General features: G+C 73.5%; 41 protein-coding genes and 1 riboswitch (1 of these 42 running past the window's edge). Of the genes, 21 read left to right on the forward strand and 20 right to left on the reverse strand.

Going from position 1 to position 57,671, the window contains the following annotated elements:
• Positions 1-108: 108 nt before the first annotated feature.
• The 6 genes from ACWGJO_RS08655 to ACWGJO_RS08680 all read right to left on the reverse strand — a co-directional run bounded on the left by ACWGJO_RS08655 (position 109) and on the right by ACWGJO_RS08680 (position 5,495).
• Positions 109-1,527 carry an MFS transporter gene (locus tag ACWGJO_RS08655; RefSeq protein ID WP_452182789.1) on the reverse strand — a complete coding sequence of 473 codons (1,419 nt, stop codon included), beginning with the start codon at positions 1,525-1,527 and terminating at the stop codon, positions 109-111.
• Positions 1,524-2,354 carry a glycerophosphodiester phosphodiesterase gene (locus ACWGJO_RS08660; protein WP_452182790.1) on the reverse strand — a complete coding sequence of 277 codons (831 nt, stop codon included), beginning with the start codon at positions 2,352-2,354 and terminating at the stop codon, positions 1,524-1,526. Before ACWGJO_RS08660 ends, ACWGJO_RS08655 begins: the two co-directional genes overlap by 4 nt.
• Before the next feature lie 189 nt (positions 2,355-2,543).
• Positions 2,544-2,948: a hypothetical protein gene (locus ACWGJO_RS08665; protein ID WP_452182792.1), complete on the reverse strand. Its 405-nt coding sequence runs from the start codon at positions 2,946-2,948 to the stop codon at positions 2,544-2,546.
• A complete protein-coding gene (locus tag ACWGJO_RS08670; RefSeq protein ID WP_452182793.1) occupies positions 2,945-3,421 on the reverse strand; it encodes a protease inhibitor I42 family protein in 477 nt (158 codons plus the stop codon). The genes ACWGJO_RS08665 and ACWGJO_RS08670 overlap by 4 nt, the downstream gene beginning before the upstream one ends.
• Positions 3,422-3,435: 14 nt before the next feature.
• A complete protein-coding gene (locus ACWGJO_RS08675) occupies positions 3,436-5,013 on the reverse strand; it encodes a peptidoglycan-binding protein (RefSeq protein WP_452182794.1) in 1,578 nt (525 codons plus the stop codon).
• Between the two features lie 146 nt (positions 5,014-5,159).
• The gene (locus ACWGJO_RS08680) at positions 5,160-5,495 is read right to left on the reverse strand and encodes a hypothetical protein (RefSeq protein ID WP_359914846.1); all 336 of its coding nucleotides are present in this window, start codon (positions 5,493-5,495) and stop codon (positions 5,160-5,162) included.
• A 296-nt stretch (positions 5,496-5,791) separates the two neighbouring features.
• On the opposite strand from ACWGJO_RS08680, the gene ACWGJO_RS08685 reads away from it, so the two are divergent.
• The gene (locus tag ACWGJO_RS08685; protein WP_452182795.1) at positions 5,792-7,021 is read left to right on the forward strand and encodes an FAD-dependent monooxygenase; all 1,230 of its coding nucleotides are present in this window, start codon (positions 5,792-5,794) and stop codon (positions 7,019-7,021) included.
• 104 nt (positions 7,022-7,125) lie between these two features.
• Here the strand turns inward: ACWGJO_RS08685 and ACWGJO_RS08690 are convergent, their stop codons facing one another.
• Positions 7,126-8,034 (reverse strand): UTP--glucose-1-phosphate uridylyltransferase, encoded by a 909-nt coding sequence (locus ACWGJO_RS08690; RefSeq protein WP_380545143.1) that lies wholly within the window; start codon positions 8,032-8,034, stop codon positions 7,126-7,128.
• 216 nt (positions 8,035-8,250) lie between these two features.
• Between ACWGJO_RS08690 and ACWGJO_RS08695 the strand changes: the two genes are divergently transcribed.
• Positions 8,251-8,544 carry a hypothetical protein gene (locus ACWGJO_RS08695; protein ID WP_452182796.1) on the forward strand — a complete coding sequence of 98 codons (294 nt, stop codon included), beginning with the start codon at positions 8,251-8,253 and terminating at the stop codon, positions 8,542-8,544.
• 116 nt (positions 8,545-8,660) lie between these two features.
• On the opposite strand, the gene ACWGJO_RS08700 is transcribed toward ACWGJO_RS08695, so the two are convergent.
• From ACWGJO_RS08700 to ACWGJO_RS08710, 3 genes are all read right to left on the reverse strand, one after another.
• A complete protein-coding gene (locus ACWGJO_RS08700) occupies positions 8,661-10,547 on the reverse strand; it encodes a penicillin-binding transpeptidase domain-containing protein (protein ID WP_452182797.1) in 1,887 nt (628 codons plus the stop codon).
• Positions 10,548-10,732: 185 nt separating this feature from the next.
• A complete protein-coding gene (locus ACWGJO_RS08705; protein WP_452182798.1) occupies positions 10,733-11,239 on the reverse strand; it encodes a carboxymuconolactone decarboxylase family protein in 507 nt (168 codons plus the stop codon).
• 252 nt (positions 11,240-11,491) lie between these two features.
• On the reverse strand, positions 11,492-12,730 hold the full coding sequence (locus ACWGJO_RS08710) for a cytochrome P450 (RefSeq protein ID WP_452182799.1): 1,239 nt from the start codon (positions 12,728-12,730) through the stop codon (positions 11,492-11,494).
• 195 nt (positions 12,731-12,925) lie between these two features.
• Between ACWGJO_RS08710 and ACWGJO_RS08715 the strand changes: the two genes are divergently transcribed.
• The gene (locus ACWGJO_RS08715) at positions 12,926-13,552 is read left to right on the forward strand and encodes a hypothetical protein (protein ID WP_452182800.1); all 627 of its coding nucleotides are present in this window, start codon (positions 12,926-12,928) and stop codon (positions 13,550-13,552) included.
• 179 nt (positions 13,553-13,731) lie between these two features.
• Positions 13,732-14,442: a hypothetical protein gene (locus ACWGJO_RS08720; RefSeq protein WP_452182801.1), complete on the forward strand. Its 711-nt coding sequence runs from the start codon at positions 13,732-13,734 to the stop codon at positions 14,440-14,442.
• 108 nt (positions 14,443-14,550) lie between these two features.
• On the opposite strand, the gene ACWGJO_RS08725 is transcribed toward ACWGJO_RS08720, so the two are convergent.
• Positions 14,551-17,754 carry a M28 family peptidase gene (locus ACWGJO_RS08725; protein WP_452182802.1) on the reverse strand — a complete coding sequence of 1,068 codons (3,204 nt, stop codon included), beginning with the start codon at positions 17,752-17,754 and terminating at the stop codon, positions 14,551-14,553.
• 356 nt (positions 17,755-18,110) lie between these two features.
• Between ACWGJO_RS08725 and ACWGJO_RS08730 the strand changes: the two genes are divergently transcribed.
• The 7 genes from ACWGJO_RS08730 (at position 18,111) to ACWGJO_RS08760 (ending at position 34,467) form a co-directional block, all read left to right on the forward strand.
• Complete coding sequence (locus ACWGJO_RS08730) at positions 18,111-18,662, forward strand: helix-turn-helix domain-containing protein (protein ID WP_452182803.1); 552 nt, start codon at positions 18,111-18,113, stop codon at positions 18,660-18,662.
• Complete coding sequence (locus ACWGJO_RS08735; protein WP_452182804.1) at positions 18,629-19,543, forward strand: hypothetical protein; 915 nt, start codon at positions 18,629-18,631, stop codon at positions 19,541-19,543. The genes ACWGJO_RS08730 and ACWGJO_RS08735 overlap by 34 nt, the downstream gene beginning before the upstream one ends.
• Before the next feature lie 308 nt (positions 19,544-19,851).
• Positions 19,852-20,709 (forward strand): sterol desaturase family protein, encoded by an 858-nt coding sequence (locus ACWGJO_RS08740; protein WP_452182805.1) that lies wholly within the window; start codon positions 19,852-19,854, stop codon positions 20,707-20,709.
• Between the two features lie 70 nt (positions 20,710-20,779).
• On the forward strand, positions 20,780-30,025 hold the full coding sequence (locus ACWGJO_RS08745) for a non-ribosomal peptide synthetase/type I polyketide synthase (protein WP_452182806.1): 9,246 nt from the start codon (positions 20,780-20,782) through the stop codon (positions 30,023-30,025).
• Entirely contained in the window at positions 30,012-31,721 is a 1,710-nt protein-coding gene (locus ACWGJO_RS08750; RefSeq protein WP_452182807.1) for a phytoene desaturase family protein, read from the forward strand. Before ACWGJO_RS08745 ends, ACWGJO_RS08750 begins: the two co-directional genes overlap by 14 nt.
• A gap of 29 nt (positions 31,722-31,750) precedes the next feature.
• Positions 31,751-33,415, forward strand: coding sequence for a phytoene desaturase family protein (locus ACWGJO_RS08755; protein ID WP_359898345.1), 1,665 nt, complete (start codon positions 31,751-31,753; stop codon positions 33,413-33,415).
• A complete protein-coding gene (locus ACWGJO_RS08760) occupies positions 33,412-34,467 on the forward strand; it encodes a zinc-binding dehydrogenase (RefSeq protein WP_452182808.1) in 1,056 nt (351 codons plus the stop codon). Before ACWGJO_RS08755 ends, ACWGJO_RS08760 begins: the two co-directional genes overlap by 4 nt.
• 78 nt (positions 34,468-34,545) lie before the next feature.
• Here ACWGJO_RS08760 and ACWGJO_RS08765 read toward each other — a convergent pair whose 3' ends face one another.
• The 3 genes from ACWGJO_RS08765 to ACWGJO_RS08775 form a co-directional block, all read right to left on the reverse strand.
• Positions 34,546-35,931 carry a hypothetical protein gene (locus ACWGJO_RS08765; protein ID WP_452182809.1) on the reverse strand — a complete coding sequence of 462 codons (1,386 nt, stop codon included), beginning with the start codon at positions 35,929-35,931 and terminating at the stop codon, positions 34,546-34,548.
• Positions 35,932-36,071: 140 nt separating this feature from the next.
• Entirely contained in the window at positions 36,072-37,289 is a 1,218-nt protein-coding gene (locus ACWGJO_RS08770) for a threonine synthase (RefSeq protein WP_452182810.1), read from the reverse strand.
• Between the two features lie 99 nt (positions 37,290-37,388).
• Positions 37,389-37,940 (reverse strand): YceI family protein, encoded by a 552-nt coding sequence (locus ACWGJO_RS08775; protein WP_452182850.1) that lies wholly within the window; start codon positions 37,938-37,940, stop codon positions 37,389-37,391.
• Between the two features lie 175 nt (positions 37,941-38,115).
• Between ACWGJO_RS08775 and ACWGJO_RS08780 the strand changes: the two genes are divergently transcribed.
• Positions 38,116-38,427 carry a hypothetical protein gene (locus tag ACWGJO_RS08780; protein ID WP_452182811.1) on the forward strand — a complete coding sequence of 104 codons (312 nt, stop codon included), beginning with the start codon at positions 38,116-38,118 and terminating at the stop codon, positions 38,425-38,427.
• Between the two features lie 41 nt (positions 38,428-38,468).
• Here ACWGJO_RS08780 and ACWGJO_RS08785 read toward each other — a convergent pair whose 3' ends face one another.
• A complete protein-coding gene (locus ACWGJO_RS08785) occupies positions 38,469-41,285 on the reverse strand; it encodes a penicillin acylase family protein (protein ID WP_452182812.1) in 2,817 nt (938 codons plus the stop codon).
• Between the two features lie 271 nt (positions 41,286-41,556).
• On the reverse strand, positions 41,557-42,570 hold the full coding sequence (locus ACWGJO_RS08790) for a zinc-binding dehydrogenase (RefSeq protein WP_452182813.1): 1,014 nt from the start codon (positions 42,568-42,570) through the stop codon (positions 41,557-41,559).
• A gap of 99 nt (positions 42,571-42,669) precedes the next feature.
• Here ACWGJO_RS08790 and ACWGJO_RS08795 point away from each other — a divergent pair, with 99 nt between their 5' ends.
• Positions 42,670-43,332, forward strand: a complete 663-nt coding sequence (locus ACWGJO_RS08795; RefSeq protein WP_387686581.1) for a TetR/AcrR family transcriptional regulator — start codon at positions 42,670-42,672, stop codon at positions 43,330-43,332.
• Positions 43,333-43,441: 109 nt separating this feature from the next.
• Here the strand turns inward: ACWGJO_RS08795 and ACWGJO_RS08800 are convergent, their stop codons facing one another.
• Positions 43,442-44,128, reverse strand: a complete 687-nt coding sequence (locus ACWGJO_RS08800; RefSeq protein WP_452182814.1) for a macro domain-containing protein — start codon at positions 44,126-44,128, stop codon at positions 43,442-43,444.
• A gap of 274 nt (positions 44,129-44,402) precedes the next feature.
• On the opposite strand from ACWGJO_RS08800, the gene ACWGJO_RS08805 reads away from it, so the two are divergent.
• The 5 genes from ACWGJO_RS08805 to ACWGJO_RS08825 all read left to right on the forward strand — a co-directional run bounded on the left by ACWGJO_RS08805 (position 44,403) and on the right by ACWGJO_RS08825 (position 50,848).
• Positions 44,403-46,022: an ADP-ribosyltransferase domain-containing protein gene (locus ACWGJO_RS08805; protein ID WP_452182815.1), complete on the forward strand. Its 1,620-nt coding sequence runs from the start codon at positions 44,403-44,405 to the stop codon at positions 46,020-46,022.
• Positions 46,023-46,139: 117 nt separating this feature from the next.
• Positions 46,140-48,263, forward strand: a complete 2,124-nt coding sequence (locus tag ACWGJO_RS08810) for a HelD family protein (RefSeq protein ID WP_452182816.1) — start codon at positions 46,140-46,142, stop codon at positions 48,261-48,263.
• A 159-nt stretch (positions 48,264-48,422) separates the two neighbouring features.
• Entirely contained in the window at positions 48,423-48,779 is a 357-nt protein-coding gene (locus tag ACWGJO_RS08815) for a zinc ribbon domain-containing protein YjdM (protein ID WP_387686568.1), read from the forward strand.
• A 153-nt stretch (positions 48,780-48,932) separates the two neighbouring features.
• Positions 48,933-50,396, forward strand: a complete 1,464-nt coding sequence (locus ACWGJO_RS08820; protein ID WP_452182817.1) for an MFS transporter — start codon at positions 48,933-48,935, stop codon at positions 50,394-50,396.
• Positions 50,396-50,848, forward strand: a complete 453-nt coding sequence (locus ACWGJO_RS08825) for a MarR family winged helix-turn-helix transcriptional regulator (protein WP_359898326.1) — start codon at positions 50,396-50,398, stop codon at positions 50,846-50,848. Before ACWGJO_RS08820 ends, ACWGJO_RS08825 begins: the two co-directional genes overlap by 1 nt.
• 153 nt (positions 50,849-51,001) lie before the next feature.
• Here ACWGJO_RS08825 and cobF read toward each other — a convergent pair whose 3' ends face one another.
• Complete coding sequence (gene cobF / locus ACWGJO_RS08830) at positions 51,002-51,760, reverse strand: precorrin-6A synthase (deacetylating) (protein ID WP_452182818.1); 759 nt, start codon at positions 51,758-51,760, stop codon at positions 51,002-51,004.
• A 114-nt stretch (positions 51,761-51,874) separates the two neighbouring features.
• Positions 51,875-52,119: riboswitch (cobalamin riboswitch) on the forward strand.
• 156 nt (positions 52,120-52,275) lie between these two features.
• Between cobF and metE the strand changes: the two genes are divergently transcribed.
• Complete coding sequence (gene metE / locus ACWGJO_RS08835) at positions 52,276-54,591, forward strand: 5-methyltetrahydropteroyltriglutamate--homocysteine S-methyltransferase (protein WP_452182819.1); 2,316 nt, start codon at positions 52,276-52,278, stop codon at positions 54,589-54,591.
• Positions 54,592-54,680: 89 nt separating this feature from the next.
• Here metE and ACWGJO_RS08840 read toward each other — a convergent pair whose 3' ends face one another.
• Positions 54,681-55,532 (reverse strand): SDR family oxidoreductase, encoded by an 852-nt coding sequence (locus ACWGJO_RS08840; protein WP_452182820.1) that lies wholly within the window; start codon positions 55,530-55,532, stop codon positions 54,681-54,683.
• 69 nt (positions 55,533-55,601) lie between these two features.
• Between ACWGJO_RS08840 and ACWGJO_RS08845 the strand changes: the two genes are divergently transcribed.
• Positions 55,602-56,021, forward strand: coding sequence for a MarR family winged helix-turn-helix transcriptional regulator (locus ACWGJO_RS08845; protein WP_387728529.1), 420 nt, complete (start codon positions 55,602-55,604; stop codon positions 56,019-56,021).
• Positions 56,022-56,180: 159 nt separating this feature from the next.
• Here ACWGJO_RS08845 and ACWGJO_RS08850 read toward each other — a convergent pair whose 3' ends face one another.
• On the reverse strand, positions 56,181-57,140 hold the full coding sequence (locus ACWGJO_RS08850) for an ABC transporter substrate-binding protein (protein WP_452182821.1): 960 nt from the start codon (positions 57,138-57,140) through the stop codon (positions 56,181-56,183).
• Between the two features lie 90 nt (positions 57,141-57,230).
• Here ACWGJO_RS08850 and ACWGJO_RS08855 point away from each other — a divergent pair, with 90 nt between their 5' ends.
• Positions 57,231-57,671, forward strand: the 5' portion of a protein-coding gene (locus ACWGJO_RS08855; protein WP_452182822.1) for a FecCD family ABC transporter permease. It continues 558 nt past the right edge of the window; 441 of the gene's 999 nt are visible here — the first part of the coding sequence; it begins with the start codon at positions 57,231-57,233; its stop codon lies beyond the right edge, outside the window.

Consider the following 57,671-nt stretch of genomic DNA (forward strand, 5'->3'; position numbering starts at 1 on the left):
CGTGCCTGGGGCCGTCCCCCCCGCCCCCTCCGGGGCCCGGCTGGCGCCCGCCCCGGGGGGGCGGACCCCGGGCCCGGGTCGTCGTGCGAGCCGTCGGAGTGCGAGCCGTCAGAGCCGTTCGGGCACCGGGTTGCCGACGGCCTCGATGGCGCGGCGGACCGGCACCTTCAGCAGGACGACGAAACCGATGACGAAGAAGATCAGCAACGAGATGATCGCCGAGCGGTAGCTGCCGGTGAGCTGGTAGGCGAGGCCGAAGACCAGCGGGCCCATCCAGCTGGTGCCGCGGTCGCTGACCTTGTAGAAGCTGAAGTACTCGGCCTCCTTGCCCGGCGGGACGAGGTGGGAGAACAGGGAGCGCGAGAGCGCCTGGCTGCCGCCGAGCACCAGGCCGATCATGCAGGCCAGGACGTAGAACCAGGCGGGCTGGTGGGCGGGCATGAAGTAGCCCAGGGCCAGCGTGACGACCCAGCCCACCAGCGAGCCGAGGATGGTCCGCTTGGCGCCGTACCGGTGGGCGATCCGGCCGAGCAGCAGGGCGCCGCCGATCGCCACGACCTGGACCAGGAGGACGGCGGTGACCAGCGAGGTCTGCTCCATGCCGAGTTCCTCGCTGCCGTAGAGCGAGGCCTGGGAGACGACGGTCTGGATGCCGTCGTTGTAGCAGAGGAAGGCGGCGAGGTAGAGCAGCGTGAGCGGATGTTTGCGCATGCCGCGCAGGGTGTTGGCGAGTTGGCGCAGGCTGCCGCCGGCGGGCTCGCCGTCCTCGGCCGGGGCGGCGGTGGGGCTGGGGGCGATGCCGGCCCGGGAGGGCAGCCGCAACATCGGGACGACGGTGAACAGCGCCCACCACAGGCCGGCCGAGGCGAGGCAGATCCGCACGGCCGTGCCGGAGTCCAGGCCGAACGCGTCGTGGCCCTGGAAGAGCGCCAGGTTGGCGATCAGCAGCAGTCCGCCGCCCGCGTAGCCGTAGGCCCAGCCCTTGGAGGAGACCTTGTCGCGCTCGTCGGGGGAGGCCAGGCCGGGCAGGTAGGCGTAGGAGAGCGCGACCGAGACCGCGTACGAGATGTTGGCGACCACCAGCAGCGCGCCGCCGAGCAGGTAGCGGTCGCCCTGGAGGAGGAACATCCCCATCGTGGCGAGCGAGCCGAGGTACGCGAAGCCGCACATCAGTTCCTTGTGCCGTCCGGTGCGGTCGGCGACCGTGCCGGTGAACAGCATCACCGCGACCGAGAGCAGCACGGAGAAGGAGACCGTGTACGGGAAGAACGATCCTGCACGGATCGTCAGGCCGAGCGGGTGCACATTGCCGGCCGCGTCGGCGGCGTCCTTGGCGACGGAGGTCAGGTACGGGCCGAGGAACACCGTCAGGACGGTGGCCGAGAAGGCGGCGTTGGCCCAGTCGTTGACGTACCAGCCGAACTGTATCCGGCGCAGGGACCGTCCGTCGTCGGCGGCCGCGGGACCGGCGGCGGGATCGGTCGGTGGGTCGTCCGGCAGGTGCGTCGCCGAGTTCGTGGTGCTCATGGGGTTCCCATCACCGTGCTGGAGCCGGTACTGCCGTCCGTCCAGCAGCCGCGCTCGCCGAGGACGTCCCGCAGGACGTCGATGCGATCGGCCATGATGCCATCCACGCCCAGGTCGAGGAGAGCCCTGATCCGTGTGGGATCGTCCACAGTCCAGACGTGCACCTGGAGCCCGAGCCGGTGGGCGGTGCGGACGAAGGCCCGGTCGACCACCCGGACGCCCCGGTGACGCTCCGGCACCTGGGCGCACAGCCCGGCGAACGGCGCCCCCCGGCGGCGGGACAGCGGCCCCGGACCGGCGGACGGCAGGAACGATTCGGCCAGCGAGCGCAGCCGCAGCCGGGCGACCTCGCGGGGGCCGAGCGAGGTGGCCAGCCGGGGGCCGGCGGCGGCGCGGACGGCGGCCAGCCGGGCGTCGGAGAAGCCGCCGACGCAGACCCGGTCCCAGGCGTCGGTCCGGCGGATCGCCTCGACCAGCGGACCGACGGCCGGCGCCGCCTTGACGTCGATGTTGAAGCGGGCGCCGGGGAACGCGCCGAGCAGGTCCTCCAGCAGCGGCACCGGCTCGGTCCCGCCGATCCGGGCCCGCCCGACGGCCTCCCAGGGCAGCTCCGCCACCGCCCCGGCGCGGTCGGTGACCCGGTCGAGGCGCGAGTCGTGGAAGGCCACCAGCACGCCGTCGGCGGTGGCGTGAACATCCGTCTCCAGGTAGCGGTACCCGAGCGCGACGGCGGCCTCGAAGGCGGCGAACGAGTTCTCGGGGCGCCCGAGGTCACCGCCCCGGTGCGCGAAGGCGAGCGGCCCGGGATGGTCGAGGAAGGGGTGCATGTGCTGCTCCGAGCTGCGGGGACAGGAACCCGGCGGGGCCGCGAGGCCGTGGTCCGCGGGCGTACCGCGTTACAGTATTACGCACCCTGTCAAGCAGTAACGCTCCGTTCCGGCGCAGGTACCGGCCCCGGGAGAGGGGGCGCCTGGACGGCCCCGATCCGCAGGACCGGCCCCGGGCCGGGCCGCCCCTCAGCCCCCCGCTCCACCGCGGACGTCCCGGCGCAGTCCCAGGATCTCCGCGACGGCCTCCAGCCAGCGGGCGAGCAGCTGGTCGCCGTCGACGGTGGTGACGGTGGTGGCCGCCGAACCCAGCCAGTCGCGGGCGAGCCGGGCCGGTTCCGTCCCGGGGAGCGGCTCGGGGAGGTCGGCGGCGTAGCGGGCGCCGCCGCTGCGCACCACCTCGGCGAGGAAGGCGAGCGACCGGGGGAGCACCCCCAGCCGGTCGGCGGCCAGCGCGGCCGCGACGGCGCCCTCGCCGAACAGTGCGGCCCGGTGCGGGCCGGCGAAGGCCAGGCCGTAGCGGAGCATCGCGGACACGTCGAGCTGCCGCAGCTCGTCGTCCGTCCTGGGGCGGAAGCGGTCGTCGGAGCTCATCGGACCGTCACCGTGTAGGTGTTGCGCACGACCAGTTTCCTGTTCTCGTCGCTGGGGGCGGGGAGGTTGCAGTAGCTGCGGAAGCAGTTGAGGAGGGTGACGGCGGTGGTCCCGCGGCCCTTGGCCTCGAAAGTGTAGAAGCGGGTGCCGCCGACGCCGTCCGAGGTCCTCGACTTCTCCGGGAGGTCGAGCCGCTCGTCGGCCAGGGCGGCGACGGCGGCGTCCGGCCTCGGGTCCACGACGCTCCAGCGGTCGCCGGCCGAGGTGTTGTCCGGGACGGCGACCGTGAAGCGCTCGCCGACGGCGAGGTCGACCGAGCGCTCCTCCGCGCCGAGCACCCGGCCGCGCTGCGGCCCGCTCCGCGTGTCCGTCGTGTCCTGCCCGCAGGCCGTCAGCCCGGCCGCCAGGACGGCCGCAAGGACGCCCAGGCCGGCCGCCAGTGCCACCGCCCGGACCGGCACCCTCGTGAACACCCGTACCGTCCCGGTCACTTCGGCAGGTGGACGGCGTAGGCGGTGGGCAGCCGGTTGTCCGAGGCGCCACCCATGTGGCCGTTGACGAAGTCGTCCTCGCTGACCCAGGTGGTGGTGCCCCACGGGTTGTAGATCTGCAGCATGTTGCCCTCCTGGCCGACGATCATCATGGCGTGGCCCGACCGCTTGCCGTCCTTGTCGTAGCCCTCCACCCCGACCGGCACCGGCTTGCCGTCGGCGACCGCCTTCTCGATGTCCGGCAGGAGCTCGCGCCGGTCGTCGGGGTTCGGCATCTTCTTGTAGTCGAAGTCGGCGCCGGTGTGCGGGCTGACCTCCTTCTCCAGCACCTTCTCCTTGCCGTCCGCCCCCATGCCGTCCCAGTTGTCGCCGCCGTCGCCCTCCCGGTGCACCCGGTGCTGTTCGGCCAGCAGCCGCTGCTGGAACGCCGCCGGGTCGTCCTCCTGGCCGGTCGGCCCGCCGGTCAGGTCCAGCGCGTAGAGCGGGTCGACCATCGCCCGGGCGGTGACGGTGGAGGAGGCGACGCAGGTGCCCTCGGTGTTCGCCTGCTGCCAGCGGGCGCCGTCGAAGGTGACCTCGTCCGTGTTCTTGTTGGAACCGTCGTCGTTGGTCCCGCCGCTGGTGGTGTCGTCGTCCTCGGTGCGGACGGGCGTCAGGTGCGTCCGGAGCCACTCCGGGTCCTTGCCGTGGATCTTGCCCTGGAACGCGCGGATCTCGTCCAGGTTGTGACCGGCCGCCAGCGCCTTCATCAGATAGGCGCGCTCCTGCGGGGACTTGGAGTCGGCGAGCAGCTTCTCGAAGTCCGCCCGGTCCTTCTCGTTCATCTTGTCCAGGTACTCGCCGGACCGCTTCATGTCGTTGGCGGTCAACAGCTCGTTCAGCTCGGTCGGACCGTCCGGACCGGAGGTCTCGGCCAGCACGAGCTTGTCGGCGGCGGTGACCGCACCGGTCTTCATCTTGCCCGCGCGGGCCTCGGAGGCCAGCTTGTTCAGGTCGCGGGCCGCCGCACGGGCCGCCTCGTCGGCGCGCTTGGCGGCGCTCAGCATCGCGTCGACCTGGGGCACGGCGGCCTGCTGCGCCTTCTTGCGCGCCGCCTCGTCCTCGTCGTCCTCGAACCACTCGTCGAACCAGCCCTGCTCGCCGCCCAGTTCGCTCAGCACCTGCTGGAGCGCGGACCGTGCGGCGCTGTCCTGGCCCTGGGCGTTGCGCAGCGCGTCCGCGAGGCGGAGCAGGGCTATCCCGCCGTTGTGGAGCGCGCTGGTCTGCTCGTCGACGGCGCGGGCCGCGGCGGCCACCACCTCGGCGGCCTTCGCCCCCGTGGAACCGGTCCAGACGTCCGGCAGCCCGGCGGTGGCGACCGCCAGGACGTCCTGGTGGAGCTGGTTCGAGTCGGCGGCCGCGTTCTTGTAGCGGTTGCCGGTGGCCTCGATGGTGCCCGGGTCCCCGACCGGCGCGTGGACCGCGAGGGCTCCCTTGATCGCGGAGATCAGCCCGTTCTTGCTGTCCGCCTCGCGGACGTCCTTCAACCGGTCGCTCAGCGCCTTGCAGCGCTGCGTGGTGGATTCGCCTGCCATGGCGGCTCGTTCGCCCCGTTCCCGTTGCCCGTGGTGTGGTTCCTGCCGCTGCCCGCCGGCTCCTCGTCGGCCGCCAGGGCGCGCGTTCGGCCGCGCGTACAACCGCGCGTTCGGCCGTGCGTACAGCCGCGGCCCGTGTGCCGGACTCAGCCGAAGGGCCGGTACCCGCCGCTGCCCGAGGCCGCCACGAGGTCCTTCACGACGGCGCCGTCGGCCGACTGGTAGCCGGCCGAGGAACCGCGCACCTTGCCCGCCAGCTCGCTCAGCGCGCTCTTGATCGTCGCGCTCTGCGCCTGCCAGGAGCTGCTGAAGTTCTGGTACGCCGGATCGACGTCCTCGCCCCCGAACACGTCAGCGGTGTAGCACACCGGATCGCTGATCGCCGTCCCGATCGTGCCCTCGTCCCCGGACGCCTTGTCCAGCGCCTTCGCCTGACCCTCGGCCCCGCCGGCCTGGATCGCGTACCCCGACCCCTGCGCCATGGTTCCCCCCTCGTGCGTCCCCCGAGCCGTCCACGCGACGGCGTCCGAGCACCATACGGGCCGTCCGGTGCCCGGGCAATTCGTATCGCGCCTGGTGGGGGCGCTGTTGCAGATTCATGACACACCGTCCACCGATCGGCCACGGAACCCCGCCGGGGCTTGAGCGGGCGCCGTCCTGTCAGCGCGCCGCCGGTGCCCTGTCAGCGGTGACAGCGCCGTGTCCGCGTCCTGTCCGCGCGGTGCAAGTGCCCCGGCCCACGCTGGTGTTGAAACGGAGCAACCCACGGGAGGTCACCATGTCCAACAGCATCCGGCCGCACTCCGGCACCCGCCCCACCTCGGTCCTGGTCTCCGGCGCGGGGATCGCCGGCACCGGGCTCGCCCACTGGCTGAACCGCTACGGCTTCCGCGTCACGGTCGTGGAGCGGGCCCCCTCGCTGCGCGGCGGCGGGCAGGCGGTGGACATCCGCGGCACCGCCCTGACGGTGGTCGAGCGGATGGGGCTGCTGGAGGAGGTCCGGGCCCGCCGGACCGGGCTGCGCGGGATGTCCGTGGTCGACGCGGACGGCCGCGAGCTGCGCAGCACCACCGAGTGGACGGCCAGCGGCGGGCCGATCGGCGGCCCGGACGTGGAGATCCTGCGCGACGAACTCGCCGAGCTGATCGCCGGAGCGGACGGTGGCGCCGCGGGTGACGGGACCGCCGGGCCCGGTGTCGAGTACCGCTTCGACGACTCGATCGCCACCCTGGCGCAGCACCCGGAAGGCGTCGACGTCCGGTTCCGCAGCGGCACCGAGCGCTCCTTCGACCTGGTCGTCGGTGCCGACGGCCTGCACTCGAACACCCGGCGCCTCGTCTTCGGTCCCGAGGCGGACTACCTCCACCCCATCAACACCTACGTCGCCGGCTGGAGCGCGCCCAACCACCTCGGTCTCGACCGCTGGGAGATCGCCCACCGGGACGGCGACGACCCGAACTGGTTCTGCATGGCGATGACCGTCCGCGGCAACAGCGAACTGCGCGTCTTCGTCGGCTTCCACAGCGACGAGCCGATCGAGGACATGCTCCCGCGCGACCCGGCCCGCCAGCGGCAGTTGGTGGCCGAGCGCTCCGCCCACGCGCGCTGGGAGCTGCCGCGCTTCCTGGAGGCGATGCGGGAGTCCGACGCCTTCCACTACGACGTCGTCGCCCAGATCCGGATGGACCGCTGGTCCAACGACCGCGTCGTCCTGCTCGGCGACGCCGGCTACTGCTGCTCCCCGGCCACCGGCCAGGGCACCAGCGTGGCGCTGACCGCCGCCTACGTCCTGGCGGGCGAACTGCGCGCGGCCGACGGCGACCACCGCGCGGCCTACCCCGCGTACGAGCGGCGGCTGCGCGACCACGTGGCCGCCAACCAGGCGATCCTCGACGTGACCGGGGACCGGAAAGCCCGGTCCGAGACCGTCACGAACCTCGGGCAGTCCGACCCGAAGCTGGAGGCTGCCTTCCGGGCGGCCCTCGACTTCGACCTGCCGGACTACTGATCTGCCGGACCGCCGGCCGGCGGGGCGCCGCTGACCGGCCCGTGCCCGGACGGCCCGTGCCCGGGAGGTCCGGGCGCCGGCCCGCCGGGCAGGGGCCGTACCGCCTAGCCGGCGACGGCCGGGGAGAGCTCCGCGGCGAGCCGGCGCAGATCGGGGCCGTACTCGGGGTTGGCGAGCGCTGCGGCGAACTGGGCGCGCAGGTAGGCGGCGGGGTTGCCGGTGTCGTACCAGGTGCCGGCGATGACCTGCCCGTAGACCGCGCGCCGCGCCGCGTAGGCGTTGATGGCGTCGGTCAGGTAGACCTCGTCCTCGGGCTTCTCGTGCCAGCGGAGCGTCAGTTCGCGCAGCTCGTCGACGATGCCGGGGGTGATGACGTAGCCGCCGATCGCCGCGTACGAGGAGGGCGCGTCGGCCGGCTTCGGCTTCTCGACCAGACCGGTGATCCGCAGCGAGCCACCGCCGAGGTCCTCCTTCACCACCGGCACGCCGTAGCGGTAGGAGTCCTCGGGGGCCATCGGCATCAGCGCGAGCACCGGCGCGTTGGTCTGCTCGTACGCCCGGATCAGCTGCTGCGCGCGGGGGACCTCGGCCACGAAGACGTCGTCGGGCCAGAGCACCAGGCAGGGCTCGTCGCCGAAGTGGCGGGCGGCGTTGAGCACCGGGGTGCCGTTGCCGTACGGGCCGTGCTGGTAGAGGTAGCTGATGTGGCCCTTGCGGGCCAGCTCGCCGACCTCCTCGACCGCCGCCGCGAAGGCCGCCTTGCCGTCCCGGCGCAACTGCTCGACCAGGACGGGGTTGGGGCGGAAGTGCTCCTGGATCAGGCCCTTGTCGCCGTTCACGACGATGGTGATGTCGGTGATGCCGCTCTCGATCAGCTCGCGCACGGTGTGCTCGATGACCGGCTTGTCGCCGACGGGCAGCATCTCCTTCGGCGTGGCCTTGGTCAGCGGCAGGAGGCGGGAGCCGAGGCCGGCGGCGGGGATGACGGCTCGGCGGATCGTCCTGGGGGCCATGTGGCGCTCTCTCGTTTCGTGGGAGGTGCGGCGCCGTGGTGACGCGGCGTCCCGGTCGACGCTATCAAGCGCTGACGTGCCGTTAAGTGGACGGTCGGCATACGGAAGTTGGCCCCGCGGAAGCCGTCCGGATTCGCCGGCGGGGCCGGGCCCTTTTTGCTCCCGAATCGTTTCCCATACCGGAAGAGCACCCGAGGACGACCACCGGAGGTTCCCATGACGGACGAGACCGGAACGACGTGCGGGACCGGAGGGACGGGCGAAGCCGAAGAGGCGGGTGAGCCCGGCACGCCGCCGTACCGCAGCTACACCTGGGACGACGAGCACGGGGCCGTCCACGCCATCCTCTACCCGGGCGAGGAGGAGGCCGACGAGGAGCGCAAGGCCGGGTTCCGCGCGATGGGCGCCCGGATGCTGGCCGACCTGATCGCCGAACGGGAGGCGGAGCACACTCCTCCGTTCCCCGGCGTGCCGGACCTCCGCCTGATCCACGGCGAAGGCACCGCCTGAACCACGCTCCGCACCAAAGCACTTGCTCCAATTCACCTCCGCGCACGCGCCCCGGCGCGCACGCGGGCGGTGCGCGCCGGACATCCCGGCCCGGCCGGCGGCCGGGCGCGGCGGGCTCAGCCCTTGCCGCCCGCCTTCAGCACCTGGGCCGCGGCCACGCCCGCCGCGCTGAAGCCGTGCCCGCCGCCCTCGACCTCGGCGGCGACGGCGAGGTCGCCGCGGTAGGCGATGAACCAGCTGTTGTTGGCCTGGCCGCCGGCCTCGACGGTGCCGGTCTTGGCACCGATCTGGCCGGACAGGCCGGCCATCGGGGTACGGGCGGTGCCCTGGGTGGCGGTCTTCGCCATCATGGCGCGCAGGTCCCGGGCGACGTCGGCCGGGAGCTTGCCGGGTGCCGTCGCCCGCTTGGCGTCCTCGCGCAGCACGGGCTGGCGGAACGTCCCGCTCTGCACGGTGGCGGCGACCGAGGCCATCGCCAGCGAGTTGGCCTGGATCCGGCCCTGGCCGATGTACGAGGCCGCGGCCTCGTCCTTGTTCCCGGGCGCCGGGACGGTCGCGTCCCGGCTCGGGACGCCGATGTGCCACTCCAGCCCGAGGCCGAACTGGTCGCGGGCCACCGTGCCCAGGGTGCCGGGCTGGAGCTTCTCCAGTCCCTTGTCGATGAAGCCGGTGTTGCAGGAGTGGGAGAAGTCGTCGGCGAGCGTGTAGGACGGGAAGTCGCCGGGTTCGTCGTTGTGCCAGGCGCGCGGCGAGTTGGTGGTGGCCTTGCAGGGCACCACGGTGTCCGGGCCGACCCCGGCCTCCAGCAGGGCGGCCGCGGTGATCACCTTCATCGTCGAGCCGGGCGCCTGGCCGCCCGCGATCGCGCGGTTGAAGCCGCCCTGCGGGGCGTACGCCATCGCCAGGATGTTCCCGGTGCTCGGCTGGACGGCCACCAGCGAGGCCGGATTGCCGTTCGCCGACTGCTGCTTGACCGCCTCCTCGGCCACCTGCTGCAGGTCGGCGTCCAGGGTGAGCTTGACCTGCGGGGCGCTCGGCGGGGTCAGCACGAACAGCTGCTCCGGCTCGCCGCCGCCCGGGCCCGCGAGCATGACGGCCCGGCCGGTGACGGTGGCGGCGCCGTCCGGCGGGGCGATCTGGGGGAGGACGGCGCGCAGCGACGGGAAGGTGTCGAGCGGCCGGCCCTTGCGGTCGGTGGGCTTGGAGACGGCGTTGGGCAGTGCCTTCACCGCGAGGGTCCCGCCCTGGGCGAGCTGCGGGTGGATCACGGACGGCTTCCAGCGCACCACGGGCCGGCCGTCCTGGGAGCGGACGACGCTCAGCACGCCGTCGTACTCCCAGGCGTCCGGGGTGCCCTCGAACTCCGCCTTCACCCGGAAGCCCAGGGCCGGTTCGCTCGCGGAGTCGGCCTGGGCGCGGCCCGTCCCGGTCAGGGCGAGCGAGCGGGGGCCCACCTGCTCCTGGAACGTGGTCAGCGCGGCGCGGGCGGTCTCCGGCCGGTCGGTCAGACCGGAGGCGGCCGCGATGTCGCCGCGGCTCCAGGCGGCCAGGAACTCCTTGGCCGCCGCCTCGGCCTGCTCGGCGGTCGGCGGGTCCTGCGGGGCCTTCGACACGGTGCCGGCGCCCTGGTGGCCGCTGGACGGGCCGTTGTCCGTCACGGCGTTCAGCACGTTGTAGGCGCCGTAGCCGCCGACCGCCAGCAGAGCGGCGAACACCCCTCCGGCCGTCACCATCACGACCCGGCGCGCGGTCGATCCGCGCGGGGCCCCGCCTCCGTCCTGCTCCTCGTCCTCGTCGAACGGCTCGTACCGGACGTCGTCGTCGGCGAGTTCGTCGTACTCCCGGTGGGTGCCGTAGCCGTCCTGCGGCTGGAGCCCCTCGTGCCCGTGAAGCCCCTCGTGCCGGTGGACTCCGGCGTGCCCGCTGTGCCCGCCGTGCCCGTCGTCGTACTGGTCATATCGGTCGTACTCGTCGTGCTGGTCGTTCTTCCGCTCCCCGGACATGGCGCCGTCCCCCCTGTGATCCCTCGTGTGCCGCGGGCACGCCCCCTCCGGTATGTCGGCCCGCCTCGGCCCGACCGGACGAAAGTCCGTTCGGGCGCGGATCAGCCTATGCCGGGACGGGTGATCGGTCGACCGGAACGGCCCGCCCGGTGGTCGGCCGGGCGGGCCGCGGGGGTGCGGGCCGGTCAGGCCCAGGGGTCGGTGAAGGACCGGCCGGGGACGGGCTTGGCGACCAGGGCGATGGCGGTGAAGAAGTTGACCTGGCCGATGGCGAGCATGAGCGTGGTCAGTGCCTTGTCGTCGTAGTGCCCGGCGACCTCGGCGTACAGCGCGTCCGACACCCGCTCGCCGTGCGGGCTGGGCCGGAGGACGGCCTCGACCAGGGCGAGCGCCGCGCGCTCGGGGGCGGTGAACCAGGGCGAGTCCGGCCAGCCGGCGACCGAGGCGATCCGCTCCTCGGACTCGCCGGCCGCGCGGAGGAAACCGGTGTGCAGGACGGTCAGGTAGGTGCTGCCGGCGATCTGGCCGGCCCGCAGCTGGACCAGGCTGATGGTGCTCCGGGGGACGGACCCGTTGCCGGTGGCCTTGAACAGCGCGGCCGAGACCTCGGTGATCTCGGGGACGAGCTCCACCGGGTCCTGGGCCATGCGCGGGCGCAGCGGGACCTCGGCGGTGATCGGGCGGGTGGTCATAGTGGCGTTCCTCTTCTTCCGAGCGGGTGGGTGGACCGTGCGGTCACCTGTCCGACGGATCCCGGCGAGGGTTTGTGACAGCCAGCCCCGCCCGCAGTCCGAGGACGCAGCCGGCCACCAGCAGACCGGCCATCGCGAGCAACGGCGCCGTCCAGGTGCCGCTCGCGGTGCGCAGCACCGACGCGAGCGCGGGGCCGGGACGGCCCGCTGCCGGAGCGCCCGCTGCCGGACGGCTCCGCGCCGTAGGAGGTCTCAGCCCAGCACCGCCGGCGTCGGCCCGTCCGGCCGTACGGTGATGCTGTACGCCGCCCCCGCCGGCCGCGAAAGGAACACCAACGGCCCCATCGGCAACAGGAGTTCCAGCAGCGCCGTGGTCTCGCGCAGCGCGAACCGGGTGCCCAGGCAGGCGCGGGCGCCGAGGCCGAACGGGAAGTAGGCGCCGAGCTGCCCGGGGCGGTCGGCGTCGGTGGCGAAGCGGGTGGGGTCGAAGCGCTCCGGGTCGGGCCACAGTGCAGGGTCCCGGTGGGTGAGGTACGGGCAGACCAGCACGTCCGTCCCGGCGGCGATGCGGTGCCCGGCGATGACGTCGTCCTCCAGGGCGTGCCGGGGGAGGAGCCAGGCGGAGGGGTAGAGCCGCAGCGTCTCGCTCACCAGCGCCTGCGGATCGGCCGTCCGGGCCTCGGGGTGGCGGTCGAGCAACAGGAAGAGCCAGGTGAGCGTGGTGGCCGTGGTCTCGTGGCCGGCGACGAGCAGGGTGACCAGCTCGTCCCGGATCAGCCGGTCGGTGTACTCGGGGTGCCGCTCGCCCGCCTCGACCAGCATCCGCAGCACCCCGGGCTCCTCGGTCGGGTCGGCCGAGCGGGCCGCTTCGATCGCCGCGTGCGCCACCGCGTCGATCCGGGCGAGGTCCGCGGCGACCGCGTCCCGGGCGTCCGCCGCGTTGGTCGGCAGCGTCGGCATGGCGGCCACCACCCGCTCCACCGACCGGAGTTCGCCGTCGGTCCGGTCGTCCAGCGGCTGCCCGGTGAGCGCCCGCCAGACGGTGTCCAGGGCGAAGCCGCGCATCTCCTCGCCGACGTCGAAGGTCTCCCCGGTGCGCCGGTACCCCTCCCAGCGCTCGGCGGTGCGGCGCGCCGCCGCGGCGATCCGGTGTTCGTAGCGGCGCATCCCGGTGCCGGTGAACTGCGACTGCAGCAGCCGCCGTTGGCGCTTCCAGGCGTCGCCGGCGGCGGACAGCACGCCGTCCCCGACCAGCATCCGGGCACGGTGCGAGCGCTTGACGTACCGGTCCGGGTGGTGCCCCAGGACGTGCTGCACGGCGGCCGGGTCGGTGACCAGGACGGTCGGCGTCGGGCCGAGCCGGAACGCGGCGATGCCGCCGACGCCGCGCCGCGTCCGGGTCAGCAGCTCGACGAGCTCGGCCTCCTCGGCCCGCCACTGCTCGACGGCCTCGGCGGCCAGCTCCGGTACCGGGCGGGTGTCCGTGCTCACGGGGCGGGTCCTTCCGTTCGGCTGACGGTGCGTCCGTTGCGGCCCGACTCTATGCCAGGGCGGGCCCGTCCGGGTTGCGCCGAAGGGGTGGCGGCCCCTGTCCGGGGCGGCGCGGGGGCCCGCCGGGACGTCCGCGCACGGCTAGCGTGCGACCGGGCCGACCGGCCCCTGCTCGTCGCGCGGATGGGAGAACGCATGCCCGGGACCCGGCACTTCGGAGGCGGCCGGACCCGCCGAGCGGCCCGGTGGCTGGCGGCGGCCCTGCTCCTCCCGGCCCTCACGGCCTGCGGCGGTGGCGGCTCCGGGTCGGCCGGTGCCCCCCAGGCCGGGCAGACCGGCCAGAACAGCGCCTCGGGGCAGCCGGACGACCAGCGGACCAAGGACGAGGGGGACCAGGGCGGGTTCCGGAACGCCGGCGAGCCCTCGGCGAACGTCCAGGGCAGCGACCGCACCGCCCGGATCAGCCTGTCCTTCCCGTCGAGCACCACGACCGACTTCACGGCCGTGATCAGCAAGGTGTCCGACTGCGGCAGTACGGAGTACGCCACCCCCGCCTCGCAGCAGGTCCAGGTGACCAACGGGCAGACCGAGCGGGTCGAGTTCCGGCTCCCACCGTGGAAGCCCGGCACCAAGAGCCGGAACATCTGCCTCACGGTGACGGCCGACGACTCCACCAAGCGGATCGAGGCCGTGGGTTCGGTGGAGGTCATCAGCCCCGACGACGGGGCCGGCACCGGCAACGGCGGGACCAACGGCTCGACCCCCACCGGCGGGTCGAGCCCGTACACCGGTGCCCCCACCGGCACCGGGAGCACCCCCTGAGCCCTGCCGAGGAGGCACCCCCGGGAGAGCCGGAGCGGCCGTCCTCGCGCTCCTGGTCGGACTGGATCGCCAAGCTCGCCACCTGGGTCGCCCCGACCACCCTCCTCACCGCGCTGCTCTTCTTCTTCGGCTACGCCTACACCAGTTCGCTCTACGGGTACTTCGGCATCGACGCCGGCATGATCGGCTTCGCCACCCAGGACCTGCTGCTCCGCAGTTCCCCCGCGCTCTACGTGCCGGCCGGGGTCGCCCTGTGCGGGGCGCTGGTCGGCGCGCTCGGCTACCACGTGGCGACCAGGGCCGCCGAGGCCGGCACGGTCGGCGCCCGGACGGTGCGACGGGCCTGTTCGGCCGTCGCCGTACTGGTCGTCCCGCTGCTGCTGCTCGGCTTCCTGGCCGGCTTCGAGGTGTTCGACGCCGGCCCGATGGGCACCCCGCTGCTGATCGGCGGCGGACTGCTGCTCGCCGTCCTGGCCCGGCTGCTGTACGTGCGCGGCACCGGCGCGCCGTACCCGCTGACCGGCGAGCGGGCGGCGCTGGGGATCAGCGTGGCGATCGTCGTGCTCTGCGCGTTCTGGGCGGTCGGCGGCTACGCCCAGCAGAAGGGCACGGCCGACGCGGAGCAGCTGGCCCGGCACCTCTACCGGCGTCCGGCGGTCGTCCTGGACACCCCGGAGCGCCTCCACCTGGGATGGTCCGGGGTGCGGGAGACGGCGCTGCCGGGCGTGGAGCCGGGGGAGCGGTTCCGCTACCGCTACGAGGGCCTGCGCCTGCTGGCCCACTCCGGCGGCCGGATGTTCCTGATCCCGCGCACCTGGACCTGGGAGACGGGCAACGGCCTGATCGTCCCCTTCAACGAGACCGTCCGGGTCGCCTTCCACCCGGGCTGAGACGGCCCGGGCCGGGACCCCGACGGCCCGGGTGCACGGCTGCGCCGCGGTCCGTCCCCCACGACGGACCGCGGCGCAGCGGCTTCACCGGGTTTCAGGGCGTCCCGGTCACACCTGCTGCCAGAGCGCGGGCACGATCGGCGGCTCCCAGCCGACCTGGGCGGTGTGGCCCTGGAGGCAGCGGTAGCTGACGCCGTTGTAGGTCACGATGTCGCCGGCCTGGTAGGTGGTGCCGGCGGTCCAGGTGCCGCCGGGGTTGGGCGAGTCGCTGCCCACCACCAGGGAGAAGCTGGTGCTGTGGGTGGCCGAGCCGGTCCCGGTCAGGGTGATGTTGTAGGTGCCGGTGGGGGTCGAGGCGGAGGTGGCGACGGTGAGCGTCGCCGAGCCGCCGGACTGCACCGAGGACGGGTTGAAGGAGACCGTCACGCCGGTCGGCGCGCCCGAGGCGGTCAGGTTGACCGTCTGGGCCGAGCCGGAGGTGGTCGAGGTGGCGACCGTCGCGGTGGTGGTCTCACCGGGCTTGACGGTGGCGGTGGCGGGGTTCACCGAGACGGAGAAGTCGTTGGTGGGTGTGGTGCCGCCGACCGAGGTCTTCCAGATGGTGTACGCCACGCCGTCGGCGCTGCGGTTCAGCACCGTCGCGTCGATGTTGGCGGTGGTGTCGCAGGAGGAGTGGTAGCAGGAGTCGTAGGAACGGCCCGCCGTGCCGCCCCACTTGGCCGCCTGGGCCGAGGTCTTGGTGTCGCTGGCGCCGGCCGCGTAGCCGGAGGTCGGGATGCCGGCCTGCTGGAAGGAGTAGTCGTCCGAGCGGCCCTGGCCCTCGACGTTCTCCTCCGGCTTGAGGTTCAGCGAGTCCCAGTAGGCCTTCATCGGTGCGGAGGCCGCGGAGTTGATGTTGTTGATGAAGTAGCCGGCGTTGGTCGAGGCGATCATGTCGAAGTTGTAGTACGCCTTGATCGCGGAGCGCTGGGCGGAGCCCAGCTGGCCGACGTAGGACTGCGAGCCCTGCAGGCCCTGCTCCTCACCGGTCCACCAGGCGAACCGCACGTGCCGGGTCAGGCTGGGGTTCTGCTGGGCGAGCACGAGCGCGTTCTCCAGCAGCGTGGCCGAGCCGGAGCCGTTGTCGTTGATGCCGGGGCCCGCCGAGACGCTGTCCAGGTGGGCGCCGAACATGGTGACCTGGTCGGCCGGGCCGCCGGGCCAGTCGGCGATCAGGTTGTTGGACTGGTAGGTGCAGGAGGTGCAGGTCTGCTCGGTGACGCTGTAACCGGCCGCCTGGAGCTTGCCCTTGATGTACGCCAGCGACTGGCTGTGCCCGGCGCTGCCCGCCCGGCGGTGGCCGCCGTTCTGGCTCGCGATGCTGTTCAGCTGGGACAGGTGGGCCTGGATCTTGGCGACGTCGATGTCGGGCGCGGGGCCACCGGGGTTGCCCCCGCCACCGACGGTGAGGCTGTACTGGGCGGTGTGGGTGGTGGTGCCGGCGGTGCCGGTGACGGTGATCTGGTAGGTCCCGGCCACTGCCGCGGCGGAGGCGTTGAGGGTCAGGGTGGCGGAGGAGCCGGCCTGGACGGAGGAGGGGTCGAGGCTCGCGGTGACGCCGGCGGGCAGGCCGGTGGCGGTCAGGGCGACGGTCTGGGCGGTGCCGGAGGTCACGGCGGTTGCGACGGTGGCGGTGGTGGAGGCGCCGGGCCGGACGGAGCCGGAGGCCGGGCCGAGGGAGAGCGAGAAGTCGTTGCTGCCGTTGTTGGTGCAGGTGGGGTCGCCGGTCTGGGCGGGGACACTAACGGCGTCCCAGGCGGCCTTGGCGCGGTTGAAGAAGGTGCAGGTGGTGTCGAGGTTCTTGGCGGCGGTCAGGGTGGCGGTGCGGTAGCGCTTGTAGGTCATGCCGCTGGTCTTGAGGAGCATGCCGCCGTAGAAGACCCGGCCGGCGTCCTTGATGCCGATGCCGGTGACGGAGGAGTTGTTGCAGGTGGGGCTGGCGGGTTTGCCGCCGCCGGGGTTGGAGCCCTCGGCGAGGAGGTAGAACCAGTGGTTGAGCGGGCCGGCCGCGGCGTGTTCCTCGGTGTTCGGGATGGACGCGGAGTAGCAGTTGGGGTTGTTGCTCACCAGGGAGGGGTTGTACATGTTGCGGATCGGGCCGCTGCCGACCAGGTCGACCATCTCGCCGACGGTGTAGTCGGGGGAGTCGTAGGGGGCGGGTTCGTTGGCGTAGGCCTCGGTGAGGGCGCCCATGATGTCGCCGGTGGCCTCGCCCAGGCCGGACTCGTTGTTGGCGCCGCCGGGGGTGTACTGGTCGATGCCGTGGCCGAACTCGTGGCCGACGACGTCGATGGAGGCGATCCACTTGTTGGCCTGGCTGTGGCCGATGGATATCGTGCTGCCGTCCCAGTAGGCGTTGACGTCGCCGAGGCCGACCTTGACGGGCCAGCTGCCGCCGTTGCCGTTGTGGCCGTTGCGCCCGAGCCAGTCGCGGAGCATGTCCCATTCCTTCTGGGCCGCGAACATCGCGTCGCCGCAGCCGGTCTCCTTGCTGGAGGCGCTGCCGGTGCCCCAGGAGTCGCTCGACTTGGAGAAGACCTGGCCGGTGCCGTAGTCGGAGCAGGACAGGCCGGGGCGGTTCGGGTCGCGCAGCGCGTACGAGCCGCCGGAGTTGGTGGTGGCGATGGTCGGGGAGGGGCCGTTCCACTCGCTGTTCAGGGTGCCCGCGTGGACGTCGTCGTAGCTGTCGAGGATCTCGCCGGTGGTGGCGTCGACGAAGACGTGCAGGCGGCTGGGGGCTGCGCCCTTGTGGCCGGCCAGGACGCTCTCCCAGGCCAGGCGGCTGTTGCCGTCCTTGACCCGTACGACCAGGCGGCGGGACTCGACCGTGTCGACGGAGGCCGCCTTGCCGCGGGCGGTCCGCTCGGCCTGCGCGGCGCTGATCCGTGCGGTGGTGGAGGTGCCGACGGGGCCGGTGGCGGCGGACTGCAGGGCGCGGACCCTGCCCCGGGAGTCGGCGAGGACGACGGCGTCGCCGCCGACCACGGGCAGCCCGCGGTAGCTGCGCTCGTAGGCGACGGAGTAGAGGCCGCCGATCCACGGGGTGACGGCCTTGCGCTCGTAGGTCTCGTCGCTGCCCTTGGCCAGCGCGTCCAGGCCCGCCGTCACGGCGGCGTCGGCGGCGCTCACCGCCGCGGCCAGCGCGCTCGGGGGTGCGGGGGAGGGGGCGGGTGCGGCGGTGGCCGGCCCCGCGGTGGCGGCGATCATGCCGGCCAGTACGGTCAGGGTGGTCGCCGCGGTCAGCAACCTTCCTGCGGACATCCTGCGTTGCATCGGGGCTCCTCGCGTGTGGGGGTCCTCGACCGCGGACGGCAGGCCGGTGGCACATCGCAGGGGCCGCGTTCGGGGGACGGCCGTGCGGGCCGTCCGCGCTCGGGTGCCCGAACCCTCACACGGCGTCATGCCCAGGTCAATGGCTGATGCGTGCGAGGCAAGGGGTTGGCAAATTCCGTCAAGCCCGCAGGTCCGGCTTTGCGTCAAGCTGGGCTTTCCTTCAAGTGGTTGAGACCACCTCATGTACGGAGCCGGTGGCGATCGAGTACCGTCCTCGTCATCGGAGTCGTCGGAATCACTGGAACCGTCGGCAGTCCCTGCGACCGGCCGAGGACGACCCGCCCGGGGAGGCAGCCGTGCAGCGCAACCGTGTGGTCCCTGCGGCGGCGGTGCCGGCACCGCCGACCGGCCGGGGGCAGGACGCCTGGCGCGAGTTCGGTGCCCGGCTGCGGCACTGGCGGCGCCGGGCCGGACTCACCCAGGCGCAGCTCGGCGCCGGGATCGGCTACGACCACACCGCGGTCAGCAAGATCGAGCACGGCGCCCGCCGGGTCACCCCCCGGGTCGCCGACCGGATCGACGAGCTCCTCGGCGCGGAAGGCGAGTTGAGCGCCGCCTGCCAGCGCGCCGAGAGCGCCGAGCTGTGCGTGCCGGACGCCTTCTCACCCGCTCTGCTCCGACCTCCGCTGCCGGGCGGGGCAGCGCCCGGCGCGCCCGTCCCGCCCCCGGCCCCCGCTCCGCTGCGACTGCCGGACTACGGCCTGCTCTGCCCGCTGCACGGCGCCGAGGGCTGCGCGGTCCCCGAGGCCGGAGAACTCGTCGCCCTGCACGCCGAGTTCTGCGCCCCGGAGGGCCTGGCCGACCCGGCCGCCGGGTGCCGCTGGACGACGTCACCGCGCACGCCCTGACCGGGCTGCTCGCCGCCCACCTGCGCTCCGGCGAGACCGGTGACCGGCCGGGCCTGGCCGCCGCCGTGGAGCGCACCCTGCACGCGGTGCTCGCCCGGCTCGCCGGTGCCCCCGCCGCGCAGCGCGGTCCGCTGGTCCGGCTGGCCGCCGAGCATGCCCACGCGGCCGGTGCGCTGCGGATGCAGGACGGTCGCAACGCCACCGCGATGGCCTGCTACGACCGCGCCCTCACCTGGGCCGGGCTGGCCGTGGACCGGGCCACCCAGGTCGGCACGCTCAGCGACATGAGCGTCCTGGCCCGGCTGGACGGTGACCCGGTCGCGGCGCTCGGCTACGCCCGCGAGATCGAACGGGTCGCTCCGGACCGGCACTGGGCCGGTGCGATGGGCCGGATCAGCCGGGCCCGGGCGTACGCGCTCACCGGTGACGTGCGGGCGACCGTCCGGCAGATCGGGCTGGCGCGGGCGCACCTGGACCACATCGGCGCGGAGGACGAGGTCGACGTGCCCTGGCTCTCGATCGCCTCGATGCGGATGCGGGTGGAGTCCGCCGCGGCCGCCGCGCTGCGCGACCTGGCCGCCGCCACCGACGACCCCCGGCTGGCCCGCCGCGCGCTGGACGCCACCGAGACCGCCCTCGGCCTGCTGGGTCCGAACCAACTGCCCTCCAGTCGACTGCTCTTCATCGTCCGGGCGGCCGACTGCCACGTCTGCGCGCACGACCCGGCGACGGCCGTCGAACTGCTCGGCCCCGCCCTGGAGGCGACCGGCGTGACCGCCCTGCCCGCGCTGGTCGAGTACGAGCTGCGCGGTCTGCGCGACCGTCTCGCGGCGCACGCGCCCCGTGCCGCACACCGGTTGGCGGAGCCCGCCCGCTCCTGATCGGGCGGTGCTCCGGGGGCCGCGGCGACGGCCGCCCGATTGGCCGGATCAGGTGGCCGCGCGGGGTGGCGCGGAAGGGGCGCACACCAGCGCTCGCCGACCTGGACGGATGCGGTCGCACGCCGCCAATTCCCACGCCTTCTCGAAAATGCGCCCCCTTCACGCCGTACGAACGTCAACTTCGTGAGCATATAGTCCGCCGATCGGGTCATTCATGGAGTTAACACGTCGAATGACTGTCACGACGCGAGTCTGCCGCTAGAGTCTCTGACGTTTCCAGTCGTTAGTCCGCGAAGAACGGGGGGCGCGTGCTGTCAGCCATTGCCCGCCGGCTCGCCCACCCGCTGCTGCTCCTGGGTGTGCTGTGCACGGCCGTCGCGACCCTGCACTTCCACTGGGCGCCGGACCGGGTCTCCCCGCTCTTCCTGGTCGCCGTCCTCGGATACCTGGCGGTCCTGGAACGGGTGATCCCGTACCGGGTCGACTGGCATCCGAGCCGAAGCGAACTCGGCTGGTACAGCGTCTACTTCGTGCTGAGCATGGTCGGCGGAGCGCTGGCCCAGGGGCTGGTGGCGACGCTGGTGGAGGTGCTCGGCCCGGCCCACCCGGCGCTCCCGTTCGCGATGGAGATCCCACTCGCGCTGCTGGTCGGCTCGCTCGGCGACTACCTCGTGCACCGCTGGTCCCACCGCAACCGGTGGCTCTGGCGGCTGCACGGGGTGCACCACGTCCCGGACAAGGTGAACGTCGCGAACAACGGCGTGAATCATTTCCTGGACGTGCTCGTCGCACAGTCCGTGGTCCAACTGTCGCTGGCGCTGATCGGATTCTCGCCGGATTCAGTGTTCGTGGTCGGAATATTCGTCCTGGCTCAGGGGTATTTCGTCCACGCCAACATCGAAGTCCGAATCGGCCCGCTCGGCCACGTCCTGGCCGGGCCGGAACTCCACCGCCTGCACCACAGCACCGACCTCGCCGAAGCCGGCCACTACGCCTCCGACCTCTCGCTCTGGGACCACGTGTTCGGGAGCTTCACCTGGCGGCCCGGCAGGGTGCCGAAGGCCGTCGGCCTCACCGACCCGGCCGCGTTCCCCACCACCGGGGAGCTCGGTGCCACCCTGCTGCACCCCTGGCGCCGGGCGAAGACCACCGAGCAGTCCGTCTGAACCCCGGCCCGAGCGGCCGCTCCCACTTGCCCGTGTCCCCGGCGCCACGCCATCACCCCCGGATTGGACCATGACCTCCTCGCCCTTCGCCGTGCCCCGCGAACGCATCGCGATCACCGGTATCGGCTGCCGCCTGCCAGGACACGCCAACGACCACCGGTCCTACTGGAGCAACCTGATCGAGGGCCGGGACTGTCTCGCAGAGACGCCCGCCGACCGCTACGACACCGGCACTCTGGGCAGCAGGGACCGGGCCAAGCCGGGGCGGCTGATCGGTGGCCGGGGCGGTTACATCGACGGCTTCGACACCTTCGACCCGGACTTCTTCGGGATCAGCCCGCGCGAGGCCGAACACATGGACCCGCAGCAGCGCAAGCTCCTGGAGGTCAGCTGGGAGGCCCTGGAGGACGGCGGCCTGCGCCCCGGCGAACTGGCCGGCCGCGAGGTCGGCGTCTACATGGGCGCCTTCACCCTCGACTGGAAGATCCTCCAGTTCGCCGACCTCGACTTCGGCACCATCGCGGCGCACACCGCCACCGGCACCATGATGACGATGGTGTCCAACCGGATCTCGCACTGCTTCGACTTCCGCGGGCCCAGCGTCTCGATCGACACCGCGTGCAGCTCCTCGCTGGTCGCGGTCCACCTCGCCTGCCAGAGCCTGCTCCGCGGCGAGACCGAACTCGCCCTGGCCGGCGGGGCGTTGCTGCACATGGCGCCGCAGTACACGATCGCCGAGACCAAGGGCGGCTTCCTCTCCGCGGACGGCCGGTCGCGCGCCTTCGACGCCTCCGCCGACGGCTACGTCCGGGCCGAGGGCGTCGGCGTGGTCGTGCTCAAGCGGCTCTCCGACGCGTTGCGCGACGGGGATCCGGTGCACGCCGTCATCCTCGGCACCGGCGTCAACCAGGACGGGCGCACCAACGGCATCACCGTCCCCAGCGCGGACGCCCAGGTCACCCTGATCGAGCGGGTCTGCGCCGAGGCCGGGGTGGTGCCCGGCAGCCTCCAGTACGTCGAGGCGCACGGCACCTCCACCCCGGTCGGTGACCCGATCGAGGCCGCCGCCCTCGGCCGGGTGCTCGGCATCGGCCGCCGGCCCGGGGACCGCTGCTACGTCGGCTCGGTCAAGACCAACATCGGACACACCGAGGCGGCGGCCGGCGTCGCCGGGCTGATCAAGACCGCGCTCGCGATCAAGTACCGCCGCATCCCGCCGCACCTCAACCTGGAGCGGCCCAACCCCGGCATCGACCTGGACGAGCTGCCGTTCGAGATCCCGACCGTCCCGGTGGACTGGCCCGAGCACCGGGGGCCGGCCCGCGCGGGCGTCAACTCCTTCGGCTTCGGCGGCACCAACGCCCACGTGCTGCTGGAGGAGCCGCCGCGGCCCGATCCCGCCGCACCGGTGGCCGGGCCGGCCCGCTCGGTGCTGCCGCTGAGCACCAAGGACACCGCCGCACTCCCCGAACTGGCCGACGCCGTACGGCAGGAGCTCGCCGGCGGGACCTCCCTGGCCGACCTCGGCCACACCCTGGCCCACCGCCGCCAGCACCTGCCCGAGCGGCTCGGGGTGGTCTACTCCACCCGGGAGGACCTGGACGAGGCGCTGGCCGCGTACGCGCGCGGCGAGGAGCACCCGCGAGTGGTCCAGGGCCGCGCCCGGGAACGCCGGCAGCGCCGGCTGGCCTGGGTGTTCACCGGCATGGGCCCGCAGTGGTGGGGCATGGGCCGGGGGCTGTACGAGCACGAGCCGGTCTACCGGGAGGCCGTGCAGGCCGTCGACCAGGAGATCCGCGCGCAGGCCGGCTGGTCGCTGCTGGCCGAGCTGGGCCGGGACGAGGCGGACTCCAGGATGGCCGAGACCTGGCTCGCCCAGCCCGCCAACTTCGCCGTCCAGGTGGGTCTTTCGGCGCTCTGGCGGAGGCACGGCCTGCGCCCCGACGCGGTGGTCGGCCACAGCACCGGCGAGGTCGCCGCCTTCCACGAGGCCGGGGTGTACGACCTGGCCGACGCCGTGCGGGTGGTGCTCGCCCGCAGTCGCCTCCAGCAGCGCCTGGCGGGCAGCGGCAGCATGCTCGCGGTCGGTCTGCCGGAGGCCGAGGCCGAGCGCCGCATCCGCCCGTACCGCTCCCGGATCTCGCTCGGCGCGATCAACAGCCCCTCCGCGGTGACCCTGGCCGGGGACACCGAGGCGCTGGCCGAGCTGGCCGAGGAGCTGCGGCAGCAGGGCGTCTTCGCCCGCCTGCTGGACGTCGAAGTCCCCTACCACAGCGTGCGGATGGATCCGATCCGGGACGAGCTGGTGGCCGCGCTCGCCGTCATCAAGCCCCAGGAGGCGCGGCTGCCGCTCTACCTGACCGCCCGCGAGGGGCTCGCCCGCGGGCCGGAGCTGGACGGCGAGTACTGGTGGCAGAACGTCCGCAACCCGGTGCGCTTCCGGGCCGCCGTCGAGCGGATGGCCGAGGACGGCCACGGACTGTTCCTGGAAATCGGCCCGCACCCGGTGCTCGGCCACGCGATCCGCGAGTGCGCGGAGCGGGCGCACGTCCTGCCGTCGATCCGCCGGCAGCAGGACGAGCCCGAGTGCCTCGCCCGCAGCCTCGCCGAACTGCACACCCTCGGCGTCGAGTTGAGCTGGGACGCGCTGCACCCGGCGGGCCGCCCGGTACCGCTGCCGGCCTACCCGTGGCGGCGCGACCGGTACTGGGTGGAGCCCAAGCCGGTCGAGCAGGTCCGGCTCGGGCAGCTGGACCACCCGCTGCTCGGCCGCCGCACCGCGAGCGCCCAGCCCGGCTGGACCGTGGCGCTCGACCCCGAGCGGCTGCCCTATCTGACCGACCACCGGATCGAGGGCCAGGTCGTCTTCCCCGCCGCCGGGTACCTGGAGATGGCCGCCCAGGCCGTCCGTACCCTGACCGGCGGCACCGAGGTGACGCTGGCCGAGATCGAGCTGAACCGGGCGCTGTTCCTCTCCGAGACCGAGCCCGTCCCCGTCCAGCTCGGCTACGCGCCGGAGGACGCCCGCTTCACCATCGCCTCCACCCCTGCCGGCGGCGAGCCCGCGGTGCACGCCGGCGGACGGGTCCGCACCGGCCAGCGCCGCGGCCACGGCCCCGCGTTGGACACGGACGCCCTCCGTGCCCGGGGGCGGCACCTCGACGGCCCGGACTGCTACCGGCAGCTGGCCGCGCGCGGCTACGACTACGGGCCCGCCTTCCAGACCATCGCCGAGGTGTGGGCGGGCCCCCGCGAGGCGCTCGCGCGGATCCGGCCGACCGCCGAGCTCGGCCCGGACGCGGCCGACCACCACCTGCACCCGGTGCTGCTGGACGGCTGCTTCCAGACCCTGCTCGCCACCCGGCTGGAGGAGCCCGAGGGCGGCAGCGTCCGGCTCCCCGTCTCGATCGCCGAGGTTCGGCTCGACGAGATCGGCGACCGCCCGCTGTGGGTGCACGCCACCGTCACCCGGGACAGCGGCGAGGAACTCGTCGGCGACCTCGCGCTCTACACCGAGGACGGCACCCCGGTCGGCCGGGTCACCGGATTCCGGGTCGCCGACGTCGCCCAGGCCCCGTCCTCCGTCGGGCCGGCCACCATCGACGGCTGGCTCACCGAGGTCGACTGGGTGGAGGCCGCCGCGCCGACCGTCGACGGGACCCCCGGCGACCTGCTGCTGTTCGCCGACGAAGGAGGCCTCGCCGAGCGGCTGGCCGCCCTGGCCGCCGGCCGGGGCGCCCGCTGCCACCTGGTACGGCCCGGCACCGAGTACCGGCACGGCGACGGACACTCGACCGTGCGGCCCGACTCCGCCGAGGACGTCCGGCGACTGTTCGCCGACCTCGACCCAGGCTTCGCCGCCGTCGTCCACCTCTGGAACCTCGACCAGCCCGCCCTCGCCGCCACCACCGCGGACCGGCTCGGCCCGCTCGCGACCCTCGGCGCCTACTCCCTGATCGCCCTCGCCCAGGCCCTGCCCGCCGCCCGCCCGGACGGCCGGATGCACATCGTCACCCGGGGCACCCAGCCCGCCGCCCCCGGCGACCGGGTCGAACCGCTCGGCGCCCCCGCCTGGGGCGTCGGCCGGGTGCTGTGGCAGCAGGAGCTGGTCGCCCAGCGCGGCACCCTGATCGACCTCGACCCGGCCGTCGACGCCGCCGACCAGGCCGAGGCGCTGCTCGCCGAACTCACCGCCCGGGACGAGCAGGAGATCGCCCTGCGGTCCGGCGGCCGGCTCACCAGCCGGCTGCGGCAGGCCGAGGGCCTCACCCGGCCGCTGCCGCCGGTCCTGCGCCCCGACGGCAGCTACCTGGTCACCGGCGCCTTCGGCGCCCTCGGCCGGCTGCTCTGCCGCACCCTCGTCCGGCGCGGCGCCCGGCGGCTGATCCTGGTCGGCCGCACCGCCCTGCCCGAGCGCTCCGAGTGGGCGTACACCGAACCGGACACCCCGGTCGGGGAGCGGATCGCCTTCCTGCGCGAGCTCCAGGCACTCGGCGCCGAACCGCTGCTCGCCCCGATCGACGTCACCGACGAGGCCGCCCTCGCCGACTGGCTCGCCGACTACCGGCAGCGCCAACTCCCGCCGATCCGAGGCGTGTTCCACCTAGCCGGACAGGTCAGGGACACCCTGCTGGCCCAGATGGACCGGCCGGCCTTCGACGCCGGCTACGCCCCCAAGGTGATCGGCGGCCACCTGCTGCACCGGCTGCTGCGGGACGAACCGCTCGACCACTTCGTGCTGTTCGCCTCCGTCGCCTCGCTGCTCACCACCGCCGGTCAGACCAACTACGCGGCCGGCAACGCCTTCCTGGACGCCCTGGCCCACCACCGCCGGGCCGAGGGGCTGCCCGGGCTCAGCCTGGACTGGGGGCCCTGGGCCACCGGCATGATCGAGGAGCTGGGCCTGGTCGCCCACTACCGCGACGCCCGGGGCATGAGCTCGCTGCCGCCGGACGCCGGAACGGCCGTCCTGGAGCGCGTCCTCGGCCAGGACCGCGCCCAGCTGCTGGTCGCCACCGTGGTCGACTGGCCGACCTTCCTCGCCTGGTACCCGGCGCCGCCGCCGCTGGTCGCCGACCTGGCGGCGAGCGCCGCCGAGCAGGCCCCGGTCGAGACCGGGGGCTTCCTGGACGCCTACCGCGCGGCCGACCCGCAGGCCCGCCGGGAGCTGGTCGTCGAACGGTTCACCGCCGCCGCCGCGGCCGTGCTGCGGATCGGCGCCGAACGGATCGACGCGGAGACCAGGCTCGGCGCGCACGGCCTGGACTCGCTGCTCGCGATGGAGCTGCGCGCCCGGGTGCACGGCGAACAGGGCGTCGCCCTGCCGGTGGTGGCCCTGCTCAGCAACGGCACCGTCGGCGACCTGGTCGACCTGCTCACCGAGGGCCTGGCCGAGCGGCTCACCGCCGACGGCGGCCCGGCCGAGGCCGAGGTCGAGCTGTACGCCGACGAGTCCCGCTTCCCGCTCACCCACAACCAGCAGGCGCTCTGGTTCCTGCGCCTGCTGCACCCGGACGGCTTCGCGTACAACATCGGCGGCGCCGTCGAGGTCCGCGCGGAGCTCGACCCGGAGCTGATGTTCGGAGCCTTCCGCCACCTCGTCGCCCGGCACCCCGAGCTGCGCGCCGCCTTCACCGCAGAGGAGGGCCGCCCGGTCCAGCGGATCCGGGAGGAGGCCGAGGCCGACACCGGACTGTTCGACGTCGAGGGCCGGCCGTGGGAGGAGATCCACGACCTGATCGTCCAGGAGTACCGGCGGCCGTACGACCTCGCCGAGGACCCGCTGGTGCGGCTCAGGCTGTTCCGGCGCGGGCCGGACCGCTGGGTGCTGATGAAGGCCGTCCACCACATCGTCTCGGACGCGATCTCCACCTTCACCTTCATCGAGGAGCTGTTCGAGGTCTACGAGGCGCTGCGCCAGGGCCGCACCCCGGAACTGCCCCCGGTGCCCGCCCGCTACCTGGACTTCCTCAACCGCCAGAACCGCTTCCTGGCCGGGCCCGAGGCGCGGCGGATGCTCGACTACTGGCGCGGCCACCTGCCGGCCGAGATGCCGGTGCTGGCCCTGCCCACCGACAAGCCGCGCCCGGGCGTGCAGACCCACAACGGTGCCTCCGAGTTCTTCCAGCTGGACGCCGAACTCACCTCCCGGGTGCACGAGTTGGCTCGGGCCAACGGCGCCACCCCGTTCATGGTGCTGCTCAGCGCGTACTACCTGCTGCTGCACCGGTGGTCCGGGCAGCCGGACATCGTGGTCGGCAGCCCCGTCACCGGCCGCACCCAGGAGGAGTTCGCCTCCGTCTACGGCTACTTCGTCAACCCGCTGCCGCTGCACGTGAGCCTGGCCGGGGAACCGACGGTGGCCGAGCTGCTGGGCCGGGTGCGGGAGAGCGTGCTCGGCGGGCTGGACAACCAGGAGTACCCCTTCCCGCTGCTGGTCGAGCAGTTGGGCCTCCAGCACGACCCGAGCCGCTCCGCGGTGTTCCAGGCGATGTTCATCCTGCTCACCCACAAGGTCGCCGTGGAGCGCTTCGGCTACCGTCTGGAGTACATCGAACTCCCTGAAGAGGAAGGCCAGTTCGACCTCACGCTGTCCGCCTACGAGGACCGCGCGGACGGCTGCTTCCACTGCGTCTTCAAGTACAACTCGGACCTCTTCGAGCCCGCCACCGTCCAGCGGCTGGCCGCGCACTACCGCAACCTGCTGGACGCCATGACCCGCGCCGCCGAGGACGAGCCGGTCGGACGGCTGCGGATGCTCGGTGACGCCGAACGGCGGGAGATCCTCACCGGATTCAGCGGCGCCGAGCGCCGGATCGAGCACGACACCCCGGTGCCCGAGCTGATCGCCAAGGCCGCCGCCGAACGGCCCGAGGCCGTCGCGGTGGTCGCGCCCGGCCGGGACGGCGTCCGCCGGCTGACCTACGGCGAACTGGAGCGCCAGGCCCAGCGCACCGCCGTGAGGCTGCGCGAACTCGGCGTCGGCGAGGGCTCGGTGGTCGCGGTCTGCCTGGACAAGTCGCCCGAGCTGATCACCACCCTGCTGGGGATCTGGCGGGCCGGCGCCGCCTACCTGCCGCTCGACCCCGGGCACCCGGCCGACCGGCTCGCCCACCAGGTGGCGGACGCCGGAGCGGCGCTGGTGGTGGTCGACCAGCGGCGCCCGCTCCCCGCAGACCTGCCCGCCGAGCCGGTCACCCTGGAGGAGCTGGACCGGCCGGTCCTGGGGGGCGCCGTGCCGCTGCCCGCCGCCGACCCGGACCGGCCCGCCTACCTGATCCACACCTCGGGCTCCACCGGCCGGCCGAAGGGAGTCCGGGTCGACCACCGGAACCTGGCCGCCGTCACCGCCGGCTGGCGTGCCGAGTACCGGCTGGACACCGAGGTCCGGGTTCACCTCCAGATGGCCGGCACCGCCTTCGACGTCTTCTCCGGGGACTTCGCCCGGGCGCTCAGCACCGGCGGCACCCTCGTCCTGGTCGACCGCGAGCTGCTCTTCGACACCGCCCGGCTGTACCGGGTGATGCGCGAGGAGGCCGTGGACGGCGGCGAGTTCGTGCCCGCCGTGGCCCGCGGGCTGCTGGCCCACTGCGAGCGCGAGGGCCTGACGCTGGACTTCCTGCGGCTGCTGATCGTCGGCTCCGACTCCTGGAAGGCCGCCGAGCACCAGCGGGTGCGCGCCCTGTGCGGCCCGCGGACCCGGCTGGTCAACTCCTACGGGCTGACCGAGGCCAGCGTCGACAGCACCTACTACGAGGGCGCGACCGAGCAGCTGGAACCCGGCCGGATGGTGCCGATCGGCCGGCCGTTCCCGAACAGCGCGGTGTACGTCCTGGACCCGTACGGCGAGCCCGTCCCGGTGGGCGTGCCCGGCGAGCTGTGGATCGGCGGCGCGGGCGTCGCGGCCGGCTACCCCAACGACCCGGAACAGACCGCCCGGCGCTTCGTCACCCTGGAGCTCGACGGCGCGTCCGCGCGGCTCTACCGCACCGGCGACCTCGGCCACTGGGACACCGCCGGCACCCTGCACCTGCTCGGCCGCATCGACAACCAGGTCAAGGTCCGCGGACACCGGATCGAGCTCGGCGAGATCGAGGCCCACCTCACCGCCCGTCCGGAACTCGCCCAGGCCTGCGTGGCGGTGCGCCAGGACGCCCGGGGCGAGGCCGCCCTCGCGGCCTACGTGGTGCCCGCCGAGGGCACCGTGCTGGACCGCCGCGAGCTGCGCCGCCACCTGGCCGAGCACCTGCCCACCGTGATGATCCCCTCCTACCTCATCGAACTGCCCGCCCTGCCGCTCACCCCGAACGGCAAGGTGGACCTCGCGGCCCTGCCCGAGCCGAAGGCCGACACCGCCGGGGCCCAGCACGAACCGCCCGTCACGCTCTACGAGACGAGGGTCGCCGAGCACTGGCAGAACCTGCTCGGCCTGGACGAAGTCGGCCTCCAGCACGACTTCTTCGAACTCGGCGGCAGCTCGATCCGGCTCATCGAGCTGATCCACCACCTGCAGAGCGAGTTCAACATCAGCATCCCGGTCGGCCTGCTGTTCAAGGTCACCACCCTGCACGGCATGGCCCGCACCGTCGAGCAGATCATCACCGGCGAGGTGGCCGGCGGCGAACCCTACCTCTGGTTCAACGCCGCGGCGCCCGAGGACCGCACGGTCTTCTGCTTCCCGCCGGCCGGCGGCCACGGGCTGGTCTACCGGCAGCTCGCCGCGCACCTGCCGGAGCACCGGATCGCCTCCTTCAACTACCTGACCGGCGACGACAAGACCGCCCGCTACGCGGACCTGGTCGAGGAGCTGCACCCCTGCGGGCCGTACGTCCTGCTCGGCTACTCGCTCGGCGGCAACCTCGCCTTCGAGGTGGCCAAGGAGCTGGAGCGGCGCGGACGCGCGGTGGCCTCGGTGCTGCTGGTGGACGCCTACCGGGTCACCGAGGCCTTCGACCTCGGCGAGGAGCACCTGGCCGTCTTCGAACGCGAACTCCACGAGCACCTGCACCGCCACACCGGCTCGCGGATCGTCGCCCGGGAGACCATCGAACAGGCCAGGGACTACCTGGAGTTCAGCAGCCGGACGCCCAACACCGGAACCGTCAGGGCCCAGTTGGACGTGGTCTGCGAACGCGACCGGCTCTCCGTGCACGTGGGCGGCGAACCGGGCGCCTGGCACGGCGCCTCCACCACGGGCACCGCGGTGTACGTCGGGCACGGCACCCACGCCGAGATGCTCGACGGGGACTTCGCCGCCCGCAACGCCGAACTGGCCGGCGCCATCCTGGTCGGGGGCACCGCCGATGTCCTCGGCTGACCGCGGGCCGGACTGGTCCACCAGGGAACGGGCCGCCGGCGGCCCGCCCCGGGTGATCGTGATCGGGGCCGGCCTGGCCGGCCTCGCCACCGGCTGCTACGCGCAGATGAGCGGCCTGGAGACCCGGATCTTCGAGAAGCACGTGCTGCCCGGCGGCTGCTGCACCGCGTGGTCCCGGCACGGCTACCTGTTCGACTACTGCATCGACTGGCTGATCGGCACCGCCGAGGGCACCGGAGCGCACCAGGTCTGGAGCGAACTCGGCGCCCTGGACGGCAAGTCGGTGACCCGCTTCGACACCTTCAACCGGGTGGTCGACGAACACGGCCGGGCCGTCACCTTCTACGGCGACCCGGACCGGCTGGAGGCCCACCTGCTGGCCCTCGCGCCCGGCGACGCCAAGCCGATCCGGGCCTTCTGCCGGGACCTGCGCCGCTACGCCGCGATCGAGCTGCCCTGGGACCTCACCCCGCGGCCGCTGCGCACCACGGCGGAACGGCTGCGCACCCTGCGCACCGTCCTGCCCGCGTTCCGGCTGTTCTGGCGCACCGCGACCACCCCGATGAGCGGCTTCGCCGAGCGTTTCCAGGACCCGCTGCTGCGGCGGGCCTTCCCCAACATGTTCCTCCAGGAGCCCGAGGGCTTCCCGCTGCTGCCGTACCTGTACACCCTGGCGGCCGCCCACAACGGCAACGCGGGCTTCCCGGAGGGCGGTTCGCTCGGGCTGGCCCGCTCGGTGGAGGAGCGCTACACCTCGCTCGGCGGGGTGATCGGCTACCGCTGCCGGGCGGAGCGCATCCTGATCGAGGACGGGCGCGCGATCGGCGTGGAACTCAAGGACGGATCCCGGCACTTCGCCGACCACGTGGTGGCCGCGTGCGACGGGCCGACGGTGCTCGACCGGCTGCTGGAGGGCCGGTACTCCAGCCCCGCCACCGAGAAGCTGTACGGCGAACTGCTCGACAAGCCGGGCAACCTGTACCCGGCCGTGGTCTCCGCCTTCGTCGGCGTCGACGGCCCGCTGCCCGAGGGCGAACCGCACAGCACCACCTACCTGCTGTCGCCCGAGGACGGTGCGCGGCTGCCCGGCTCGCTCCAGCGCAGCCTGGTGGTGCAGCTGCGCTCCACCTACGCGGACGGCTTCGCCCCGCCCGGCAAGTCGGTGCTGCACTGCACCTACTTCAGCGACTACCGCTCCTGGAAGGACCTGCGGAGCAGCGACCGCCGGGCCTACCGGGCGCGCAAGCAGGAAGTCGCCGCGTTCGTCCGGGAGTTCCTGGAGCGGACCTACCCCGAGCTCGGTCCGCGGATCGAACTCGTCGACGTGGCGTCGCCGGTGACCACCGAGCGGTTCACCGGCAACACCTACGGCAGCATCCTCGCCTGGCAGGCCTTCTCCGAGGCCGAGGACGCCGCCAACCGGCTGGTCAACCGGGACCGGATGCGGTTGCCCGGGCTGAGCGGCTTCTCCATGGCGGGCCAGTGGACCTCGCTCGGCGGGCTGATCCGGGCCGCCACCAGCGGACGGTTCGCCGCGCAGTACCTCTGCCAGGAGCTCGGCCGGCCGTTCCGGGCCTGGCCGAGCGACAACCGGGAACCCTGGCACGCGGGCAAGTGGGGCCGGCTGCCGCAACTCGGCCGGGCCACCGTGGGAGCGCCGGAAGTGGGAGTGGCGGAAGTGGGAGCGGCGGAGTGAGCGGGGCGACGACCGGCGGCCGGCAGAGCATGGTCATCATCGGCGGAGGGCTCGGGGGCCTGTCCACCGGCTGCTTCGCGCGGATGAACGGCTACCGCACCCGGATCCTGGAGATGCACGAGATCCCCGGCGGCTGCTGCACCGGCTGGGACCGCGGGGAGTTCACCTTCGACTGCTGCATCAGCTGGCTGCTGGGCAGCGGCCCGGGCAACGAGATGCACCAGATCTGGCTCGAACTCGGCGCGCTGCAGGGCAAGCGGATGCGCAACTTCGACGTCTTCAACGTGGTGCGCACCCGGGACGGCGGGGCGGTCTACTTCTACTCCGACCCCGACCGGCTGGAGGCCCACCTGCTGGAACTGGCCCCGGAGGACGCCCGGCAGATCCGGCAGTTCTGCGCGGGGCTGCGCAAGTTCCGTCTGGCGCTGGCCCGTTACCCCTTCCTCAAGCCGGTCGGTCTGATGGGCCGGTGGGAGCGGACGCGGATGCTCGCCTCCTTCCTGCCGTACTTCAACGTGATCCGGCGCTCGATCACGGTGCTGATGAGCGACTACTCGGCGAAGTTCAGGAGCCCGCTGCTGCGCGAGGCCTTCAACTTCATCCTGTACGAGAAGCACCCCAACTTCCCGGTGCTGCCCAACTACTTCCAGCTCGCCTGCCACGCCGGCCAGTCGGCCGGGGTGCCGGAGGGCGGCTCGCTGGGGCTGGCCAACTCGATCGAGCAGCGCTACCTGCGGCTGGGCGGCGAGATCACCTACAACACCAAGGTGACCGAGGTCCTGATCGAGGGCGACCGGGCGGTGGGGGTGCGGCTGAGCGACGGCCAGGAGGTGCGGGCCGACATCGTGGTGGCCGCCTGCGACGGCCGGACCACCATGATGGACCTGCTCAAGGGCCGCTACCTGAGCGACACCTACCGCCGGCTCTACACCCAGACCATCACCGAGCCGGGCATGGTCTTCCCCGGCTACGTCACCGTCTTCCTCGGCCTGCGCCGGCCCTTCCCGGCCGGGGACCCGTGCACCACCTACCTGCTGGAGGACGAGGTCGCCGAACGGCTCACCGGCATCCGGCACCCGAGCATCAACGTCCAGTTCCGCAGCCGCCACTACCCGGAGCTGTCGCCCGCCGACACCACCGTGGTGTACGCCAGCTACTTCTGCGACATCGAACCCTGGCGGGAACTGAGCACCGGACCGGAGCAGGAGCCCCGGGTGCGGCGCGGCGAGGAACTGCACACCCTGCCGGTCGGCCGGGGGCGGGAGTACCAGCGGCAGAAGCGCCGGGTGCGCGACGCCATCGTCGAGTTCCTGGACGGCCACCACCCCGGGCTCCGGGAGGCGGTGGCCGTCAAGGACGTCTCCACCCCGCTCACCCAGGTCCGCTACACCGGCAACTACAACGGGACGGTGCTGGGCTGGCAGCCCTTCGTGGAGAGCGGCGAAACGCTGGAGGAGGAGGTCAAGCGCAACGGCCCGGGGCTGCCCGGCCTGGCGAACTTCTACCTCTCCGGGGTCTGGGCGACCACCGGCGGACTGATCCGGGCGGCGGCGGCCGGCCGGCACGTCGTCCAGTTCATCTGCCGGGACGACGGCAAGCCCTTCACCGCGGAGGTGGACGACAGCGCACCGCTGCCCACCGTGCTCATCGAACCGGTCGGCCCCGCCGACCGCCAGTTTGGAGTCACCTCGTGAGGATCGAGAAGTGGGTCGTCGGGGAGCACGTGGACGGCGTGCCGGACGTCGAGCGGATGTACCGGAAGGTCGTGGAGGAGCTGGACGTCCGGCTCGCCCCGGACGAGATGCTGCTGCGCACCCGGTACGTCTCGGTCGACCCGTATCTCCAGGGCATCGCGCTGGACACGCCGATCGGCGACCACATGGGCGCGGACTCGATCATGGAGGTGCTGGACGCCGGGCCCACCGCGCGGTTCGCGGCGGGCGACCTGGTGCAGGGCTTCGGCGGCTGGCGCAGCCACCTGGTCAGCAACGGCGCGCCCAGGCTCTGGCAGACCGGGACGTTCCCGATGGTCTTCCCGGCCTTCCGCCGGCTGGACCCGGCCGACTACGACGAGGACCTGCCGCTGTCCACCGCGCTCGGCATCCTGGGCGGGCCCGGGATGACGGCCTGGGGGACGGTCGAGAAGTTCCTGGACGTGCGCCCCGGGTCGACGGTGCTGGTCGGCGGCGCCTCCGGGGCGGTCGGCTCGCTGGTCGGGCAGCTGGCCAAGCACCGGGGCGCACGGGTGATCGGGACCACGGCGTCGCCGGAGAAGACGGCGCGGCTGTGGGAGCTGGGCTTCGACGGGGTGCTGCTGTACCGCGACGGCGACGCGCCGGAGCGGCTGGAGAAGGAGCTGGCCGAGCTGGCCCCGGGGGGCATCGACCGCTACTTCGACAGCCTCGGCGGGACGCTGACCGACGTGGTCTTCGGCATGCTCGCGGTGGAGAGCCGGGTGGCCGTCTGCTGGCAGTGGGGGAGCCAGGTCGGCGGGGACTGGGCGGGGCCGCGGCTGCTGCCGATGATCATGTTCCCGCGTACCACGATCCGGGGCATCTTCTCGCTGGAGTGGTTCACCGCGGAGAACTGGGCCGCCCTGCGGCGGGACCTCGGGGCGCTGGTCCGCGGCGGGGAACTGTCCTACCAGCAGACCGTGCACCAGGGGTTCGACAGCATCCCGGTGGCCTACCGCGGCCTCTACCGGGACCGGTCGGCCAGCAAGGGGAAGGTGCTGGTCGAACTCTGAGCGTGTTCGTTCCAGGACGCCCGCGGGCCCTTCGGCGGATGTGCCGAAGGGCCCCGGCACGCGGCCGGTGGGAGACGGTCAGTTCAGGGTGAACCAGGTGCTGCGGGACTTCTTCCACTCGGGGTGGGTGAGGTCCTTGGCGGCGGTGGCGTCGTTGTAGAGGTCGGCGGAGCCGTCGTCGGTGATGAGCTGGGCGCGGGCGCCGGGGGCGTCCAGGTCCGGGACGTCCGGGACGGCCTCCCAGGCGCCGTAGTCGCTGGTCGGCAGGTCGATCAGCTTGGTCGGGTCGGAGCCGGGCTGACCGTTCCAGCGGTAGAGCGCGTACGGGGCGGAGTTGTCCTCGGCGGCCCAGGAACCGGCCACGATCAGGTACTGGCCGAGGTCGTTGCGCCGGATGTCGCGGACGGACAGCCCGCCGAGGTCCAGCTCGATCGGGTCGCCGAAGGCCGCGTGGGCGGCCGAACCGTTCAGCAGGGACGGGAGGTTGGTGACCGGGACGAGCAGCGCCCGGCCGCCGGTGACGGCCGGGGTGAGCGGCGCGCGGAAGCCGATGTAGGCGGTGCTGGTGCTGCCGGGGGCGAACTCCAGGCCCTCGACGTTGAACCCGTCGATCTGCTTGGGCGCCTGGCCGTCGGCGGCGCCGGCCGCGAAGCCGTAGCGCTTGCCGTGGGCGTTGTCCCAGCCGATCAGGTCGTCGCGCAGGCCGTCGTAGGAGCCGGCCAGGGACAGCTGGGTGTCGGCGCCGGAGCCGGTGACGGTGGTGGTGAAGACGGTGTGCCGGTCGGGCTTGACCACGCCGTCCTTGTTGTTGCCCAGCGAGCCGGTCCAGTAGATGGTGTTCCCGACCCGGGTGGCGGCCTCGATGTCGATCTCCTTGGAGACGCCGAGGGCCGAGCTGAAGTCCCAGGTGCGGATCGGCGCACCGGAGTTGTTGCGGTCGTACAGGCGCAGGGTGTTGGACTCGTCGTCGCCGACCACGATGTAGCCGCCGCCCGCGTCCACGGCGGCCGAGGCGTCGCTGGAGCCGGTCAGGTAGCGGCTGGTGGCGGAGGACTGCACGGCGGGGGAGGCCGCGTAGTGCAGGGTGCGGGTGGCGCTCTTGCCGCCGAGGCCGGTGACCTTGACGGTGAGGTCGGCGTAGCCCACGCCCTGGGCGGCGACCGCCAGGGTGCGGGTGCCGCCGGTGCCGGTCACCGTGACGTCGCCGGTGCGGGCCACGGAGCTGCGGGTGGTGGCCGAGGCGGCGACGGTCAGCGCCGAGGCCGCGGCGCCGGACTGGGCGACCGTCACGGTCACGGTCGGGTCGCCGGTGGCGCCGACCGCGCCGGACAGGTATCCGGCCGAGAAGGTGATCGTCGGGGTGCCGTACGAGACCGCGCCGGCCGGGAGGGCGGGCAGGGCGAGCACGGGCACCGCCGCGACGGCGACGGCGAGCGGCAGCAGGCGGCGGAGGGAACGCGACACGGTGGCTACCCTTCGGCAGGTGACGGGAGTTGACGGAGAGTGCAAGCCTGCTGGCGCTCGGCGAACACCGACCTTACGGCGACCCTACGAGCGTGGGCGGGCGGGTGAACAGCGGGCCTCGCGGCGGTGAAGGACCGGGCTCAGCCGGTGATGCCGGCCGCGCGCAGGCGGCGGGCGACCGCCTCCCAGTCGGGGGCGACCGGCTCGGTCCGACCGGTGCCGACGCCCTTGTCCTTGAACCCGCTGGAGGTCGACACGCAGACCACCGGGCCATCGGCGAGGTCCGGCTCGCCGAGGCTGCGCAGCCCCGCCAGGCCGGCCGCCGAGGACAGCTCCGTCCAGAGCCCGGCCCGGGCCAGCTCCCGCTGGGCGTCGGCGAGTTGAGCGTCGTCCAGGGTCAGCGCCCGGCCGCCGCTCTCCCGGACGGCGAGCACGCCCCGGTAGCCGCTGACCGAGGAGGCGATCGAGTACGCGTCGCTCGGGCCGACCGTCACCCGGGCGGCCGGCAGGCCCTCGGCGATCGCCAGGGCGAGCGGCCCGGAAGCGGCCGTCTCGCAGGAGTGGATGCGCGGAACGCGGTCGGTCAGGCCCAGCCGGCGCAGCTCGGCGAAGCCCTTCCAGACGCCGAACAGCAGCTCGCCGTAGCCGGTCGGGACGAACACCGCGCTCGGCAGGCCGATGTCCTGGAAGATCTCGTACGCGACGGTCTTGTAGCCCTCGGGGCCGTACGCGTGCCCGGTGTGGGTGGTGGTCAGATTGCTGACCGGGTGCAGGCCCAGCCGGTCGACCGCCTGGCGCAGCAGCGGCCAGCGGGCCTCCCACGGCACCGGGAGCACCACCGCGCCGTAGGCGTTGAGGAAGGCGTCGACGTTCGGCGGCAGGTCCGGGCCGGTGAACACCACGCAGCGCAGTCCGGCGCGGGCGGCGTAGGCAGCGGCCGAGGCGCCGTGGTTGCCGGAGGAGGCGACCGCGAGGCCCGGCGCGCCGACGCCCACGGCCGCGCTGGTAGTGCAGCGGTTCAGCCGGTCCTTGTGGCTCCACGTGGGGTTGCGGGACTCGTCCTTGACGTACACCCCGGGCTCGATCTCCACCGTCGGGGTGGCGCCCTCGCCCAGACCCGGTGCGAGCAGCGGGGGCAGCAGCGGGGCCCAGCGCTCCAGGCCGCCGCGCACCGGGGCGGGGGCGAACAGGTCCGCCGGGTCGGCCTTGTCGTAGGCGTAGTCGACCTCGACGGGGTAGGAGACGTCCTCGGTGCCGGTGCGCGGGCAGCCGGCGGTGAGCGGGGGCCAGAGCGGGTAGTCGAGGGCGGGTTCGCCGAGGGAGCGCTGGCCGGTCGCGAGGGAGTCTTCTGTTGGCATGCCAGGAGACTAGCCGGGCGGCCGCCGTGCGGTCCGGCGGTTGACGGGCCGCGGCGGGAACCCGTTCGTGGGGGTACCGGTTCCGGCCGTTCGGGGGAGTCAGCCCTGGCGGATCGCCGAGATGTCGAACTCCAGGACGACCTTGTCGCCGACCAGGACGCCGCCGCCCTCCAGTGCCGCGTTCCAGGTGACGCCGTACTCCTTGCGGCTGATGGTTACCGAGCCCTCCAGGCCCACCCGCAGGTTGCCGTACGGGTCGACGGCGTTGCCGGTGTACTCGAAGTCGATGGTGACCGGGCGGGTGGTGTCCTTGATGGTCAGGTCCCCGGTGACCCGGTAGTCGGTGCCGGAGCGCACCTCGACCGAGGTGGAGCGGAAGGTGATGTCGGGGAAGTTCGGCGCGTCCAGGAAGTCGTTGGTGCGCAGGTGCTGGTCGCGCTGCTCCACGCCGGTGTCGATGCTCTCGGCCTTGATCACCACCTGGCCGGAGGAGCTGGACGGGTCGCCGCCGTCGAGGTGGGCGGTGCCCTCGAACCGGTGGAACGCGCCGCGGACCTTGGTCACCATGGCGTGGCGGGCGACGAAGCCGATCCGGGTGTGGGTGGGATCGAGGACGTAGTCGCCGGTGAGCTCGGCGAGGTTGGCGGTCATGGTCGGCATGCCTCCTGGTGCGGGACCCGGGTCTCGGCCCGGGGGTGGTCGGGCGGTCCCCGGACCACGCTAGGGGCAGTTCCCGCGGGCCGCGCGCCGGGTCGGGTCTGAGTGGGGGGCGGGGTGGGAAGGCTCGCGGAATACACCGGAGGAGCGAAGGGGCGAGGGGGTCGCGATGGACAGTGGCGTACGGGCGATGGTCGACGCGGTGGACGAGGCGCGGCGGCAGCTGCGGGAGAACGCGCTGCCGAAGGCGCGGGACAGCAGCCGGGAGAGGGTTCCGGAGAAGGAGGAGGCGGCTCTGCTGGGGGCGCTCGCCGGGCTGATGGAGGCCATCGTCGAGCTGGCCGAAGCCGCCTCGGACCGGATGACCACGGGCGACAGCCGGGAGACGTACATCAAGGCGGTCCGGCGGCTGCGGGTCCAGCCCCGGTACCTGCGCGAGGACACGGCGGCGGTCGTGAAGCGGGTGGGCGCGGCGGAGTGACCGGCGGCCGGTGCCCCTCGCCGGGGCACCGGCCGCGTCGGTCAGCGGTGGCTCGGGAACTGGACCACCTGCTGGTAGGTCGGGCGGTTCTGCCAGGTGGTCTTGGCGTCCGTCACGCCGCCCAGCGGTCGCTGGATGATCGTGTCGGCGCACCACTGGTCGCCGGCCGAGCAGTCCGCGTCGCCCGGGTAGACCTGGGCGGAGGTCTGGGCGGCGGCCTGCTTCAGGGTGTTCAGCAGGACGGTCCGGCAGGCCGCGAGGTCGCCCCCGCCGCAGAACGGCCGGGCCAGCGGGCCGGCCACCTGGTCGCCGAGAACGGCGCGCAGGTCCTTGTCCAGGTAGCTCCACCAGCCGTACTGGAAGGCCGAACCCTTGTGCGGGATGGCCTCGTTGGCGCTCACCGGGCCGGTGGCCGAGCCGGCCTGCCCGCCCGAGGGGGACTCGTTGATCTGGAGGGCGCCGGTCAGCGCGCCGAACAGCGGGTCACCGAGACCCGGCCGCATGACGCCCTCGGCGACCAGTGGCCACCAGGCGTCCATCACCCGGATCGCGGTGGCGTCCGCGTAGCCGTGGCTGCCCGCCGAAGTCTCCCTCCGCTGGCCGCCGTTGGCGAGCCAGGCCTCCAGCTGCTGCAGGGCGGTGAGGGCGGCCTGGTCGGTGACGGGCGCGCTGCGCAGCACGCGGATCAGGTCGGGCAGCACGTCCTCGGCCCGCAGATCGGCCAGGGCGGCGCTCTCCATCGCCTGGGTGAGCGAGACCCGGCTCGCCCTGCCGCCGTTCCTCAGCAGGGACTTGACCCGGTCGTCCAGCAGGTTGCCGCGGTGCACCGAGCCGTTGCCGAAACCGGCCGAGGTGAAGCCGTTCGCCTGCTTGTTGTTCCAGGAGATGTAGTAGTCCTGGTTGACGGACTGCGGGTGCTCGGCCGCCGGGGTGTACCGGGCGGTGTTGGCGACCGGGTCGAAGTCGGCCCACTCGTAGGCGGGTTGAGCCTGGACGGGCAGGCCCGGGTCCACCCCGGGGGCACGGACCGGGTTGCTGCCGGAGTTGTAGTACGCGATGTCGCGCGCGTCGGCGTAGAACCAGTTGAAGGTGTAGTTGATGTCCTGCGCGGCCCGCTGGAAGCCCGCCGCGCCCTGCACCGCGCCCGGGTCGTTCAGCTCCTGGAAGCCGATGATGGAGTCGGCCTCGTGCCGGTAGGTGGAGCGCAGCGAGGTGAAGGCGACGGGCGCGCCGCCGACGGTGCCGCGGGCGCTGACCAGGCCGTACCTGGAGCGGTACATCACCAGGGTGTAGGAGCCGGCCGGGGTGGAGTCGGCGGTGGTGGGTTTCCACGCGTTCTGGCGTTCCAGCCGGTCGAAGGGCAGGCACTGGCCGTGCCACAGGTAGGAGTTGGCGGCGGTGGTGACCGGGGAGCCGTCGGTGGTGCAGAGCGGGACGGCGTAGGTGTCGGTGATGTCCTGACCGGCGGAGGTCGCGCTCCAGGCGTAGTCCTGGCCGCGGCCGAGCTGCACGTAGAAGCTCAGGCCGGCGAAGGCGGCGCCGCGCGCGCTGATCCCGGGGCCCTGGATCTCCTCCAGCATCAGCAGCTGCGGGGCGAAGTAGCCGGTCTGCGGGCCGAACACGGCCACCGGGTGGCCGTCGTCGGTGTGCGCGCCGGAGACCAGCAGGGCGTTGGACATGCCGTGCTTGGCGGTCAGCAGGTTTCCGGGCAGGACGCCGTTCGCCTCGGTGGTGGCGGAGTTGCCCGAGCCGGTGGCGTCGTGGACGACCCGCTCGGGCACCACCGAGCCGGGGTCCGGCAGCGCCGTGCCCTGCGGCTGGTCCGGGACGGTCGCGTACGGGAAGCTCTGCCCGTCGTGCAGGGTCTGGACGGCCTCCGGGTCGTCCGCCTCGCGCAGCGACGTCCAGACCGCGTCCCCGGCGTCCTTGCCGTACCGGGCCTCGGCGGCCGACTTGACCTGGGCGGAGGCCAGTTCGCCTCCGCCGCCGGAGCCGAACAGCGCGCCGACCACGGAGGCGAGGGCCACCAGGTCGGTCAGCTTGAACGGCTCGATCGAGCCGGCGTTGGTGATCGGGTCGATGTGCCCGGTGAGGTCGTACTCGCCGGGGAAGGTGCGGGCGTTGTAGGACTCCTTGGCGTACTGGTTGATGCCGTCGAGGTAGGCGTTGGCGTCGGCGAGTGCCTGGGTGGCCCGGCCGCCGCGGGCGGCGATGGCGTCGATCTGCTGCTGCAGCTCCGCCTCGGTGTACGGCGCGGCCTGCCAGAAGGTCTGCTCCAGCTGGCGGTTGGCGGCGGCGCCGCCCGCGAAGCCGGACAGCTGGCCGCGGCCGACGTGCCGGAAGAGGTCCATCACCCAGAGGCGGTCCTGGGCGGCGGCGTAGCCCGCGCCGAACTCGGTGCCGTAGCGGGTGGTCCCGGAGATGTGCGGGACGCCGGTGGCCTTGTCGCGCACGATGGTGACGTCCGGACGCGGGCTGGTGGTGCTCGCCACCTGGTCGGCGGGGACGCCGAAGGAGGCGTCGTTGAAGAAGTCGCGCAGCTTGGCCTCGGTCAGGCCGGGGTAGCCGGAGGCGAGGGCGGCGTAGGGGCCGAGCTGGTCGTCGGTGTGCGCGGGGCGGGTGCCGAAGGCCCGGTTGAGCAGGATGTCGGCGAGCGTGGCGTTGCCGTTCTCGCCGGGCGGCAGGATGTCGGCGCAGTGGCCGCCGCAGTAGTCGTTGGCGGCGGCGGTCGCCGCCGGGGTGGGGGCGGCGGTGGCGGTGGGGCTGGTGGTCAGGGCGGCGGTGACGAGCAGGGCCGAGGCGAGGGCGGCGGCCGGGAGTCGGAGGGAGCGGGGGCGGGGGCGCTGGCGTGAACGCAAGGCGGACTCCTCCGTCGAAGTCTCACGGGAGAGTCGACGGTAGGGGTGCTACTGGCCGGTTGGCTAGTGGCGTGCATGCCATTTTCCGTGCGGGGGCGCGGAGTTGGGGCGTTTGGGTTGCGGGTTGCGGGTTGCGGGTTGCGGGATCGGGGCGCGGGCTGCGGGGTCGAGGTGCGGGGGGCGTGCTGTCCCGGGAGTCGGCCGAGGTGGCGGCGGCGCCGCACCCGCCGGGCTCAGTCCGGAGGTGCGGCGCCGGGTCGGCGGGGCCGGGTCAGGGCTTGAGCACCAGGCGGATCGGGTTGCCCTCCTTGCGCTCCAGCGCCTCGACCGCGCGGGCCGCCTCGGCGAGCGGGAAGGCGCCGCTCACCGAGCGGGAGAAGTCGAGCCGGCCGCCGCGGACCAGGTTGACCAGGTCGACGACGTCCTGGCCCTCGGAGCCGTAGTGGCCGCGGATCTGCTGGCGCAGGTAGCTGACCAGGGTGCCGTTGGTGACGGTCAGCGGCTTGTCGGTGAGGCCGACCAGCACCAGGCGGCCGTGCTCGCCCAGGGTGGCCATGGCCTGCTCGCGCACCGGGGCGACCCCGGCGAAGTCGAAGGCGGCGGACAGCGGGCGACCGCCGGTGGCCTCGCGCAGCAGCTGGGCGAACGCGGGGTCGGCCGGGTCGAGGGCCGCGTCGGCGCCGAAGGCCAGGGCGCGCTCACGGGCGGCCGGCAGCGGGTCGACGGCGACGATCGGGAAGGCGCCGATGGCCCGCAGCAGCTGCACGCCGTGGGCGCCGAGGCCGCCGACGCCCCAGACGCCGACCGCCTCGGCGGGCCGCACGGCGCCGGTGGCGGTGATGGCGGCCCAGGGGGTGGAGACCGCGTCGGGGATGAAGCAGGCCTGCTCGAAGGGGAGTTCGTCCGGTATGGGTACCAGGGTGGTGGCGGTGGCGAGCGCGTACTCGGCCCAGCCGCCGTCGTAGTCCACGCCGCGGGTGTGCACGACGCCGTCGCGGTTCTCGCCGGCCTGCAGCAGCACCCGGTCGCCGACGGCCGCGGTGGTCACGCCCTCACCGAGGGTGTGCACGGTGCCCGCGACCTCGTGGCCGAGGGTGACCTTGTCGCCCTTGAGGAAGAGCGGCTTGAGCATGCCCTCGATCAGGTGGACGTCGGAGAGGCAGACGCCGGCGGCCTCGACCTTGATCAGCACCTCGCCCGGACCGGGCACCGGGACGGGGACCTCCTCCACGGCGAAGGCGCCCTTGGCGACGTCGAGCCGGCCGGCGAGCATCGTGGCGGTCATCAGGACTTCCCTTCTCGCGGGGGCGGCGGGCCGGGGGAGTGTCCGCCGCTCCGGAAGTTACTTGTTATCCAACAAGCAAGTTCACCGTAGCATGGTGGCATGTCTACGCACGATGAGGGCCGAACCGGCGGACCCGGGACGCTCCGGGAGGCGCCCGCGCGCCGCACCCAGGCCGAACGGCGGGCCCGGGCCGAGTCCGCGCTGATCGCCGCCGCCGCCCGGCTGATCGCCGAGCACGGCAGCACCGGGGTCACGCTGGCCGGGGTGGGGGAGGAGGCGGGCTTCAGCCGGGGCCTGGCCACCCACTACTTCGGGTCGAAGGCCGCACTGCTCGCCCGGCTCCAGGAGGCGGCGCTGGCCGAGGCGATGGCGGCGGCCGCGCCGGAGCGCAGCGGGGCGGGCGCGGTGGACGAGCTGTGCGGGTTCGCGCGCGGCTGCCTGGAGGGCGTGCGCAACCCGACCGACCTGGGCCGGGCCTTCGTGGTGCTGGGCGCGGAGGCGCTCGCCGGGGCCTCGGAGCTGACCACCGCGGTGGCGGAGCTGGACGCCCGGACCCGGGAGTGGGCGGCCGAGGTGGTCGGGCAGGGGCAGCGGGAGGGCGAGCTGCGCCCCGGCGTGGACCCGGGCGCGTTCGCACTGGCCTTCGTGGGGCTGCTCAAGGGGCTGGTGGTGCAGGCCGCGGCCGCTCCGAAGGCCTTCGACGTGGGGCTGGCGGTCGCCGAGTCCGAGCGCTGGATCCGGCTGGCGCTCACGGCGGGCTGAGGGCGCGCGGGCCGGGCGTCCGGCGGGAGTGAGCAGGGCGGGGGTGGCGCCGCCGCCCGGCGGCCGTGCGGCGGTGGGCGGCGGTGCGGGTGGCCGCTCCGGGACGGGGTCAGGCCCGGCGGGCGGGCGAACCGCGGCGTGCGGGCGGCACGATGCGCACCCGCTCGGTGGCGGGCGCCTTTTCGAGGTCGTCCAACTGGGCCAGGACGGTGGCGCGCAGGTCGTCGTCGTCCTCGAAGTGGTGGTCGTTGAAGAGGGTGTAGCCGGACCACATCAGGTTGGCGCAGACCCGGGGCGGGACCTTGCCCGTCGCGGCGCCCATGCCGACCAGGGCGACGGACCGGATCGAGCCCGGCCGCAGCCGGTTCTGCCGGTGGACGGCCTGGAAGGCGGCGGCGCAGGCCAGGGCCACGTTCAAGGTCTCGCTGACGTTCTGCGAGGAGGTCCGCATGGTCGGGGCCGATATCAGGAACGCCGGGTTGACGGCGCCGGACGGGACGCAGACCGCGCTGCCGACCGGGAGGCTGCCGGCGTGCTGCTCGCGGATCGCCTTCTGGACCCGCAGCTGGATGCCCGCGCCCAGGTGGCGCTTGATCGCGGCGTCCGTTCCGCCGTCCATCCGGCCGCGGGAGTTGGTGGGGCTGACCCAGGCGTCCGCCTTCGCGGTGAGCAGCGAGGCGTGCCGGATGTCGATCCCGGGGACGTCGGCGAAGGCCGCCCGCCAGGACTCCACGACCGTCGCGTTGAGGTCGGTCAGCAGCACCTTGAGCGGCGGCTCGGTGCGGTCCGTGGTCATGCTGGGCTCCTGTCGTTCGGGGGTGCCCGGTGGGCCGGTTCCTTGGTGACACCGACGAAGCTAGCGCCCGTCACTGACAATCCGTCCGGGCCCCGTCGGCGCCCCGTCGGCACCTCGTCGGCACCTCGCCCGCGCCGGTCGGCGGCCGGTCGGCGCGGGCCGGATTGTCGGACCCTGCTGGTAGGACTGTGGTGTCCGCCAGGGAAGCTGACGGGCCATCATCTGCCGTTCGTCTGACATTCGTACTGTCCCGACCAGCCGGAGTCGCACCACCATGAGCGCTGTCGACACCCCCGCCACCCAGCCCGACGCGAACGACCCGCTCGCCCTCGCCGACCTCTTCACGGGCGGCGGCGAGCCGTGGCTGCCGCTGCTGAAGCCGGTGATCGAGGCGCAGCCCGGTGCGGCCTCGTTCATCGGCCCGGGCCGCGGCCCGGAGGTCGTCCCGGTCCGCGAGCTGACCTTCCAGGCACTCAAGCCGCACGCGCCGCACCGGTGGAAGGTCGTCGTCTTCGGCCAGAACCCGTACCCGAGGCCGGAGAGCGCCACCGGCATCGCGATGTTCGACAACACCTTCCACGACTGGAAGGACAGCCAGTTCGGCCGGGTGATCAGCATTCGCTGCCTGATCAAGGCCGCGGCGATGTGGAAGTACGGCATCCCCAAGAAGACGCCGATCGCCGACATACGGGCGCTGCTGAAGAAGCAGGAGACGGTCCAGCCGCCGGAGTGGTTCCAGGCGATGCTGACCCAGGGCGTGCTGCTGCTGAACGCGGCGCTCACCGCGAGCAGCGACGGCGCGATGGGGCCGGACGAGCACACCGGGTTCTGGCGGCCGGTCGCCGAGCGGATCGTCGAGGAGATCCTCCGCGCCAAGCAGCGGGCCGCCGAGGAGGACCGCTACGTGGTCTTCGCCTGGTGGGGCGCGCACGCCCGCAGCCTGAAGAACGTCGTCCTGCGGTTGCAGGAGAAGTACCCCGAGGTCGAGGTCCGCCACATCGACCACGCCAACCCGGCGGCGCAGGGTGACATCTTCTGCGACGGCGAGCACTTCGCCACGGTGAACGCCGCCCTGGCCTCGCTCGGCGCCGACGAGGTCGACTGGCTGCCCAGCACGGGGTGGAACGCGCCGTCGGCGCAGGGCGGCGGGGCGGACGCCGGGGTCGCCGAGCGGATGGGTGCCTTCATCACCTCCACCATGGAGCTGCACCAGCTCTACCTGGACCGACTCGCCGGGGTGAAGGACGAAGGCCTCGTCCTGCCGGCGATCACCGGTGTGTTCGACACCCCGCCGACGGGCTTCCGGGAGGCGGTGTCGCCGGTCGCCGAGCTGCTGCGCGGCCTGGACCGGCACGTGTCGCTGTCGCACGACTTCGGCAAGCGGCGGGCGGACGAGGCGGCCACCGGCCTGTCCGCCGACGAGATCGCCGCGCTGTACCTGTACACCTGCGAGTCCGCGTTCTACCGGGAGATCAACGCGGTGCTGCGCTCGCCGGACCGCAGCCGGCTGGTGCCCTACCTGCCGTACCTGCGGCTGCTGTTCGCGGCGGTGTCGCGACTGCCCGTCCGCACCGCGCCGCTGTGGCGCGGGGTCTCGCTGGACCTGCGGCGACAGTACCCGCTCGGGAGGACGGTGACGTGGTGGGGCGTCTCCTCCTGCACCTCCGAGCTCGGGGTCGCGCGGTCCTTCCTGGGCAGCCGGGGCAAGCGGACGCTGTTCGAGGTGCGTCCGGTGCGGGCCGCCGGCATCAGGAAGTTCTCTGCGTTCACCGGCGAGGAGGAGTTCATCCTGCTGCCCGGCACGCAGTTGGAGGTCACCGACGTCCGGGCGGAGCGCGGCGGCCTGTGCACCGTGACGCTGACCGAGCTGGAGGAGGCGCCCCTGGTGTCCTGAGGCGCCCGGGCCGAACCCGCCTCCTGGAGCAGCAACCAAGTCAGTATTTTTACTGAGTTAAGTTATGCTGGACTTCGAGCGGCAGACAAGCCCGTTGTGCGGGAAGGGGCGCGAACGATGACCTCGGAAATCCGGAACCTGGACGGCGAACTGGAACGGGAGCGGGCCTACGTGGAGGTCTGCCGGGTCGCGACGGCCCGGCAGGTCGAGGACGCGGGCCACCAGGTCGTCGCCGCGGAGGACGTCTCCGGCGACGGTGCGAGCGCGGAAGCGCTCGGCCGGTACCTGCGCACCCGCGCCAAGCGGATGAACGAGCTGCCGGAGAGCCCGTCCTTCTTCGGCCGCCTCGACTTCGCCGACACCGCGGAGGCCGGGGAGCACCGGCGGCAGCGCTACTACGTGGGCCGCCGGCGGATCTCCGAGGACCCGACGGTGCCGCCGCTGGTGGTCGACTGGCGGGCCCCGGTCTCCCGGGCGTTCTACCGGGCGAGCACCCACACCCCGCTCGGGCTCGCGCGGCGCCGCCGGTTCGGCTGGGCGCCGTGGAGTCTGGGCGCGCCGGAGGAGCTGACCGGGCTGGAGGACGAACCCCTCGGCGCGGAGGGCGGGCACGGCCCGGCGGCCGGCGTCGCGGCGGACGGTGGTGAGGGCGGTGAGGGTGGCGAGGGCGGTGCCGGCGGCATTCTGGCCGCCGAGATCGAGCGGCCCCGCACCGGCCCGATGCGGGACATCGTCGCCACCATCCAGCCCGAACAGGACATGCTGGTGCGGGGCGAGCTGAGCGAGTCGGTCTGCGTGCAGGGCGCGCCCGGCAGCGGCAAGACCGCGGTCGGGCTGCACCGCGCCGCGTACCTGCTGTACAGCTTCCCGCAGCGGATCCAGCGCGGCGGGCTGCTGGTCATCGGTCCCAACCGGACCTTCCTGCGCTACATCGCCGAGGTGCTCCCCGCGCTCGGCGAGATCGACGTCACCCAGCGCACCGTCGAGGACCTGGTCGCCACCCGGCCGGTCGCCGCCGTGGACGACGAGCGGGCCGCCGCGGTCAAGCAGGACGCGCGGATGGCGACGGTGCTGCGCCGGGCGCTGTACGGCCGCATCCGGGCGACGGGCCCGGAGCCGCTGGTCGTACCGGACGGCTCCTACCGGTGGCGGGTGCCCCCGGAGCGGCTGGAACGGACGGTCGCCGAACTGCGCGAGCAGGCGCCGCCGTACGCGATCGGCCGGGAGAGCCTGCGCACCCGGCTGGTGGCGATGCTCCAGGACCAGGCCGAGCGGCGGACCGGTGTCCGGTCCGGCGCCTGGTCGCGGAAGATCGGCCGCTGCGGGCCGGTGGCCGCCTTCCTGGAGGCCGCCTGGCCGAACCTGCGCCCGGAGGCCGTGGTCGCCGCGCTGCTGAGCGACCCCGCCCTGCTGGCCGAGGCCGCCGAGGGGGTGCTCGGCCCCGAGGAGCAGGCGGCGATCCTGTGGCGCCGGCCGCCGCGCTCGGAGAAGAGCGCCAAGTGGTCCGAGCACGACCTGGTGCTGCTGGACGAGGTGGCCGGCCTGATCGAGCGCCCGGCCGGCTTCGGCCACGTCGTGGTGGACGAGGCCCAGGACCTCTCCCCGATGCAGTGCCGGGCGATCGCCCGCCGCAGCGCCTTCGGCTCCCTGACCGTCCTCGGCGACCTCGCCCAGGCGACCGCCCCGTGGGCCGCCCGCAGCTGGCCCGAGCAGCTCGCCCACCTGGGCAAGCCGCAGGCCGCGGTGGTGCCGCTGACCACCGGCTTCCGGGTCCCGGCCGCCGTGACGGCCCTCGCCAACACCCTGCTGGGCGCGCTGGACGTGGACGTGCCGCCGGCCGTGTCGCTGCGGCGGGACGGGGAGCTGACGGTGCGGCGGGTCGCCGGGGACGGCCTGGGCGGAGCGGTGGTCGCGGCGGTGCGGGCCGCGCTGGAGCGCGAAGGCTCGATCGCGGTGATCGCGGCGGACAGCGCGGTGGCGGAGGCCGCCGAGGCGCTGCTCGCGGCGGGGATCCCGACCGGGGCGGCCGAACAGGTCGGCACCACGGCGCGGGTGACGGTGCTGCCGGCCTCGCTGGTGAAGGGGCTGGAGTACGACCACGTGGTGGTGCTGGAGCCGGCCGCCATCGTGGAGGCCGAGGCGCGCGGCCTGCACCGGCTGTACGTGGTGGTGACGCGGGCGGTCTCGCGGCTGGACATCCTGCACTGCCGTCCGCTGCCCGCGCCGCTGGGCGGGGAGTGACGGCCCGGCGGCGGAGGCGGGTTGGGAAGGCCGGGCGGGTGCGGCCGCCGGCCACGACCCCGTGCGCACCGGAAGCGGCGGCCGACCGGTTCCGGTACCCCCGCTGACCTCCTCGCTCGTGCCCCGGAGCAGCGCCGAACGGCTGGATATCCTGAACACATGAGCGACAACCTTCCCCCCTGCCCGCAGTGCTCCAGTGAGTACACGTATGAGATGAACGCCCTCATGGTCTGCCCCGAGTGCGCCCACGAGTGGGTGCCCGGCGGCGCCGACCAGGCCGGCGCGCCGGCCGGCGAGCGCGTGATCAAGGACGCCGTCGGCAACGTGCTGAGCGACGGCGACACCGTGACGGTGGTCAAGGCGCTGAAGGTCAAGGGCAGCGTCTCCGGTATCAAGGCCGGCACCAAGGTCCGCAACATCCGCCTGGTGGACGGTGTCGACGGGCACGACATCGACTGCCGCATCGAGGGCTTCGGTGCCATGCAGCTCAAGTCCGGCGTGGTCAAGAAGGCCTGATCCGCGGGCCCCCAACGGCCGCGCCCCGTCGAGGAGATCGGCGGGGCGCGGCCGTTGCGCTGTCCAGGGCCGGTCCGGGGGTGGAGTCGCCTCCCGGATTAGTTGTAGTATTACAATGATTACAACAACACAAATAAATCTGGAGCGTTCGTCATGCCCGATGCCGCTCGACCGCGGCCCTGGCTCGTGCTCGCCATCTGCTGCATGAGCCTGCTGATCGTCAGCCTCGACAACACCATCCTGAACGTGGCCCTGCCCGCCGTCCGGCGCGACCTGGACACCACGGTGTCCGGCCTGCAATGGACGGTCGACGCCTACACCCTGGTGCTGGCGAGCCTGTTGATGCTCTCCGGCTCGACCGCCGACCGGATCGGCCGCCGCCGGGTGTTCCGGATCGGACTGGTGGTGTTCACCGCGGCCTCCCTGCTGTGCAGCCTGGCCCCCGGGCTCGGCTGGCTGATCGCCGCGCGGATGCTCCAGGCGGTCGGCGGATCGATGCTCAACCCCGTCGCCATGTCGATCATCAGCAACACCTTCACCGACTCCCGGCAGCGCGCCCGGGCGATCGGCGTCTGGAGCGGCGTGGTGGGCATCAGCATGGCCGCCGGGCCGATCATCGGCGGGGCACTGGTGGAGTCGGCCGGCTGGCGGGCGATCTTCTGGATCAACGTCCCGATCGGCCTGGCCGCCCTCTTCCTCACCACCCGCTACGTGCCGGAGTCGCGGGCGGCCCGCACCCGCCGGGTGGACCCGGTCGGCCAGCTGCTGGTCGTCGTGGTGCTCGCCGCCCTCACCTACGCGATCATCGAGTCGCCGGAGCGCGGCTGGACCTCGCCCGTGGTGCTCGGCTGCACGGCGGCCTCCCTGGGCGCGCTGCTGGGCCTGCTGCGGTACGAACCCCGGCGCACCGACCCGCTGATCGACCTGCGGTTCTTCCGCTCCGCGCCCTTCTCCGGCGCCACCGTCATCGCGGTCGCCGCCTTCGCCGGCCTCGGCGGCTTCCTCTTCCTCACCTCCCTGTACCTCCAGGACGTCCGCGGGCTCGACCCGCTGCACGCCGGACTCCTCATGCTGCCGATGGCGGTCATGTCGCTGCTCACCGCGCCGCTGTCCGGCCGGATGGTGGCCGCCCGGGGGCCGCGCACGCCGCTGCTGCTGGCCGGGGCGGCGCTGACCGCGAGCGCCGTGCTCCAGGCGGTCGGCTACTCCGAGCACCTGCCGAGCTGGCTGCTGGTCCTCGCCTTCCTGCTCTTCGGTACCGGCTTCGGCCTGGTCAACGCGCCCATCACCAACACCGCCGTCTCCGGGATGCCCCGCTCGCAGGCCGGGGTGGCGGCGGCGGTGGCCTCCACCAGCCGACAGGTCGGCCAGTCCCTGGGCGTCGCGGTCACCGGCGCCCTGATGGCCGGCAGCGCCCTCGCCGACCCGGCGGCCTTCACCGGGGCGGCCCGGACGGCATGGTGGATCATCGCCGGCTGCGGCGCCGCCGTGCTGGTCACCGGTACGCTCACTTCCGGCCGCTGGGCCCGGGCGACGGCCGAGCGCACGGCGCGGCGGCTCGCCGCCGAGGAGGCGGCCGAGGGAAGCACGGAGACGAAGGAGACGGTGGACGCCTGATGGAGCGCCTCGACACCGGTGGGCACCCGGAGGGGAGCGGGACGGACGCCGCGACGGCGGCCCGGGTCTGGCAGGGGATGTACGCGCTCGTGCTGGAGCGCCACGACCGCCGCAGGACCGTCGCCGAAGCCCTCGGCATGAGCTTCAGCCGGGTCAGGGCGCTGCGCCGGCTCGCCGCCGGCCCGATCACCCTGCGGGAGCTGGCCGAGCGGCTGACCGCCGACCCGCCGTACACCAGCGTCATCGTGGACGACCTGGTGCGGCGCGGGCTCGCCGAGCGCATCACCAACCCGGCGGACCGGCGCTCCAAGCTGGTCCACCTCACCGAGGAGGGCGAGGCGAAGGCCGCGCTCGCCACCGGGATCCTCGCCACGCCGCCGGACGCGCTGCTCGCGCTGCCGCCGGAGGACCTCCGCGCGCTCGACCGGGTGGTGGCGAAGCTCCTGGACTGAGGCTGCCGCCCGACGCGGCGGGCCGGTGCCCCGGACTTGGCAGGAAGCCCGACTGCATGGTCGACGGCAGGTCCGCGGTGTCAGGGAAGCCGGTACGGGTTCGGCGCGCACGGTGGTGCACTGCGGCCCGTCAGGCCTCCGTCAGGCGTCGGGTCAGCCGTCCGAGCGTCGCAGCAGGTAGGTGTCCATGATCCAGCCCTTGCGCTCCCGGGCCCGCTCACGCAGCTCGCGGATGCGCGGGGCGGCCTCGGCGAGCGGACCGGAGACGAGCACCTCGTCGGGGGTGCCGAGGTAGGCGCCGTAGTGGATCTCCAGCCCCTCGGGGTCGATCCCGGCGAAGGCGGCCCGGCCGTCGAGCATCACCACCACGTCGTCCACCCCCTCGGGGAACCCCTCGGCGAGGCGGCGGCCGGTGGTGATCTGCACCGGTCGGCCGACCCGGGTCAGCGTGGTGCGGTGCCGGGCGGCGAGCGCGGAGACGCTGCTGATGCCCGGGATCACCTCGTACGCGAAGGGCACGCCGCCCCGGTTCGACACGTCGTCCACCACGGCGATGACGCTGTCGTAGAGGGCGGGGTCGCCCCAGACCAGGAAGGTGCCGTTCTCGCCCGGGCCGAGGTGCTCGGCGACCAGCCGTTCGACCAGATCGGCGCGGCGGACGCGCCAGTCGTCCACGGCGGCCGCGTACGCGGGGGTGGTGCGGTCCCGTTCGGCGTCCGGCGCCTCGACCACGCGGTGCCCGGGCCGTCCGTGGTCGGCCAGCATCCGGCGACGCAGCCCGATCAGATCCTGCCGTTCCTCGCTCTTGTCGAGGATGAAGAAGACGTCGGTGCGACCGATCGTCTTGACCGCCTGCAGGGTGAGGTGGTCGGGGTCGCCCGCGCCGATGCCGATGACGAAGATGTGCCGCATGGGAGACATTCTGCCGCCCGCTCCCGGGTGCGCCGCCCGGGAGCGGGCGCGGAGCCCGCGTCTCAGCACGCGGACGCCTTGCGAGATTTCCGCCTCGGCGCCGACGGTTTGCCCCTAAGCTGGCGGTGCAGCTGGTTCGCCCTGTCCGCCAGGCAGGCGCGTCGTAAGAGGGAACCCGGTGACGCCTTTCAACTGGCCAGTCCGGGACTGCCCCGCAGCGGTGAGTGGGAACGACCGCCGTCATACGCACTGGACCCGGGACGGGTCTGGGAAGCGACGGCCAGTAGGTGTCCGCCCCGGTTTCGGCCGAGGTGGGTGTGCCCGCGAGTCCGAAGACCTGCCACTGCCCGTGCGCGAGCGTTCGCGCCCGGCCATCCGGTGACCTCGTGGGCGGGTCGGCGACCATATCGGGCGGAGCCGCGCACGGGTGCGGTCGTCCGTCCGGTCCGTCATCCCTTCGCGTCCTCGTGCCGTCACCGGGCACTTGAGGATCCAGACTCGCGAAGGAGAGTCCCTTGACCACGAAGTCCGCAGCCGCGGCGAGCGTCGCCACCGCCCACGGCTACCCCCGTCAGGGCCGGGGCCGTGAATTGAAGAAGGCGATCGAGGGGTACTGGAAGGGCACGGTCACCGCGGGGGCGCTGCTGGCGACCGCCGCCGACCTGCGTCGGGGGAACTGGCAGCAGCTCGCCGACTCCGGCATCGAAGAGGTCCCGACCGGAGACTTCTCGCTCTACGACCACGTGCTGGACACCACCGTGGCGGTCGGTGCGATCCCGCCGCGGCACCGGGAGGCGGTCGACGCCGACCCGCTGGACGGGTACTTCGCGATGGCGCGCGGCAACCAGGACGTCGCTCCGTTGGAGATGACCAAGTGGTTCGACACCAACTACCACTACCTGGTGCCGGAGTTGGGCCCGGACACGGTGTTCGCCGCGAACCCGGCCAAGGCGGTCGGCGAGCTGCGCGAGGCGCTGCTGCTCGGCCACGCCGCCCGGCCGGTGCTGGTCGGCCCGGTCAGCTACCTGCTGCTCGCCAAGCCGGCGCCCGGGGTGGCCGCGGACTTCCGACCGATCACCCTGCTGGACCGGCTGCTGCCCGTCTACGCCCGGCTGCTCGCCGACCTGAGGGCCGCCGGTGCCGAGTGGGTCCAGCTGGACGAGCCCGCGCTGGTGCAGGACCGCACCCCGGCCGAGCTCAACGCGGCCGCGCGCGCCTACCGCGAGCTGGGCGGTCTCACCGAGCGGCCCAAGCTGCTGGTCGCGAGCTACTTCGACCGGCTCGGCGAGGCGCTGCCGGTGCTGACCAAGGCCCCGGTCGAGGGCCTGGCGCTGGACTTCACCGGCCCGGCCGCCGCCAACCTGGAGGACCTCGCCGCCGTCGGCGGCCTGCCCGGCAAGCGGCTGGTGGCGGGGGTGATCGACGGGCGCAACATCTGGATCAACGACCTGGAGAAGTCGCTGGCGACCCTGGCGACCCTGCTGGGCCTCGCCGGCACCGTCGACGTGGCGCCGTCCTGCTCGCTGCTGCACGTGCCGATCGACGCCGCCGCGGAGCGCGACATCGACCCGCAGATCGCCCGCTGGCTGGCGTTCGCCCGGCAGAAGGCCGGCGAGGCGGCGCTGCTCGCCCGGGGCCTGCGCGAGGGCACCGGCGCGATCACCGCCGAGCTCGCCGCCAACCGCGCCGACCTCGCCTCCCGCGCCAACTCCCCGATCACCCGCGACCCGGCGGTGCGCGCCCGCGCCGCCGCCGTCACCGCCGACGACACCCGGCGCGCCCAGCCCTACCCGGTGCGGGCCGAGGCCCAGCGCGCCCGGCTCGGGCTGCCGCTGCTGCCGACCACCACCATCGGCTCCTTCCCGCAGACCACCGAACTGCGCACCGCCCGCGCCGATCTGACGGCGGGTCGGATCGACGCCCCGGCCTACCGGGAGCGGATGGAGGCGGAGGTCCGCGAGGTCGTCGCCTACCAGGAGAAGGCCGGGCTGGACGTCCTGGTGCACGGCGAGCCCGAGCGCAACGACATGGTCCAGTACTTCGCCGAGCAGCTCACCGGCTACCTCGCCACCCGGCACGGCTGGGTGCAGTCCTACGGCACCCGGTACGTGCGCCCGCCGGTGCTGGCCGGGGACATCTCCCGTCCGCACCCGATGACCACCGACTGGTTCGGCTACGCGCAGGGCCTGACCGACCGCCCGGTCAAGGGCATGCTGACCGGCCCGGTCACCATGCTCGCCTGGTCCTTCGTCCGCGACGACCAGCCGCTCGCCGACACCGCCCGGCAGGTGGCCCTCGCCCTGCGCGACGAGGTCGTCGACCTGGAGGCGGCCGGCGCCGCCGTCGTCCAGGTCGACGAGCCGGCCCTGCGCGAGACCCTCCCCCTGCGGGCCGCCGGCCGCCCGGCGTACCTGGACTGGGCCACCGAGGCCTTCCGCCTCGCCACCTCAGGCGTCCGCGCCGACACCCAGATCCACACCCACATGTGCTACGCCGAGTTCGGCGCCATCATGACCGCGATCGACGACCTCGACGCCGACGTCATCTCCCTGGAGGCCACCCGCTCCCACATGGAGGTGGCCGGCGAGCTGGCCGGGGCGGGCTATCCGCGCGAGGTCGGCCCCGGCGTCTGGGACATCCACTCCCCGCGCGTCCCCAGCGCGGACGAAGCCGTCTCGTTGTTGCGCGCGGGCCTGGCGGCGGTCCCGGCGGAGCGGCTGTGGGTCAACCCGGACTGCGGGCTGAAGACCCGCGGCTGGCCGGAGACCCGGGCCTCCCTGGAGAGCCTGGTCGCCGCCGCCCGCCTGCTGCGCGGGGAGCTCGCCGGCTGACGGCGGCCGGGGTGGGCGCGGCGGCCTTGCCGCGCCCACCCCGGTCCCGGCCATCATGCCGCTCGCGGGCCTCCTGCCCCGGTGATCGCCTAGGCGACCCAGCCTGAGGTGAGGCCCTGGACGGCCGAGCCGTCGAGGTCCTTGAGCTTGACCCCGGCGAAGGCCCGGGCGGCGTCGGAGGTGAGCATCCGGAAAGCGGGGCGTTCCGCGGCGAGCAGGTCGAGGATCCCGGCGGCCACGTCCTCGGCCGCCTGGGCGTTGGCGAAGGCGCCGCGGGTGCGGTCCAGGTAGGCGGCCAGGGCCGGGGCGTACGGCCCGGCCTGTTCGGTCGCGTCGTCCGTCAGGCCCACGTTGCCGACGAACTCGCTGGCCACCGCGCCCGGCTCGACGACGCTGACGGACACACCGGCGGTGGCCGCGACCGGGGCGAGGGACTCCATGTAGCCCTCGACCGCGAACTTGGCGGCGCAGTAGGCCTCGTTGAAGGGCTGGCCGACCACGCCGCCGACGCTGGTCACGGTCAGCACGCGGCCCTTGCTCGCCCGCAGCAGGGGCAGGGCGGCCTTCGTGACGTGCAGCACCCCGAAGAAGTTGACCTCCATGACGGCGCGGACGTCGTCGACGCTCTCCTGCTCCAGGGTGCCGATGTGGCCGGCGCCGGCGTTGTTGACCAGCGCGTCCAGCCGGTCGACGCCGGCCAGGCAGGCTTCGGCCGACGCGGGGTCGGTGACGTCGAGCGTCCGGAGGTCGACGGTGACCCCGGCTTCCTCGGCGGCCGCCAGCAGCGGGCCGGCCTTGGCGGTGTTGCGCATGGTGGCGATGACGTGCCAGCCGGCGCGGGCGGCGGCGACGGCGGTGGCCAGGCCGATGCCGGAGGAGGTGCCGGTGATCAGGACGGTCCGGTCGCTCATCTCGCTGTACTCCCAGTGCTTATGGATCATAACCAATATGATCCATAACTATGTGGGCTGACATTTCACTTTGTCAAGCACCTGGATAGTCTGGTGGTCATGTCCCACCCATCGGATGACCTCACCCAGGAGATCGTCGGACTCTTCGCGGCCGTCAACCGCCGCTACGGCCGGGAGTCCGAGGCGGCCGCGGCGGCCCACGACCTGACCGCGCTGCAGGCCAAGGCGCTGCTCGCCGCCGAGGTTCCGGTCCCGACGCGCCGGATCGCCGAGCGGCTGCATGCGGAGCCGTCCAATGTGACGGTGATCGTCGACCGCCTGGAGTCCCGCGGCCTGGTCGAGCGCAGCGTCGACCCCGCCGACCGTCGCGTCAAGCACGTCGCCGCCACCGCCGCCGGCCGCGAGGTCGCCGCGGATCTGCGCGCCCGCATGCCCTTCGCCGGCGATCCGCTGGCCCGGCTCGACGCCGAGCAGCGCGGGTCGCTGCGCGAACTCCTGCGGCTGGTCCTGGAGGCATGACGGCGGGCCCCCGGGCAACTGCCCGGGGGTCCGCCGTTCACAACGCGTTGCCGCTCGCCCGCGCCGCCGGTGGGAACGGCCGGAAGGGCCGTCACCGCATTCGCTGCGACGACGGCCCTTCGGAATGCTCGGGGGGGGGTAATTCCCCGGCCGGGGCGACTACTTCGCGCCGAAGGCCTTCTCGATGTCCTCGACGACCTTCTCCGCCGCGATCGGGCCGGAGCTGCTGCTCCACACCTGGCCGTCGACGCCCATGAGCTGGTTGGTGCCGACGGCCTTGAGGCGGGTGAACGCCTCCTGCCTGCGGGCGGTCTCCAGGGCCTTCTCGCCCTCGGCGTTCAGGGTGGCGACGAACACCCGGTCGGCGTCGGCCTTGTTGAGGTTCTCCAGGGACAGCGGGTCCGAGTGGGGCTGGGCGCCCAGGCCGTCGGCGATCGGCATGGTGCCGGCGCCGGCCTTCTTCAGCAGGTCGCCGGGCATGTTGGTGGTGTTCATCACGATCGGCCCGTTGGGCATCCAGCGCATCACGACGGCGCTGCCGGTCCTGCCCTCGCCGGCCTTGGCGGCGCGCTTGTCCAGCGCGTCCAGCTTGGCGGTCAGGTCGTCCTTGTGGCCGAGGGCGTCGCCGTAGACGGCGAGCACCGAGCGCCAGTCGCCGGCCTTGGGGACGATGGTCGGGGCCACCGCGGAGAGCTTCTCGTACTGGGACTTCTCGATGCCCGAGGAGGCCAGGATGAGGTCGGGGCCGGCCTTGAGGATGGCCTCGATGTTGGGCTCCTTGACCGTGGCGACCAGCGGGACGGCGTCGGCCTTCAGGTAGGCGGGGGCGGTGGTGCCGCCGCGGCTGGCGCTGGTGCCCACCGGGGTGACGCCGAGCGAGAGGGCGGTGTCCAGCGAGGTGTCGTTGAGGGCGACGACCTTCTTGGCCTCGGCCGGGACCTCCACGGCGCCGAAGGCTGTATCGATGCTGCGCTTGCCGCCCTTCGCGGCGGTGGAGGAGGAGTCGGAGCCACCCGCGGAGCTGCCGGAACCCGAGGAGCCGCACGCGGTCAGGCCCAGGGCGAGGGCGCCGGCGACGGCCGTTCCGAGCAGGGTCTTGGTAAAGCGGGTGCCAAGCATGGGTGTTCTCCGAGGAATGGTAGTTTACGGACGAACCGTTTTTCTGAGGTTAGCCTAACCATACGTAAGGCCCTGACGGGGAGGCCCGGTGTGACATTCCGATCACTCCTGCTGCGCGGACTGCTGCCCGCCGGCGCGATACTGCTGCTCGCCGTGCTGGCGAGCCTGCTGCTCGGCGCGGGAGACGTGGGGCCGTCACGGGCGTTCGTCACCCTGCTCGGTGACGGCGACTCCGACTCCCGGTTCACCGTCTTCCACCTGCGCGTCCCGCGGACCGCGGTGGCCCTCGCGGTCGGGCTCGCGCTCGGCGTGGCCGGCACCGTGCTGCAGGCCGCCGCCCGCAACCCGCTGGCCGAGCCCGGCCTGCTCGGCGTCAGCACCGGCGCCTCCTTCGCCGTCGTGATCGCGATCGTGCTCGGCGCCAGCGCCGCGAGCGTCGGCCCGTACGTCGCCGTGCTGGGCGCCGCCGCCGGCTGCCTGCTGGCGCTCGGCGCGGCCCGGCTGCGCGGCGCCGGCGACGACCCCGTCCGC

The organism is Kitasatospora sp. NPDC054795, from assembly GCF_053611565.1.

What these genes read in the sequence shown, in the direction of transcription:
- cobF (WP_452182818.1), bottom strand. Translation starts at nt 51,760, where the DNA reads ATGCGGCACATCTTCGTCATCGGCATCGGCGCGGGCGACCCCGACCAC.
- ACWGJO_RS08815 (WP_387686568.1), top strand. Translation starts at nt 48,423, where the DNA reads ATGAGCGACAACCTTCCCCCCTGCCCGCAGTGCTCCAGTGAGTACACG.
- ACWGJO_RS08660 (WP_452182790.1), bottom strand. Translation starts at nt 2,354, where the DNA reads ATGCACCCCTTCCTCGACCATCCCGGGCCGCTCGCCTTCGCGCACCGG.
- ACWGJO_RS08780 (WP_452182811.1), top strand. Translation starts at nt 38,116, where the DNA reads ATGGACAGTGGCGTACGGGCGATGGTCGACGCGGTGGACGAGGCGCGG.
- ACWGJO_RS08725 (WP_452182802.1), bottom strand. Translation starts at nt 17,754, where the DNA reads ATGCAACGCAGGATGTCCGCAGGAAGGTTGCTGACCGCGGCGACCACC.
- ACWGJO_RS08800 (WP_452182814.1), bottom strand. Translation starts at nt 44,128, where the DNA reads ATGACCACGGACCGCACCGAGCCGCCGCTCAAGGTGCTGCTGACCGAC.
- ACWGJO_RS08840 (WP_452182820.1), bottom strand. Translation starts at nt 55,532, where the DNA reads ATGATCCATAAGCACTGGGAGTACAGCGAGATGAGCGACCGGACCGTC.
- ACWGJO_RS08850 (WP_452182821.1), bottom strand. Translation starts at nt 57,140, where the DNA reads ATGCTTGGCACCCGCTTTACCAAGACCCTGCTCGGAACGGCCGTCGCC.
- ACWGJO_RS08755 (WP_359898345.1), top strand. Translation starts at nt 31,751, where the DNA reads ATGGTCATCATCGGCGGAGGGCTCGGGGGCCTGTCCACCGGCTGCTTC.
- ACWGJO_RS08700 (WP_452182797.1), bottom strand. Translation starts at nt 10,547, where the DNA reads ATGTCCGGGGAGCGGAAGAACGACCAGCACGACGAGTACGACCGATAT.
- ACWGJO_RS08655 (WP_452182789.1), bottom strand. Translation starts at nt 1,527, where the DNA reads ATGAGCACCACGAACTCGGCGACGCACCTGCCGGACGACCCACCGACC.
- ACWGJO_RS08685 (WP_452182795.1), top strand. Translation starts at nt 5,792, where the DNA reads ATGTCCAACAGCATCCGGCCGCACTCCGGCACCCGCCCCACCTCGGTC.
- ACWGJO_RS08715 (WP_452182800.1), top strand. Translation starts at nt 12,926, where the DNA reads ATGCCCGGGACCCGGCACTTCGGAGGCGGCCGGACCCGCCGAGCGGCC.
- ACWGJO_RS08705 (WP_452182798.1), bottom strand. Translation starts at nt 11,239, where the DNA reads ATGACCACCCGCCCGATCACCGCCGAGGTCCCGCTGCGCCCGCGCATG.
- ACWGJO_RS08745 (WP_452182806.1), top strand. Translation starts at nt 20,780, where the DNA reads ATGACCTCCTCGCCCTTCGCCGTGCCCCGCGAACGCATCGCGATCACC.
- ACWGJO_RS08790 (WP_452182813.1), bottom strand. Translation starts at nt 42,570, where the DNA reads ATGACCGCCACGATGCTCGCCGGCCGGCTCGACGTCGCCAAGGGCGCC.
- ACWGJO_RS08820 (WP_452182817.1), top strand. Translation starts at nt 48,933, where the DNA reads ATGCCCGATGCCGCTCGACCGCGGCCCTGGCTCGTGCTCGCCATCTGC.
- ACWGJO_RS08845 (WP_387728529.1), top strand. Translation starts at nt 55,602, where the DNA reads ATGTCCCACCCATCGGATGACCTCACCCAGGAGATCGTCGGACTCTTC.
- ACWGJO_RS08690 (WP_380545143.1), bottom strand. Translation starts at nt 8,034, where the DNA reads ATGGCCCCCAGGACGATCCGCCGAGCCGTCATCCCCGCCGCCGGCCTC.
- ACWGJO_RS08695 (WP_452182796.1), top strand. Translation starts at nt 8,251, where the DNA reads ATGACGGACGAGACCGGAACGACGTGCGGGACCGGAGGGACGGGCGAA.
- ACWGJO_RS08770 (WP_452182810.1), bottom strand. Translation starts at nt 37,289, where the DNA reads ATGCCAACAGAAGACTCCCTCGCGACCGGCCAGCGCTCCCTCGGCGAA.
- ACWGJO_RS08775 (WP_452182850.1), bottom strand. Translation starts at nt 37,940, where the DNA reads ATGACCGCCAACCTCGCCGAGCTCACCGGCGACTACGTCCTCGATCCC.
- ACWGJO_RS08675 (WP_452182794.1), bottom strand. Translation starts at nt 5,013, where the DNA reads ATGGCAGGCGAATCCACCACGCAGCGCTGCAAGGCGCTGAGCGACCGG.
- ACWGJO_RS08680 (WP_359914846.1), bottom strand. Translation starts at nt 5,495, where the DNA reads ATGGCGCAGGGGTCGGGGTACGCGATCCAGGCCGGCGGGGCCGAGGGT.
- ACWGJO_RS08665 (WP_452182792.1), bottom strand. Translation starts at nt 2,948, where the DNA reads ATGAGCTCCGACGACCGCTTCCGCCCCAGGACGGACGACGAGCTGCGG.
- ACWGJO_RS08750 (WP_452182807.1), top strand. Translation starts at nt 30,012, where the DNA reads ATGTCCTCGGCTGACCGCGGGCCGGACTGGTCCACCAGGGAACGGGCC.
- ACWGJO_RS08720 (WP_452182801.1), top strand. Translation starts at nt 13,732, where the DNA reads ATGATCGGCTTCGCCACCCAGGACCTGCTGCTCCGCAGTTCCCCCGCG.
- ACWGJO_RS08795 (WP_387686581.1), top strand. Translation starts at nt 42,670, where the DNA reads ATGTCTACGCACGATGAGGGCCGAACCGGCGGACCCGGGACGCTCCGG.
- ACWGJO_RS08805 (WP_452182815.1), top strand. Translation starts at nt 44,403, where the DNA reads ATGAGCGCTGTCGACACCCCCGCCACCCAGCCCGACGCGAACGACCCG.
- ACWGJO_RS08825 (WP_359898326.1), top strand. Translation starts at nt 50,396, where the DNA reads ATGGAGCGCCTCGACACCGGTGGGCACCCGGAGGGGAGCGGGACGGAC.
- ACWGJO_RS08810 (WP_452182816.1), top strand. Translation starts at nt 46,140, where the DNA reads ATGACCTCGGAAATCCGGAACCTGGACGGCGAACTGGAACGGGAGCGG.